This window comes from Mesorhizobium sp. FG116 (assembly GCF_057809835.1).
Genome location: NZ_JBMDKS010000027.1, coordinates 1 through 57,671, shown reverse-complemented (window position 1 = coordinate 57,671; position 57,671 = coordinate 1). Strand labels below are relative to the sequence as shown.

Annotated in this window: 51 protein-coding genes and 1 pseudogene (1 of these 52 running past the window's edge); 30 read left to right on the top strand and 22 right to left on the bottom strand. The window is 61.2% G+C overall.

All coding sequences use genetic code 11. From position 1 onward, the window contains the following. A protein-coding gene (locus ACODTY_RS18990; RefSeq protein ID WP_488995766.1) for a cryptochrome/photolyase family protein crosses the window boundary here: on the top strand, positions 1-778 show its 3' portion. It extends 644 nt beyond the left edge of the window; the window shows 778 of its 1,422 coding nt (coding positions 645-1,422); its start codon lies beyond the left edge, outside the window; the stop codon is at positions 776-778. Between the two features lie 292 nt (positions 779-1,070). Here the strand turns inward: ACODTY_RS18990 and ACODTY_RS18985 are convergent, their stop codons facing one another. Further along, positions 1,071-1,247, bottom strand: a complete 177-nt coding sequence (locus ACODTY_RS18985) for a hypothetical protein (protein ID WP_488995765.1) — start codon at positions 1,245-1,247, stop codon at positions 1,071-1,073. A gap of 287 nt (positions 1,248-1,534) precedes the next feature. On the opposite strand from ACODTY_RS18985, the gene ACODTY_RS18980 reads away from it, so the two are divergent. Further along, entirely contained in the window at positions 1,535-1,978 is a 444-nt protein-coding gene (locus tag ACODTY_RS18980) for a universal stress protein (protein ID WP_488995764.1), read from the top strand. A 116-nt stretch (positions 1,979-2,094) separates the two neighbouring features. Here ACODTY_RS18980 and ACODTY_RS18975 read toward each other — a convergent pair whose 3' ends face one another. Continuing rightward, the gene (locus ACODTY_RS18975; RefSeq protein ID WP_488995763.1) at positions 2,095-2,343 is read right to left on the bottom strand and encodes a hypothetical protein; all 249 of its coding nucleotides are present in this window, start codon (positions 2,341-2,343) and stop codon (positions 2,095-2,097) included. Between the two features lie 222 nt (positions 2,344-2,565). Between ACODTY_RS18975 and ACODTY_RS18970 the strand changes: the two genes are divergently transcribed. Then, on the top strand, positions 2,566-5,244 hold the full coding sequence (locus tag ACODTY_RS18970; protein WP_488995762.1) for a bifunctional acetate--CoA ligase family protein/GNAT family N-acetyltransferase: 2,679 nt from the start codon (positions 2,566-2,568) through the stop codon (positions 5,242-5,244). Positions 5,245-5,288: 44 nt separating this feature from the next. On the opposite strand, the gene ACODTY_RS18965 is transcribed toward ACODTY_RS18970, so the two are convergent. Both ACODTY_RS18965 and ACODTY_RS18960 read right to left on the bottom strand, forming a co-directional pair. Then, entirely contained in the window at positions 5,289-6,161 is an 873-nt protein-coding gene (locus ACODTY_RS18965) for a universal stress protein (protein WP_488995761.1), read from the bottom strand. Next, positions 6,158-6,544 (bottom strand): c-type cytochrome, encoded by a 387-nt coding sequence (locus ACODTY_RS18960; RefSeq protein ID WP_488995760.1) that lies wholly within the window; start codon positions 6,542-6,544, stop codon positions 6,158-6,160. Before ACODTY_RS18960 ends, ACODTY_RS18965 begins: the two co-directional genes overlap by 4 nt. A gap of 123 nt (positions 6,545-6,667) precedes the next feature. Here ACODTY_RS18960 and arcD point away from each other — a divergent pair, with 123 nt between their 5' ends. The 6 genes from arcD to ACODTY_RS18930 all read left to right on the top strand — a co-directional run bounded on the left by arcD (position 6,668) and on the right by ACODTY_RS18930 (position 12,453). Then, positions 6,668-8,137, top strand: coding sequence for an arginine-ornithine antiporter (gene arcD, locus ACODTY_RS18955; RefSeq protein WP_488995759.1), 1,470 nt, complete (start codon positions 6,668-6,670; stop codon positions 8,135-8,137). 29 nt (positions 8,138-8,166) lie between these two features. Then, positions 8,167-9,384: an arginine deiminase gene (locus ACODTY_RS18950; RefSeq protein WP_488995758.1), complete on the top strand. Its 1,218-nt coding sequence runs from the start codon at positions 8,167-8,169 to the stop codon at positions 9,382-9,384. 16 nt (positions 9,385-9,400) lie between these two features. Then, on the top strand, positions 9,401-10,402 hold the full coding sequence (argF, locus tag ACODTY_RS18945) for an ornithine carbamoyltransferase (RefSeq protein WP_488995757.1): 1,002 nt from the start codon (positions 9,401-9,403) through the stop codon (positions 10,400-10,402). 2 nt (positions 10,403-10,404) lie between these two features. Beyond that, positions 10,405-11,364, top strand: coding sequence for a carbamate kinase (gene arcC / locus ACODTY_RS18940; RefSeq protein WP_488995756.1), 960 nt, complete (start codon positions 10,405-10,407; stop codon positions 11,362-11,364). 406 nt (positions 11,365-11,770) lie between these two features. Continuing rightward, entirely contained in the window at positions 11,771-12,019 is a 249-nt protein-coding gene (locus ACODTY_RS18935) for a type II toxin-antitoxin system Phd/YefM family antitoxin (protein WP_488995755.1), read from the top strand. Then, complete coding sequence (locus ACODTY_RS18930) at positions 12,016-12,453, top strand: type II toxin-antitoxin system VapC family toxin (protein ID WP_488995754.1); 438 nt, start codon at positions 12,016-12,018, stop codon at positions 12,451-12,453. Before ACODTY_RS18935 ends, ACODTY_RS18930 begins: the two co-directional genes overlap by 4 nt. 159 nt (positions 12,454-12,612) lie before the next feature. Here the strand turns inward: ACODTY_RS18930 and repC are convergent. Beyond that, a pseudogene (repC, locus tag ACODTY_RS18925) lies at positions 12,613-12,908 on the bottom strand (replication initiation protein RepC). An 8-nt stretch (positions 12,909-12,916) separates the two neighbouring features. Between repC and ACODTY_RS18920 the strand changes: the two are divergent. The 5 genes from ACODTY_RS18920 to ACODTY_RS18900 all read left to right on the top strand — a co-directional run bounded on the left by ACODTY_RS18920 (position 12,917) and on the right by ACODTY_RS18900 (position 18,538). Continuing rightward, the gene (locus ACODTY_RS18920) at positions 12,917-13,585 is read left to right on the top strand and encodes an amino acid kinase family protein (protein WP_488995753.1); all 669 of its coding nucleotides are present in this window, start codon (positions 12,917-12,919) and stop codon (positions 13,583-13,585) included. A 61-nt stretch (positions 13,586-13,646) separates the two neighbouring features. After that, positions 13,647-14,030 (top strand): hypothetical protein, encoded by a 384-nt coding sequence (locus ACODTY_RS18915; protein WP_488995752.1) that lies wholly within the window; start codon positions 13,647-13,649, stop codon positions 14,028-14,030. Between the two features lie 403 nt (positions 14,031-14,433). Further along, on the top strand, positions 14,434-15,255 hold the full coding sequence (locus ACODTY_RS18910; protein WP_488995751.1) for a universal stress protein: 822 nt from the start codon (positions 14,434-14,436) through the stop codon (positions 15,253-15,255). A 105-nt stretch (positions 15,256-15,360) separates the two neighbouring features. Further along, positions 15,361-17,883: a magnesium-translocating P-type ATPase gene (gene mgtA / locus ACODTY_RS18905; protein ID WP_488995784.1), complete on the top strand. Its 2,523-nt coding sequence runs from the start codon at positions 15,361-15,363 to the stop codon at positions 17,881-17,883. Positions 17,884-17,944: 61 nt separating this feature from the next. Further along, positions 17,945-18,538 carry an NAD(P)H-dependent oxidoreductase gene (locus tag ACODTY_RS18900; RefSeq protein ID WP_488995750.1) on the top strand — a complete coding sequence of 198 codons (594 nt, stop codon included), beginning with the start codon at positions 17,945-17,947 and terminating at the stop codon, positions 18,536-18,538. A 45-nt stretch (positions 18,539-18,583) separates the two neighbouring features. On the opposite strand, the gene ACODTY_RS18895 is transcribed toward ACODTY_RS18900, so the two are convergent. Continuing rightward, positions 18,584-19,021 (bottom strand): P-type ATPase actuator domain-containing protein, encoded by a 438-nt coding sequence (locus tag ACODTY_RS18895; protein ID WP_488995749.1) that lies wholly within the window; start codon positions 19,019-19,021, stop codon positions 18,584-18,586. Positions 19,022-19,160: 139 nt separating this feature from the next. Beyond that, entirely contained in the window at positions 19,161-19,997 is an 837-nt protein-coding gene (locus ACODTY_RS18890) for a universal stress protein (protein WP_488995748.1), read from the bottom strand. A 177-nt stretch (positions 19,998-20,174) separates the two neighbouring features. On the opposite strand from ACODTY_RS18890, the gene ACODTY_RS18885 reads away from it, so the two are divergent. Next, positions 20,175-21,014, top strand: a complete 840-nt coding sequence (locus ACODTY_RS18885; RefSeq protein WP_488995783.1) for a universal stress protein — start codon at positions 20,175-20,177, stop codon at positions 21,012-21,014. 93 nt (positions 21,015-21,107) lie between these two features. Here the strand turns inward: ACODTY_RS18885 and ACODTY_RS18880 are convergent, their stop codons facing one another. The 8 genes from ACODTY_RS18880 to ACODTY_RS18845 form a co-directional block, all read right to left on the bottom strand. Further along, positions 21,108-21,554 (bottom strand): pyridoxamine 5'-phosphate oxidase family protein, encoded by a 447-nt coding sequence (locus ACODTY_RS18880; RefSeq protein ID WP_488995747.1) that lies wholly within the window; start codon positions 21,552-21,554, stop codon positions 21,108-21,110. A gap of 13 nt (positions 21,555-21,567) precedes the next feature. Then, positions 21,568-22,254 (bottom strand): phosphoribosyltransferase, encoded by a 687-nt coding sequence (locus ACODTY_RS18875; RefSeq protein ID WP_488995746.1) that lies wholly within the window; start codon positions 22,252-22,254, stop codon positions 21,568-21,570. 33 nt (positions 22,255-22,287) lie between these two features. Next, the gene (locus tag ACODTY_RS18870) at positions 22,288-22,716 is read right to left on the bottom strand and encodes a DUF2267 domain-containing protein (RefSeq protein WP_488995745.1); all 429 of its coding nucleotides are present in this window, start codon (positions 22,714-22,716) and stop codon (positions 22,288-22,290) included. Between the two features lie 521 nt (positions 22,717-23,237). Beyond that, positions 23,238-23,885: a helix-turn-helix domain-containing protein gene (locus tag ACODTY_RS18865; protein ID WP_488995744.1), complete on the bottom strand. Its 648-nt coding sequence runs from the start codon at positions 23,883-23,885 to the stop codon at positions 23,238-23,240. A 92-nt stretch (positions 23,886-23,977) separates the two neighbouring features. Continuing rightward, positions 23,978-24,301 carry a response regulator transcription factor gene (locus tag ACODTY_RS18860; RefSeq protein ID WP_488995743.1) on the bottom strand — a complete coding sequence of 108 codons (324 nt, stop codon included), beginning with the start codon at positions 24,299-24,301 and terminating at the stop codon, positions 23,978-23,980. Between the two features lie 154 nt (positions 24,302-24,455). Next, the gene (gene fixJ, locus ACODTY_RS18855; RefSeq protein WP_488995782.1) at positions 24,456-25,067 is read right to left on the bottom strand and encodes a response regulator FixJ; all 612 of its coding nucleotides are present in this window, start codon (positions 25,065-25,067) and stop codon (positions 24,456-24,458) included. Next, complete coding sequence (locus tag ACODTY_RS18850; protein ID WP_488995742.1) at positions 25,063-26,568, bottom strand: PAS domain S-box protein; 1,506 nt, start codon at positions 26,566-26,568, stop codon at positions 25,063-25,065. The genes fixJ and ACODTY_RS18850 overlap by 5 nt, the downstream gene beginning before the upstream one ends. Positions 26,569-26,928: 360 nt before the next feature. Next, positions 26,929-27,453 (bottom strand): Hsp20/alpha crystallin family protein, encoded by a 525-nt coding sequence (locus tag ACODTY_RS18845; RefSeq protein ID WP_488995741.1) that lies wholly within the window; start codon positions 27,451-27,453, stop codon positions 26,929-26,931. 621 nt (positions 27,454-28,074) lie between these two features. Here ACODTY_RS18845 and ACODTY_RS18840 point away from each other — a divergent pair. The 5 genes from ACODTY_RS18840 to ACODTY_RS18820 all read left to right on the top strand — a co-directional run bounded on the left by ACODTY_RS18840 (position 28,075) and on the right by ACODTY_RS18820 (position 35,270). Then, positions 28,075-29,145 (top strand): HlyD family secretion protein, encoded by a 1,071-nt coding sequence (locus ACODTY_RS18840; protein ID WP_488995740.1) that lies wholly within the window; start codon positions 28,075-28,077, stop codon positions 29,143-29,145. Then, positions 29,142-31,889 carry a ribosome-associated ATPase/putative transporter RbbA gene (rbbA, locus tag ACODTY_RS18835; RefSeq protein ID WP_488995739.1) on the top strand — a complete coding sequence of 916 codons (2,748 nt, stop codon included), beginning with the start codon at positions 29,142-29,144 and terminating at the stop codon, positions 31,887-31,889. The genes ACODTY_RS18840 and rbbA overlap by 4 nt, the downstream gene beginning before the upstream one ends. Beyond that, positions 31,889-33,001: an ABC transporter permease gene (locus tag ACODTY_RS18830; protein WP_488995738.1), complete on the top strand. Its 1,113-nt coding sequence runs from the start codon at positions 31,889-31,891 to the stop codon at positions 32,999-33,001. Before rbbA ends, ACODTY_RS18830 begins: the two co-directional genes overlap by 1 nt. Before the next feature lie 199 nt (positions 33,002-33,200). Beyond that, complete coding sequence (locus ACODTY_RS18825) at positions 33,201-34,724, top strand: bifunctional aminoglycoside phosphotransferase/ATP-binding protein (protein WP_488995737.1); 1,524 nt, start codon at positions 33,201-33,203, stop codon at positions 34,722-34,724. 132 nt (positions 34,725-34,856) lie between these two features. Next, complete coding sequence (locus tag ACODTY_RS18820; protein WP_488995736.1) at positions 34,857-35,270, top strand: thioredoxin domain-containing protein; 414 nt, start codon at positions 34,857-34,859, stop codon at positions 35,268-35,270. 46 nt (positions 35,271-35,316) lie between these two features. On the opposite strand, the gene ACODTY_RS18815 is transcribed toward ACODTY_RS18820, so the two are convergent. Beyond that, positions 35,317-35,772, bottom strand: coding sequence for an ArsR/SmtB family transcription factor (locus tag ACODTY_RS18815; RefSeq protein WP_488995735.1), 456 nt, complete (start codon positions 35,770-35,772; stop codon positions 35,317-35,319). On the opposite strand from ACODTY_RS18815, the gene ACODTY_RS18810 reads away from it, so the two are divergent. The 7 genes from ACODTY_RS18810 to ACODTY_RS18780 all read left to right on the top strand — a co-directional run bounded on the left by ACODTY_RS18810 (position 35,766) and on the right by ACODTY_RS18780 (position 44,833). Beyond that, entirely contained in the window at positions 35,766-37,058 is a 1,293-nt protein-coding gene (locus ACODTY_RS18810; protein WP_488995734.1) for an NAD(P)/FAD-dependent oxidoreductase, read from the top strand. The two genes, ACODTY_RS18815 and ACODTY_RS18810, sit on opposite strands and share 7 nt — an antisense overlap. Before the next feature lie 28 nt (positions 37,059-37,086). Further along, entirely contained in the window at positions 37,087-37,290 is a 204-nt protein-coding gene (locus tag ACODTY_RS18805; protein ID WP_488995733.1) for a YgaP family membrane protein, read from the top strand. 68 nt (positions 37,291-37,358) lie between these two features. After that, positions 37,359-38,363 (top strand): efflux RND transporter periplasmic adaptor subunit, encoded by a 1,005-nt coding sequence (locus ACODTY_RS18800; RefSeq protein ID WP_488995732.1) that lies wholly within the window; start codon positions 37,359-37,361, stop codon positions 38,361-38,363. Next, positions 38,360-41,599 carry an efflux RND transporter permease subunit gene (locus tag ACODTY_RS18795; RefSeq protein WP_488995731.1) on the top strand — a complete coding sequence of 1,080 codons (3,240 nt, stop codon included), beginning with the start codon at positions 38,360-38,362 and terminating at the stop codon, positions 41,597-41,599. Before ACODTY_RS18800 ends, ACODTY_RS18795 begins: the two co-directional genes overlap by 4 nt. A 202-nt stretch (positions 41,600-41,801) precedes the next feature. After that, positions 41,802-42,344, top strand: a complete 543-nt coding sequence (locus ACODTY_RS18790) for a Spy/CpxP family protein refolding chaperone (RefSeq protein WP_488995730.1) — start codon at positions 41,802-41,804, stop codon at positions 42,342-42,344. 82 nt (positions 42,345-42,426) lie between these two features. Further along, a complete protein-coding gene (locus ACODTY_RS18785; RefSeq protein ID WP_488995781.1) occupies positions 42,427-43,887 on the top strand; it encodes a phospholipase D-like domain-containing protein in 1,461 nt (486 codons plus the stop codon). Positions 43,888-43,954: 67 nt separating this feature from the next. Then, a complete protein-coding gene (locus tag ACODTY_RS18780) occupies positions 43,955-44,833 on the top strand; it encodes an endonuclease/exonuclease/phosphatase family protein (protein ID WP_488995729.1) in 879 nt (292 codons plus the stop codon). A gap of 17 nt (positions 44,834-44,850) precedes the next feature. On the opposite strand, the gene ACODTY_RS18775 is transcribed toward ACODTY_RS18780, so the two are convergent. Continuing rightward, positions 44,851-47,370, bottom strand: coding sequence for a cation-translocating P-type ATPase (locus tag ACODTY_RS18775; protein ID WP_488995780.1), 2,520 nt, complete (start codon positions 47,368-47,370; stop codon positions 44,851-44,853). Between the two features lie 418 nt (positions 47,371-47,788). Between ACODTY_RS18775 and ACODTY_RS18770 the strand changes: the two genes are divergently transcribed. Further along, entirely contained in the window at positions 47,789-48,193 is a 405-nt protein-coding gene (locus ACODTY_RS18770) for a baeRF12 domain-containing protein (RefSeq protein WP_488995728.1), read from the top strand. Between the two features lie 656 nt (positions 48,194-48,849). Here ACODTY_RS18770 and ACODTY_RS18765 read toward each other — a convergent pair. Both ACODTY_RS18765 and ACODTY_RS18760 read right to left on the bottom strand, forming a co-directional pair. Further along, a protein-coding gene (locus ACODTY_RS18765; protein WP_488995727.1) for an IS5 family transposase occupies positions 48,850-49,610 on the bottom strand; the annotation gives its coding sequence in 2 pieces (ribosomal slippage) (positions 48,850-49,007 and positions 49,007-49,610; 762 coding nt in all). A gap of 108 nt (positions 49,611-49,718) precedes the next feature. Then, positions 49,719-50,897 (bottom strand): alpha/beta hydrolase fold domain-containing protein, encoded by a 1,179-nt coding sequence (locus tag ACODTY_RS18760; RefSeq protein WP_488995726.1) that lies wholly within the window; start codon positions 50,895-50,897, stop codon positions 49,719-49,721. A 307-nt stretch (positions 50,898-51,204) separates the two neighbouring features. On the opposite strand from ACODTY_RS18760, the gene ACODTY_RS18755 reads away from it, so the two are divergent. Continuing rightward, on the top strand, positions 51,205-51,651 hold the full coding sequence (locus tag ACODTY_RS18755; RefSeq protein WP_488995725.1) for a hypothetical protein: 447 nt from the start codon (positions 51,205-51,207) through the stop codon (positions 51,649-51,651). A 105-nt stretch (positions 51,652-51,756) separates the two neighbouring features. On the opposite strand, the gene ACODTY_RS18750 is transcribed toward ACODTY_RS18755, so the two are convergent. After that, entirely contained in the window at positions 51,757-52,713 is a 957-nt protein-coding gene (locus ACODTY_RS18750; RefSeq protein WP_488995724.1) for a hypothetical protein, read from the bottom strand. Positions 52,714-52,998: 285 nt separating this feature from the next. Here ACODTY_RS18750 and ACODTY_RS18745 point away from each other — a divergent pair, with 285 nt between their 5' ends. Further along, on the top strand, positions 52,999-53,637 hold the full coding sequence (locus tag ACODTY_RS18745; protein WP_488995723.1) for a hypothetical protein: 639 nt from the start codon (positions 52,999-53,001) through the stop codon (positions 53,635-53,637). Positions 53,638-53,946: 309 nt separating this feature from the next. Here ACODTY_RS18745 and ligD read toward each other — a convergent pair whose 3' ends face one another. After that, positions 53,947-56,451: a DNA ligase D gene (gene ligD / locus ACODTY_RS18740; protein WP_488995722.1), complete on the bottom strand. Its 2,505-nt coding sequence runs from the start codon at positions 56,449-56,451 to the stop codon at positions 53,947-53,949. A 3-nt stretch (positions 56,452-56,454) separates the two neighbouring features. Beyond that, a complete protein-coding gene (ku, locus tag ACODTY_RS18735) occupies positions 56,455-57,330 on the bottom strand; it encodes a non-homologous end joining protein Ku (RefSeq protein WP_488995721.1) in 876 nt (291 codons plus the stop codon). Positions 57,331-57,671: the final 341 nt, after the last annotated feature.

The following is a 57,671-nucleotide window of genomic DNA, read 5'->3' as shown; positions in this document are numbered from 1 at the left end:
CGAGGACCGTGACCATCCCGGAATAGCTGGCACGTCGGCTTTGTCATCCTATTTGCGCTTCGGCGAGATCAGTGCGAGGCAGGTTTGGCATGCTGCGCAGGCGGTTGCCGCCGAGCATGCCGAAAAGGGCGCGGCTATCGGAAAGTTCCTGTCCGAACTGATCTGGCGCGATTTCAACTACCACCAGCTTTATCATCGCCCCGACATCGCCAACGTGGCAATGCGCGACAATCTGGCAGGGCTCGGATGGCGCAACGACCAGCCGGGGTTCCTGGCATGGACGCGAGGGTGCACCGGCATTCCGATCATCGACGCCGGCATGCGCCAGCTGTGGGCAACCGGCTGGATACACAACCGGGTGCGCATGCTGGTGGCGTCGTTTTTGGTCAAGAACCTGCTCATCGACTGGCGGCTCGGCGAAAGATGGTTCTGGGACACGCTGGTCGACGCTGATGTGGCCAGCAACCCAGGCAACTGGCAATGGATCGCTGGATGCGGCATGGATGCAGCGCCCTATTTCCGTATCTTCAATCCACTGCTGCAGGGCGAGCGCTTTGATCCAGACGGAACGTTCGTGCGAAGGTGGCTGCCGGAACTGTCTGACATGCCCGATGCCTGGATTCACAGGCCGTTCGAGGCACCCGAGGGCGTGTGCGCTAGTGCAGGCATAGTACTCGGCCAGACCTATCCGTGCCCCATAGTCGACGTGAAAGAGTCTCAAAGAAGGGCTCGGGAAAGCTTTACATCAGCAAAGTACTTTCCAGCAGACAGACATTGAGTGTCCGTCTCCCTTGCGGCGAGATCATCCAAGCTCAGGCAGGTAAGTTAGTCGTCACCGAGGGATGGTGAAATGTTCCCCGTTCTCTTTCCCCGACAGCATTTCGGCTGACATACTTGCAGCCGCCGCCAAATTGTTCACCCGCCTGCGCCTCATTCGAATGTCGTGGAAGCCGCGACCTGTGGCGTTGTACCACGATCGAAGCCCGAGCTTTTCTCAAGGGCTCGGAATCGATCGGGTTGAGGGATTCGGCGGCGTAGCGGTGGCGGGAGCAGGAGAGGCCGGCCTCGCCCTAGGCGCCGAGCAGCATCGAGTAGTTCATTGCAGGCGCGTCCGTGTCGGCGATAATCCAGTTGAAGACATTCGCGGCCATGAAGGTCTGACGGTCGCGGATGGGGTTCAGGGACGCCGGTAGCACGTTGTTGGAGATCGTCGCGATACCCGGCCCACCCTGGTTATTTGTTGCCACCTGGCTGTGTGGTGGCTAATCTGCGATAGCTGTTCATTCCTAATGAGCGTCATGAGGCCCGGCTCGCCGCCATTTTGAGGCACATCCTGGGCTGGGCCTCACACCTTCAAAATCTTTCCCCGCTTCGGCGGTCTTTTTTGCTGCAATCACATAAATCGGCAGGACGCTGCACCGCATACATCGCCAATACCGTGCTTGAGAGCGCGACGGTTTGATCCGCTTGCCGGTCCAACCCTGCTTGTGGTTCCATCCACCTCAGTTCCCTAACTCATTTCCGGAGGCTATCAATGTATACACATATCCTGATACCGACAGACGGATCTTCCTTTGCGCAGAACGGCGTCGATCACGGCCTATCGTTGGCAAAATTACTTGGGAGCAAGGTCACGATCGTTACGGCCACCGAAGCATTCCCGTTTCCTACGGGAGTAGCTGCCTGGCATGTAACGGCGGACGACATCACGCGCTATCAAGCGGAAAGTAAGAAAACTGCGGAGGAGTTGCTCGCGTCTATCAAAGCGATTGCGGAACGGATGGGAATCGTCGCTGACACGGTCCATGTGCCTGACGCCAGAGGCGCGGCTGCCATACTGGCAACGGCGCAGGAAGCCGGCTGCAATCTTATTGTAATGGCTTCTCACGGCCGGCGAGGTGTAAAACGACTGCTCCTTGGGAGTCAAGCCGCGGAGGTTGTAGCTAACAGTCCCGTGCCAGTGCTGATCGTTAAGTGATTGCCGACCCTTTCGACTCAGGTTTGATAGAGGCAACCTTGTCGCCGGCATTGACGAAGAACTCACTCGCCGCACCTTCAGCTGGATAGCATCGCTTACCAACGTATTGGGATCGATCATGCGCAGTACAGCGACCACTCACCGCGACAGGCGGAATTTTCCGGCTTGCCGTGCCGGGTCGCGCACGCAGGCAACGTCGTGGGCCCGAGCCAGTCGCGACGCGGACAGTCGTAAAAATATTCCAGCCGATCATCCCCATCGACCAGCGACATCGCGCCGGCGAAACGCAAGATCAGCGAGAAAAGACCGCACGTTCCGGCCGGGAAGCATGCGCATTGAATCAGCGCCAATATTGCGAAGTGCATGGCCTTCCACGCAAGGCATTTGCAAATTGACGCGCAAAGTTCAAGGCTGAGTCGCAGTCACAACCACCATCGGCACTAAGGTGTCACACCCGCTCGTTTGCATTTGGCGCAGGATATCTGTCTTTCAGATCTGCGCAAAGCCAGCAACGCACCTTGATTGACGTCAACGAGGATCTAGTCAAACAGGATAATGAGTAGTTCTGTCCTCTCGGAGAACTAAAGGTGACGATCCGAAACCTGCATCATGCCTTCGTCCCGCAATCGATCGCCGTCATTGGAGCATCCTCCCGACCAGGATCGGTCGGAACGGTCGTGCTCGACAATATCCTCAAGGGCGGTTTTGCGGGCGAAATCTGGGCTGTAAATCCGAAATACACTGAGCTGAATGGCCGCCCCTGCTACACGGCCGTGAAGGATCTTCCCGCGGTACCCGATCTGGCCGTGATCATGACACCGGCCGACACCGTACCCGGCCTCATCAGCGATCTCGGTGCCAAGGGTACGCGCGCAGCGGTGGTCCTTTCCGCCGGCCTTACCGAACGGAACGGCTTGAGGCAGAAGATGCTCCATGCCGCCCGGCCGCATCTCCTGCGCATCATCGGGCCGAACGGCATCGGCCTCATGCTGCCGCACGCCAATCTCAACGCTGGCTTTTTCCACATAGCGGCAGCGCCTGGCGATGTTGCGCTTCTGTCCCAATCGGGCGCGATCGCGGCCTCGCTGATCGACTGGGCGGCCGATAATGGAGTGGGGTTCTCGCAGGTCGTCTCACTTGGCGACATGGCCGATGTCGACGTTGCCGACTGTCTGGACCTGCTCGCCGGCGATGCCAAGACCAGCGCCATCATCCTCTATCTCGAATCCATTCCCAGTCCCAGGAAGTTCATGTCGGCGGCGCGCGCAGCCGCACGGGCAAAACCCGTCATAGCCATCAAGCCGGGGCGTCACGCCGAAGCAGCCAGGGCGGCGGCCACACATACGGGAGCGCTCTCTGGCGCCGATCGTGTGGTGGACGCCGTACTGCGACGCGCCGGAATTCTGCGGATCAATGACCTTTCCGAATTGTTAGACGCAACCGAGACAATCGCCCGTTTTGCACCGCTGGAACGGACGCAGGTTGGCATCGTCACCAATGGCGGCGGGGCCGGTGTGCTGGCTGTCGATCGCCTGATGGATTTCGGCATCAAGCTGGCCGAACTGTCGACCGAGACGCTGAAGACGCTTGACCGGATGCTGCCGGCAAACTGGTCGCGAGCCAATCCGGTGGACATCATCGGCGATGCCGATCCCGAGCGCTATCGAACGGCCGTCGCCGCCGTCGCAGCAGATGCTTCCGTCGACGTGGTGCTGGTCATGAACTGTCCCACCGGCATCGCGTCCTCCGCCGAGGCCGCCGCTGCGGTCGCCTCTTCGGTGAAAAAAGGCCTCATCGCCGGCAAACCAGTTCTGTCCTGCTGGCTGGGTGCGGCCACCGCGCGCGAAGGGCGCATGCTGCTCCAGTCGTCGGGTATTCCGAGCTATGAAACCCCCGCAGCCGCTGCCGCAGCGGTCGACCACCTGACCAGATGGTCACGAGTCCAAACTGTGCTACAGCGCGTTCCGGCGGCAGCGGCGGGGACAGCTGTCGACCGCGCCGCTGCCCTCTCCGTCTTCCGACAGGCGGCGTCGGAAAATCGCCGCATGCTGACCGAGCCCGAGGCCAAGGCAGTGGTGAAAGCCTACGGCATTCCAGTGCCGGAGACCATCGTAGCCAGGTCTGTAAACGACGTCGGGCGCGCAGCGGAACGCCTCTTGCAGGGTTCGCAGAAGATCGTCATCAAGCTGCTTTCGAAATCCGTTTCGCACAAATCCGATGTCGGTGGCGTGGTTCTGAATATCGAAACCGCCAACGGTGCGCGCAATGCCGCCCGTATCATCGAACGGAATCTGCGCCAATATGCGCCGGGAGCTTCCATCGACGGGTTTGCCGTGCAGCCGATGATAGAGCGCAACCAGGCACAAGAACTGATTGTGGGTATCGGTCGTGATGCGATATTCGGCCCGATCCTCATGTTCGGAACAGGTGGCATTGCCGTGGAGGTCGTCGACGATACCGCAATTGCGCTGCCGCCGCTGGATGATGTCCTGGCCGGCGGTCTGATCGATCAGACGCAAGTCAGCCGCTTGCTTGCCGGTTTCCGGGGACGCAAGCCGGCGGAACGGGGTTTGATCATCCGTGCCCTTAACGCATTGTCGCTCTTGATCGTCGACTTTCCATGTATCGTGGCAGCTGACGTTAACCCCTTGCTTGCCGACACCGAGGGCGTGATCGCGCTTGATGTGCGCTTCGAGATCGACCCGGAAACCGTCGAACAGCCTGGCCCTAACCCCGCACTGATCATCCGCCCCTATCCGGCGGAGTGGGCAAGGGACGTTACGGTCCGGGACCAGACTTTTCACGTGCGGCCGATCCGGCCAGCCGATGCGGCCCTTTATCCGGATTTCTTTGAGCAGATGGACAAGGAGGACATGCGGCTCCGCTTTTTCAGCTTGAGCAAGCACTTCTCCGACAAACTGCTGATCCGCCTGACGCAACTCGACTATGATCGTGAAATGGCGTTCGTGGCTTTGGACCGAGACGGCAATCTATGCGGAGTCGCAAGAATTTTCGCCGATCCCGACCATGAGACGGCCGAATACGCATTGCTGGTGCGCAGTGACCTCAAGGGACAGGGCCTCGGCTGGACGATGCTGCGGCATCTGCTCGACTTTGCCAAGGCAGACGGTCTGAAACGGGTCTACGGCACGGTTCTGAGCGAGAACTCGGGCATGTTGAAAATGTGTCGCGAGTTCGGCTTTCAACTTGCTGTCGATAAGAACGATCCCGGCATCGTCAAGGTATCGCTGGATCTTTTACATTAAGCCTAGGCTGCCGCCGCTTGCGAACCTTCGGATGCAGGCAGGTCCTAGTGAGACAGGAACAGGGGCACCGGGGAATGCTCAAGCAGCGATTGGGTGACACCTCCCAAAATCGCCTGCCGGAAGCGTGAGTGGACGAATGCGCCCATGACGATCATTTCCATGCCCTCCGAGCTTACGAAAGAACGAAGTCGTCCGGCAACGTCACCCGCCTCTGCCGCCAGCGTGGCGAGACTGCATTCAACGCCGTGCCGGGCAAGGAATGTGGCGAGATCGGCGCCGGGCGCCATCCGGGAGAGATCCTTTTCACCCTCGACGGTAACCGCCACCACCGTTTCCGCTCGAACAAGAAAAGGCAGGGCGTCCTTGACGGCACGCGCCGAGCGGGCGCTGCCATCCCAGGCTAAGGCGATCCTCTCTGGTTTGACCGTCGCGACTTTGCGCGGAAACAGAAGCAGGGGGCAGCCGCTGTCGAAGAGAACGTCCTCGATCACCGTATGCTGCGAAGCATCGGAAATGTCGGCGGCATCGAGGATCGCAAGATCATGCACGCGCGCCAATTGGACGAACCGCCCGGATCGCGAGTCAAAAGGCGAGCCCGCATGTTCGGCGACGACCTGCAGTCCCGCGTCGGAGATTGCCTGGCTGGCCTTGTGCGTTACGGACGATGTAGATTTTTCGAGACGGTCCGCCTCCTGTGCGAGCCACGCCGACGCCGTCGCGGCGGCCATGCGAAACGGCGCACCCAGGTGCGGCGCGAAGACGTAGAGTGAAACGGCGCTGTCAGTCGCCTGGGCAAGCGCAATGGCCTGTGCCAAGGCTTGTGCCTGTATCTCCCCGCCATCCGAAGCAATGCCGACCAGTATGCTCCGGAATGGCTCGCCACGGGCCGCCGAACGGATTCCGTCATCGCGTGTCACGGATTGATGCTCCTGATGTAGGCAATAATGGCGCCGACCTGCTCTGGCGTAGCGACGAACTCCGGCATCTCCGGATGCCCGGTCGAAATGCCTTCTGCCAGCGATTCAGCCAGATCTTCGATGGGATAGCGCCTGGAAAGGGTGCGGAACGGCGGGGCGTCCGGATGGCTGCTTTTGTCGGTCGACGTCACGGCATGGCAGTGTGAGCAATTCTGCGCGACCAGCTTGCGCCCGTAGTCGGTTTGCCCAAAGTCGTCCGCCCTCGCCAACGCGCCTGGGAGCAATATAGCTGCGACCAGCAACAACCTGAACATCGTGCGAAACCCCGTGAAGTCTTGGAGGCTTTTATCGCACCAAGACGGACCCGCATTGACCTGCCGCAAATCTCCAACCCGCCCGGTTGCGGGTGGAAAATTGCGCAAGGCAGCATTTGACGCGCGTCAAAGCGTAACTGTCCGCAACGGCACAGTCTCCCGGCAAATGGCCCGAACTCTGGGAGATCCGCTATGGCCGCCACCGATATCTCTGCTGCTTCCGCAGCTTCTGCCACGTCCCCAAGCCAGACGAAGCTTCGCCTTGGCGCGCTGACCGCGCTGGTCATTGGCTCGATGGTCGGCTCGGGCGTGTTCAGCCTGCCGCAGAACATGGCTTCCGGGGCCGGGCCGCTTGCCATCCTGATAGGTTGGGGCATCACCGCCGTCGGCATGCTGGCGCTCGTCTTCGTCTATCAGTCGCTCGCCGTGCGCAAGCCGAGACTGGACGCCGGCCCCTACGCCTACGCCAAGGCCGGTTTCGGGCCGTTCATCGGTTTCAACAGCGCCTGGGGCTACTGGATCAGCGCCTGGATCGGCAACGTCTCCTATGCGGTGATCGTCTTTTCCGCGCTGTCCTATTTCTATCCAGCCTTCGGCGACGGCAATACATGGCAAGCCGTGCTCGGCGCCTCGGTCCTGCTGTGGCTCATCCACGTACTTGTCCTGGCCGGCGTACGCCAGGCTGCGATCGTCAATCTCGTGGTCACCATCGCGAAGATCGCGCCCATCGTCTTGTTCATCGGCATCATCGCCGTCGCCTTCAAGGTGGACGTCTTCAACGCCGACTTCTCCGGCCTCGGCAATGCCAGCCTCGGCTCGGTCATGAGCCAGGTCAAGAGCACCATGCTGGTGACGCTGTGGGTGTTCATCGGCATCGAGGGCGCCAGCGTCTTCTCGGCGCGCGCGGAACGGCGCAAGGATATCGCAACCGCGACCGTGCTCGGCTTTCTCACCTGCCTCGCGCTCTATGCGCTGGTGTCGCTGCTGTCTCTCGGCATTATCAACCAACCCGAGCTTGCAGCACTGAAAAACCCGTCCATGGCCGGTGTCCTGGAAGCGGTCGTAGGCCCTTGGGGCGCCATCCTTATCAACCTGGCGCTGGTCGTCTCGGTCGCGGGGGCCTTCCTGAGTTGGACGCTGCTCGCCGCAGAGGTGCCCCACGTGGCCGGCAAGGACGGCACCATGCCGAAATTCTTCGCGCATGAAAGTGACCGCGGCGTGCCCTCCACATCCCTGCTGATCACCAATCTCCTTGTGCAGGCGTTCCTCATCATCACGCTGTTCGCGCAAAGCACCTACCAGGCATTGTTCTACATCGCCTCGGCCGCCATCCTGGTGCCCTACATCTTCTCCGGCGCCTATGCGGCCAAGCTCGCCATCACCGGCGAGAGCTACGGTGATGGCGAGAGCCGCAACGGCGCGCTGCTTGTGGGCCTCGTGGCCACAATCTACGGTCTCTGGCTCGTCTACGCCGCCGGGCTCTCTTACCTCTTCATGTGCGCTGTCCTCTACGCGCCCGGCATCATCTTCTACGTCTGGGCGCGGCGCGAGAACCAGGAGCGTGTCTTCCATCCGGTCGAGGCCGTCCTCGCGGCCGCACTCGTCGCCGTCGGCCTCTATGCCGCCTACGAAATGTGGACCGGCGCCGTCAGTGCGCTCTGACGCAGCCTGGCTTTCCCGAAGGATGAAACATGACAGATCTCGGCGTCCACTCCGAAACCGGCCGGTTGCGCGAGGTGATCGTGCACCGGCCCGACCTCAGCCTGCGCCGGCTCACCCCAGACAACTGCAAAGCGCTGCTGTTCGATGACGTGCTGTGGGTCAAGCGGGCGCGGCAGGAGCATGACGTCTTCGTCGATGCGCTGCGCGAGCGTCACGTGACCGTGCACTCCTTCAACGAATTGCTGGCCGAGACAATGGCTGACGCCGAGGCGCGCGACTGGCTGCTCGACCGCCGGGTCGATGCTTCCGTCGTCGGCTACGACATGGTGGGCGAATTGCGCGGCTGGCTGGACGAGATGCCGGCGGATCATCTCGCCTCAGTGCTGGTCGGCGGCATTGCCCGGGCCGAGCTGCCGTTTCGCCCGACTGGTCTCACCGGCAAGACCCTGTTGCCGCAGGATTTCGTACTGCCACCACTGCCCAATCAGCTATTTACCCGCGACAGTTCGTGCTGGATCTACCGGTCCATCTCCGTGAACGCGATGTACTGGCCGGCGCGAAAGCCTGAGGCGGCCAATGTCGAAGTCGTCTATCGTTTTCATCCGCGCTTTCGCGACGCCGGCCTGCCCTTCGTGTCACCCGACAATCCCGGCCCCGGCGTCAGTCTGGAAGGCGGTGACGTCATGCCGATCAGTGGTGGCGTCGTGCTGGTCGGCATGGGTGAGCGTACCACGCCGCAGGCAGTCGGCGGGCTGGCCCGTAGCCTGTTCGCAGCCGGCGAGGCCACCCGCGTCATCGCCGCGCTGATGCCGCGCGACCGCTCCTTCATGCATCTCGATACCGTGTTCACATTCTGCGATCGCGATCTCGTGACGATGTATCCTCCGGTCGTCGAGCGGCTGCGCACCTTCTCGCTGCGGCCCGGTGACGGCGGGGCAGCTGTCGACGTGGTCGAGGAGGAGAAGCCCTTCACCGAGGTGGTCAGGGAAGCACTTGGCCTCAAGACGCTGCGCATCGTCGCCACCGGTGGGGACAGTTACCAGTCGGAACGCGAGCAGTGGGACGACGGCAACAACGTCGTTGCTGTCGAGCCAGGCGTGGTCATCGGCTACGACCGCAACGTCTACACCAATACGCTGCTGCGTCGAGCCGGCATCGAGGTGATCACCGTCGAAGGCGCGGAATTGAGCCGCGGTCGGGGCGGCGGTCATTGCATGACCTGCCCGATCGCGCGGGATCCGATCTGACCGAGGAGTAAACCCGATGCCCGTCAACCTGCATGGCCGCAACGTCTTGACGCTGGATGATTTTTCCGGCGCGGAAATCCGCTATCTCCTGAGGCTGGCAGCAGATCTCAAGGCCGCCAAGCAAACCGGCATCGAAGTTCCGCGCCTGACACGCAAGACCATCGCGTTGATCTTCGAGAAGGATTCAACCCGCACCCGTTCCGGTTTCGAGGTGGCTGCGTACGACCAGGGCGCGCATGTCACCTATATCGGGCCGTCCGGCAGCCATATCGGTCACAAGGAATCGATGAAGGACACGGCGCGCGTGCTCGGGCGCATGTACGACGCCATCGAATATCGCGGCTTTTCCCAGCATCAGGCCGAACTGCTTGCCGCCTATGCCGGCGTGCCCGTCTATAACGGTTTGACCGACGAAGCGCATCCGACGCAGGTCCTGGCCGACTTCATGACCATGCGCGAATTCACTCACAAGCACTTGTCCGACATGACGATCGCTTTCGTCGGCGAGGGACGGGACAATGTCGCCCTTTCGTTGGCAGTTGGGGCCGCCAAGGTGGGCATGGACATGCGCATCGCCTCGCCCCGCGAGCTTTGGCCCGACAGCGATTTCTGCACGCATGTCCGGGGACTCGCGGAGCGAGGCGGTGGTCAGTTCCGACTGGACGAGGACATCGGCGCATGCGTCGAAGGCGCAGACTTCATCTACACCGACGTCTGGCTTTCCATGGGCGAGGATGAAAGCGCCTGGGGCAAGCGCATCGAACTTCTCACGCCTTACCGGGTAACGCGCAAACTGATGGCCGCCACCGGAAATCCATACACCAAATTCATGCATTGCCTGCCGGCCTTCCACGATACCGAAACGGAAGTCGGCCAGCATGTCGCCAGCGAATACGGTATCGACTGCATGGAGGTCGAGGACGCGGTTTTCGAGTCGGAAGCTTCCATCGTCTTCGACCAGGCCGAGAACCGCATGCACACGATCAAGGCGATCCTCGTCGCCACGATCGGTGGTTGAGGATGCGCATCGTCGTCGCACTGGGTGGCAATGCGCTGTTGAAGCGCGGCGAGCCAATGACAGCCGACAACCAGCGCGCCAATGTCCGTCGAGCGGCCGCGGAGCTCGCCGATCTGGTGAGGGCCGGTCATTCGCTGGTGATAACGCACGGCAACGGGCCCCAGGTAGGCCTACTCGCGCTACAGGCGGCGGCTACGCCCGACACGCCCTATCCGCTCGACGTCCTTGATGCCGAGACAGCGGGCATGATCGGCTATGTCATCCAGCAGGAACTGGGAAATGTAGTGAAGGACAGGCCCGTCGCGACGCTCCTGACGCAAGTACGGGTTGATCCGCACGATCCCGCCTTCGCCACGCCGACCAAACCGATCGGTCCGGTCTACGATGAAGCCACGGCACGACGGTTCGCTGCCGAGCGCGGCTGGACGGTCGCGCCCGACAACGACAAATGGCGCCGTGTAGTGCCATCACCGAAGCCGCTGGAAATCCTGGAAGCCGAAGTGCTAGCGTTCCTTGTCGAGCGTGGTGTCATTGTCATCTGCGCAGGCGGCGGCGGTATCCCCGTCATCAGCCTCGATAGCGGCGGCGTCATCGGTATCGAAGCCGTCATCGACAAGGATCTTGCCTCCTCCCTGCTGGCACGACAACTCGGCGCGGACATGCTGCTTATGCTGACGGACGTCGATGCCGTGTATTTGGACTGGGGGACACCGCAGGCCCGTCCCCTCGGCTGGGTTCAGGCGGGCGACCTCTCCGCCACGGTGTTTGCCGCCGGATCGATGGGACCGAAGGTCGAGGCAGCCGTCGCGTTCGCCGTCGAGGCCGGAAAGCCGGCCGCGATCGGCCGCCTGGAAGACGCTACCGAAATCGTCGCCGGTCGCAAGGGGACACGGATAGCTCTTCCGGCATTCCAACCCTCATCACGACGGAAAAGCGCTCCAATCGGCACGACGATCGCCTGATCGCTCTGGTCAACAATGATCTTGACCTCGACGCGGTAACCCATCTCCCAGGCCCGTCCATGTCTCGGGCGACGAGCTTAAGTCGCCGATAACCCAGACACGCTGTTCTTCCACGCCAAGCGCGGAGACCTTGGTGAAACCGGCGGCTCTACACGTCGGACAATCCCTTGCAGTTAACTGGGGCCGCCCAGCGCTCGATGATTGCCCTGTCACCGTCCTTGATGCGGGCAGCATCGGTCGTCAAGCCATCGACCGCGATTTCAAGATCCCGCGGATCGAGCAGAGGCGAAGCAGGTGGTGGAATGGTCTCCCTCTTCGGTCAAAAATCTGCTGTGTGACCATCCCTTGACCATCGAGGTGTTCAAGAGCATATATGGTCATATGTGACCACTTTGCGGAGAAGCGCATGCCCACTGTTAGTCTGAAGGATGCGAAGGCCGGTCTTTCCAGCTATGTCGACGACGCCATCAAGGGCGAATTCGTGACGATAACCCGCCATGGAAAGCCTGTAGCTGCTCTGGTCCCCTTGCAGGCCGCGGAGATTGCTCAGCGTGCCCTGAAGCCTCGTCGAACCAGCTTCATCACTTACCTGAAGACATTCCCTGGTGGAGAATTTGAGCGCAACGCCTCGCCTTCGCGGGATGTCGATCTTTGACCGCATATCTGCTTGATACGAATATCGTTTCCCTGCTGTCGCCTTCGCGCGCCGGGAACGCCGCGGAACTGATTGCTTGGCTCAACAAGATTGATAAGACGGCCGAGTTTTTCCTGTCGGTCGTCACGGTCCACGAGATCGAGCGCGGGATCATATTGCTCGAACGAAAAGGCGCCACCGCCAAGGCAAGCGGTCTCAGGCAGTGGATGGACGGCCTGTTCTCGACATACGAGGATCGGATCCTGCCAATAGACGCGGCGGTTTCAGCTCTCTCCGGCAAGCTCGAAGCGGAAGCGATGGCAGCCGGCCACAGCCCCGGCATGGCCGATGCGCTCGTCGCGGGAACCGCGAAGGCCCATGATTTAACGGTGGTCACGCTGAACCTGAAGCATTTCGAACCGTTTGGCATTGAGCTCATGGCGGCCCCTGTCTGATCGACGGCCACGATTCTCGCCAGAACTTGCCGGGGCCGACATCATGATAACAGGTTCCGCTTTCGCAGGCTGTTCAGGAGCGAATCCGAAACCTCAAGCCGTGGACCGACCTCAGATGTCGCGCTTTCCGATGTTTGGCGTTGCTTCTCCTCGCCCGGCCTAGCGCGTAACAGGGCCATGAATCATTGGCCAGGTGAAGAATTTCCCTTCTCGGGCCTTGTCGGTCAGGCTGCGCAGATACCCGCCAGCGCTGTTGATCCGGTCGGACTGCTGATAGATCGCCGCAAGTGCAATTGCCGTCTGACCCTCCCCCATGACCTCGCGGCCTCCTGCCAAGCGCTTGGACTGAGGCCCAGCATGGTTCGGACCAGTTCCACGGCCGCCAGAAAATCGCACCAATGGCGGATTTCGCCTGCTTGGGCGGCCTCCCGCAAGTTCGGGCAGGCGTCCAGCACGATGCTCAATGGCAAATCCCGTGGTATGCTGCTTACGTTGTCAGGTTCCGCGATGCTGCCTCTCGCTCCTGACGCAAGTACGGGTTGATCCGCACGATCCCGCCTTCGCCACGCCGACCAAACCGATCGGTCCGGTCTACGATGAAGCCACGGCACGACGGTTCGCTGCCGAGCGCGGCTGGACGGTCGCGCCCGACAACGACAAATGGCGCCGTGTAGTGCCATCACCGAAGCCGCTGGAAATCCTGGAAGCCGAAGTGCTAGCGTTCCTTGTCGAGCGTGGTGTCATTGTCATCTGCGCAGGCGGCGACGGTATCCCCGTCATCAGCCTCGATAGCGGCGGCGTCATCGGTATCGAAGCCGTCATCGACAAGGATCTTGCCTCCTCCCTGCTGGCACGACAACTCGGCGCGGACATGCTGCTTATGCTGACGGACGTCGATGCCGTGTATTTGGACTGGGGGACACCGCAGGCCCGTCCCCTCGGCTGGGTTCAGGCGGGCGACCTCTCCGCCACGGTGTTTGCCGCCGGATCGATGGGACCGAAGGTCGAGGCAGCCGTCGCGTTCGCCGTCGAGGCCGGAAAGCCGGCCGCGATCGGCCGCCTGGAAGACGCTACCGAAATCGTCGCCGGTCAGCGAGGAACCCACATCAAGTCCCGCACTCTTCTTACTTGACGTCGATCAAAGCGGCGACGCGTATCGCCATGCATCCTGGATGCAGAAAGGGAAAATCACCATGCTGGCAAAAGACCTTCCACCGAATTTTCGCCATGTCAGGCTTCTGCTTGCCCGCGAGCGGGAACATCCTCAAGGAGAACGAAACGAAGGCTACGATCTCCTCGTCCCGCTGGACGAGAGCGGCAGGCTTGATCCGGTGATGTGGAAGGCCAACCAGGCGGCTTGCCGGGTCAGACGTTTCGCCGGCGACGCTGAAGTCGGAATCGGACGCCTGCGGCGCAAGCCGGGTGGCCAATGGTATTTTGACTACGCGGAAGGCGAGGACGATGACGAGATCGGTTTTCGCCTGGCAGAAGAGCGTTTTGTAACCGGGGAATATGTGTCAATCGGAAGCAAGGAAAAGATGCACACCTATCAGGTCTCTCGGGTGGAAAAGCCCTGATCGCCGAATAATCGTTGCTTGGGTACAGCCAAAAGGTCACGCGCAGGGGCAAGAATGGGCTTGTTGGGACCGATGGCCCTGAATTCGACCCGAAGGTGTCGAAAACGGGCTGACGCTGGCAGCGGCGCTCACTGCGGCGGCAACTGGGTTAAAGTCGTTGAATTTTTGGAGCGGGAATACGCGGACAAGGAATCCGCCGGCGGGATCGACAGTCCAATCATTCGTTACGACCAAAACCGAGGTTCGAGTTCTGGTGGTTCGGTAGTTCCCCTCGTCCAATTCGTTTAACGCCCCGGCGAAAGACATCGCCGTTCTTGATCGGCGTCAAGGTAGTATCCCAGGCGGACCATAGATTTTCTTCTATTGTGAAATCACGAGTGCGGTGACAGCAGAAGGCGAGCCAATGAGCTATAAAACCATAATCGTGAACCTCGACATAGACGGGCCTATCGCTCCCGTCGTGAAGGCAGCCTCCGACCTCGCAGGACGCTTCCAGGCGAGGCTGATCGGCCTTTGTGCTGCCGACGCACCGCTTCCCTTTGCCGGACCGGAAAGCGTAGGCCTGGCCGCTGAAACATGGATGCGGATGCGCGATGATATACAGACCCGTGTCAAGGCTCTACACGAAAGGTTTGTCGAACTGGTCGCTGGCAAGGTTGTGGCCGAATGGCGTGAGGCCCTCGACAATCCGACGCGTGCTTTGGCAGAAGCCGCGCGAGCGGCTGACCTGATCGTGATGGGCGCGGTTGAAGGCGCGGCAACAGGCGACGCTTACCGCCAGGCGGATCCCGCAAGCATCGCTCTTCAAGCCGGACGGCCCGTGCTCGTTATCGCTCGCGAAACCGAACAGGTGCAGGCGAGGAACATCGCTGTCGCCTGGAAGGATACGCGCGAGGCCCGTCGTGCCCTCGCCGATTCACTGCCGCTATTGAAATCGGCCGAGACCGTGACAGTTGTGACGGTCGCCAGCGAAGTCGATCAACGGATCCGCCAAAGCCTCGCAGATGTCATGGCCTTTCTGGGGGGACATGGCATCGAAGCCCGGTCGAAACCAGTTGAAGGCTCCGATGAACATCTTGAATTGTTCCAGGCACTGGACGAGAGCGGCGCCGACCTGATCGTTTCAGGCGCGTATGGCCACAGCCGCTTACGGGAATGGGCGTTCGGCGGCGTAACCCGCTCGCTCCTCGACGAAACGGGCCGAAACCGCTTCATGGCGAGCTGACAGAAACACGCTATATCCTGTCCAGTGCGGCGGGTAGCACCGTTCGCGATTAGCGGCCCGGACGATAGCGTTGCCGCGGAGTAGCCTTTCGTGGACCACAATGAGATGTCGACGGTCGAGGCGTACTGGTCGGTGCCGGCGCAAACGCTGCTGACCAGTTTACGCTCTAGCCCCTCGGGCCTTTCTTTCGAAGAAGCTCAAAGCAGGCTCCGTGAATCCGGCCCGAACGCGGTCAGTCCAACGGGGCGCGCCTCTGCACTCGCCGCCTTCGCGCGGCAGTTCCGTAGCCCGCTAGTGCTGATCCTCATCTTCGCGGCGAGCGTCTCCGCCTTCGTCGGCGAAGGTAGCGAGGCGATCATCATCGGTATCATCGTGATGGCAAGCTGCGTGCTCTCATTCACGCAGGAATATGGTGCCTCCAGGGCGATGGAGGCGCTGACGGCGCGCATTGCCCGCAAGGCTTCCGTGTTGCGCGACGGCCAGGAGACATCCACCGCCGTCGGCGACATCGTGCGGGGCGATGTCATCCGGCTTTCGGCCGGCAACCTCATCCCGGCAGACGGCGTGCTTCTGGAGACGCGCGATTTCAACGTCAGCGAGGCAGCGCTCACCGGTGAGACCTTTCCGGTGGTGAAGGAACCCGGCCGCTCGGCACCGGATGCCCAGATCGGCCAGCGCAGCAATGCTGTCTTCACGGGGACATCCGTACGCAGCGGCACCGCCACGATGCTTGCCGTGCGCACAGGCGAGCGGACGGAGTTCGCGGCCATTGCCGGCGCCATCGCGCGCGCCGTACCGGAGACGGACTTCGCCAGGGGCATCCGCCGCTTCGGCTACCTGATGACCGAGATCATGCTGGTTATCGTCATTCTCGTCTTCTTCGCCAACCTTTTGCTGCATCGCCCGGCCGTCGATTCCCTCTTGTTTTCGCTGGCGCTCGCCGTCGGCCTGACCCCGGAACTGCTGCCGGCCATCATCAGCGTCACGCTGGCGCGCGGCGCGCGGACCATGGCGAGCAGCGGCGTCATCGTGCGCCGGCTCGAGGCCATCGAAAACCTTGGTAGCATGGACCTTCTGTGCACCGACAAGACCGGAACGCTGACCGAGGGAACGATCCGCCTCGACGGTTGCCTAGATGCCGATGGAGCGGATTCACCGCAGGTGCGGCTGTGGGCGTTGCTCAATGCGACGCTGCAATCTGGCATGGCAAATCCGCTGGACGAGGGGATCGCGGCCAGCAGGAACGCGGACGACAATCTCGCCGCCTATATTAAGGTCGACGAGATTCCGTACGATTTCATCCGCAAGCGGCTGTCGGTGATCGTGCGGCAGAAGGACGCCGGTGAGGATCTGCTGATCTGCAAGGGCGCCGTCCAGAATATCGTCGAGGCCTGTTCGCTGGACGAACGACAGGCGAAGGCGATCGACGAGAAGGTGCAAGGCTGGTGCATGCAGGGCTTCCGCGTGGTGGGCCTTGCGACGCGAGGCTTTCCGTCGCGTGTGAGCTACTGCCGCGAGGACGAAGCCGAGCTTGCCTTCGCCGGCTTCCTTCTATTCCAGGATCCGCCGAAGCCCGGCATGGCCGAGACGCTGAAGGCGCTTGCGGCGCGCGGTGTCAAGGTGAAGGTGATCTCCGGTGACAACCGCTATGTCGCAGCGCATCTGGCGCAGATCATAGGCCTGCCGCATCGCCATATCCTCACCGGAGCCGAACTGGCGAAGCTCACCAAGGAAGCGCTGTTTGCCCGCGCCGCGCGCACCGACATCTTCGCCGAAATCGACCCCAACCAGAAGGAGCGCATCATCGCCGCGCTCAGGCGGCGCGGCCATGTCGTCGGCTATCTCGGTGACGGCATCAACGACGCCCCGGCGCTCCACGAGGCCGACATCGGCATTTCCGTCGACGGCGCCGTAGATGTCGCGCGCGAGGCCGCGGACATGATCCTGCTCCAGCGCGACCTCGGCGTCCTGTTGCGCGGCATCGACGACGGCCGACGCACCTTCGCCAACACCATGAAGTACATCGCCATTACCACCAGCGCCAATTTCGGCAACATGGTCTCCATGGCATTCGCCTCGCTGGCCCTGCCCTACCTGCCGCTGCTCGCACCGCAGATCCTGCTGAACAATTTCCTCTCCGATGTACCGTCGCTGGCGATCGCCTCCGACAATGTCGATGCGGATCAGGTGCACACGCCGCGACGCTGGGACATCGGCTATGTACGCCGCTTCATGGTCGCCTTCGGCCTCGCCAGCTCGGTTTTCGATTTCGTCACATTCGGCTTCCTCATCCTCATCGCCGGTGCAACCGCGCAAATATTCCAGACGGCCTGGTTCGTCGAATCGCTCATCACCGAACTGGCCATCGTGCTGATCGTGCGCACCCGTAAAGCATTCTGGAAAAGCCGCCCCAGCGCGCTGCTTTCGTGGTTGACGCTGGCAATCGCCGTGCTGGCGATCGCAATTCCTTATCTGCCGGGTGCGGCGCGGTTCGGATTTGTGCCGCTGCCGGTGCAGATAATGGCAGGTCTGGTCGTGATCACGCTGGCTTATCTGGCAGCGTCCGAGGCGATCAAGAGCTGGTTCTTCTCGCGCGAACGGCGGCGCTCCAAGCGGCACCTGCCTTGATTGCGATCAAGGCGTCGGTTCGTGGGCTGCGTAACCTAGCTCGATTATCCGGAGAGCCGCCATGCCGCGCCGCATACTGATCATCGTCGGCCATCCTGACAGCAACCCCAGGCGCCTGTGCCGGGCGCTTGCCGAAGCCTATGCCGATGGCGCACGCTCGGCCCGTCATGAAGTCCGGCTCATCGACATCGCGACGCTCGATTTCCCGATCCTTCGCACCATGGCGGAATTCGCGGATCGACCCCTGCCCATCACGCTGGAGGATGCCGCTCAGGCGCTGAAGGATGCCGAGCATCTCGTCTTCGTCTTTCCGCTTTGGCTTGGCACCATGCCCGCTTTGTTGAAAGCCTTTCTGGAGCAAGTGATGCGGCCGGGTGTCGCGTTCGCTTATCCCGAAGCGGGCAAAAGTGGCTTCGCCAAGACGCTGCTCAAGGGCCGCTCGGCGCGCGTGGTGGTAACCATGGGAATGCCGGCCTCGTTCTATCGCTTCTGGTATCTTGGCCACGGCATCGCGGGACTGCGCCGCAACATCCTGAACTTCGTCGGCATCAGTCCGGTCCGGGAAACCTTGTTCGGGATGGTGGAAGGTGCAAGCGAGGTCAAGCGCAGGAAGTGGATTTCCGCCATGCACGCGCTCGGAAAGAAAGCTGGGTGAAGTTTCATCGCCGAGGCTCCCTTCCGGCAAGATGGAGAGACACGCTCAAATCGCCACCGCCTGCGGCGGGTCGGTTATCCGCTGCGGCCAATCCGGCGAAATCCGCAGCGCCCGCAGCGCGTTCAGGATCACCGCCGCGTCGGCCGGAGCAACGTCTCCCCGCCGGATCAGGAGAAGGTCGCCGGGTTCGATTTCATCAAGAGGAATTTCGTCCAGCCCGCCGTCGCGATGCCGGGTCGCGGTCCGTGGAACACGCGAGAGAAGGTCGTGCATTTCGTGCCTGGCACGTACCTCGGCGAAGCTCTCCAGAAAAACCCCGCCGGAATACATCAACGCAACGACGGCCGCCGCGAGCGTTTCACCGAAAGCAAGCGCCGCCGATAGGGACAGCGCCGCCACGACGTCAAGGCCGACCTCGCCCCGCCACAGGCTGCGGGCGATCTCCATGACAAGCGCGACGAGAACAGGAACAACGCCCGCCATCCATGCTGTCCGGGCGAAATCAGGTTTTCCGGCCAATCTCAGGCCCTGTCCCACCGTGAGGCCGGCCAGGGCGATGACCAGCAGGACTACGTTGAAACCGGTTCGGGCTTTCTCATTCGTCATCAACGGCGACGGCGGATCAATGCGATATCAGGATCGGCATGCGCAGGTCGCGCAGAACCCCGTCGGTCGCGCCACCGAGGATGAATTCGCGTAGCCGCATATGGCCGTAGCCGCCCATCACCAGCAAGGCCGCACCCAATTGGATGGCGTTTTCCTGCAAGGTTACCGCAATGTCGCCGCCACCACTCAGCACGGCATGAGCATCGGCGGAAAGACCTCGCGCCTGCAATCCGCTGGCGAGCCGGGCGCCGGGATCGTCTTCCGGCAGGTCCTTTTCGTCGGTCACCGTCAAAACCGTGATCCTCGACGCCTTCCGCAACAGCGGCGTCGAGTCAGCGACAGCTCTTGCAGCGACGCGGCTTCCATCCCATGCGATCGCCACGTGATCGAAAGCAGCCGGCTTCACCAGTTCGGGGAGCAGGATGGCCGGGCGGCCGGAGCCGAAGATCACATCCTCGGCCAGCGTGTGCGTGCTTTCGTTCGCGGCCTCCCAACCGATCAGGACAAAGTCGAAATAACGTGCCCGATTCGCCGCAAGATCGGCCAGCAGGGGAAGCGACGTTGCCGCTCGATCGGTGACAAGCTTGACGTTCGCCAGCTTGGCCTGGTCCGTCACAACGCGAAGAATGTCCTCGCCGTACTTGCGGCTGCGCGCATTCGCCCGCCTGATCAGTTCCGGCGTGTTCAAAAAGAAAGTGGAAAGCGCATTCGACACGGGCGGTATCTTGGCGTTCACCGCAAGGGCATGCAGTTCCGCGTCGAGTTGCGCCGAAACGATCGTGGCATTCGAGCCGACATGTGGCGAAACCGGACCAGGATACGTCACGAGCGGAAGTAAAGCCTGAAGTTTCATGTCACGTTCCTCTTGAGGGCGGCAAACGACGAACATGCAGATTCCCCGATGGACGCCCAGCTTTCCTTGATCGGGATCAATCGCGAACGGATGTCCGATTTGATTCATCGCAATGATTGCGGCCTCGAGAATGAGTATTCCTTCTACGCAACTTTCCACATGGCGAGGATCGCAGTCGTGATGTTCAAGACAATCCTTACAGTCGCTGGGCCAGAGAGCTCTTGCGAAGGAGATCTCAAGCTGGCGGCAGATCTTTGCGAACAAGCCGAAGCGCACCTATCGGTTCTGGTCATGGCTTTGGCCGCTCCGCCGCCGATCGGTGAGTATGCCGCCGTCGTATCGGAGAGCTGGCTGCAGGAGCGGGAGGCAGACCTCAAGCAATTGGAGGCCCGCAAGCAAGAGATATCGACGTTCGTGGCTACCTGCGCCGTTTCGGGTAACGTCGTCAGCGAGTATCCGGAGGCTGGATGGGCCGACGAGATGGTTGGACGACGGGCCCGCTATGCCGACCTGACGCTCGCCGGACCGGAATTGCTGAAAACCGAAACGCTGAAGGAAAAGGTCATCGAAGGCGCATTGTTCTGGTCCGGAAAGCCGCTCTTGCTTATCCCTGAAGGCGTTCGGCCTACACTCGAACCCAAACGGGTCCTGGTCGCGTGGGACACGAGGATCGAGGCCACGCGGGCCGTTCGGGAAGCCCTGGAATTGCTCGCCGCAGCGGACGAAGTGCATCTGGCCATCGTCGATCCCGTCGAAGGAGAACGTTCCCATGGCGAGGAGCCGGGCGCCGATGTGGCGACCTTTCTCGCGCGCCATGGCGCCAAGGTCACGGTCGACCGCCTTCCGAGCGAAACTCATTCCGTAGCGGATGTCCTTCGCCGGCACGCCATCGACATGGACGCGCAGATGTTGGTCATGGGCGCGTACGGCCACTCCCGACTGCGCGAGCGCATCTTCGGCGGCGTGACCCGCTCCATGCTGGCAAACCCTCCAATCCCGGTTTTACTGGCGCGTTGACAAGTCATTCGGAGATAACTGCCGACACGTGGCGGGCCATGGTCAGCAGGTCGCCCTCTTTTCCCGAAACGCCCCACTTTATGCGCTGCGCGGCTACTCCTTCGCCTCACGCCCGGAAATCTGTTCGATCGAGACACGGAAAAACACATGCGACATTTCGTTTGAGATCGGCGGCAGAAGCGGCTTCAGCGCGCCCGGCTCCCACCAGTCGTTGTACTTGCTCAATATCGACCAGGCACGGTCCCTGTCGCGCTTGTGGCCTATCTCATCGGGCAGTTCTTCATATCTGCCATCGACAATGACGCTCTTCCACTGCCGGTGTTCGCCGTGCTCGTCGACAAGTACCGACACGCGCGGATTAGTCCGCATGAATTCGATCTTCTTGCCGAGCATGGAGAACATGAAGAGGTGGTTCTCAGCATGAGCGAAATAGGCGGGCACGACATACGGTTGATTGTCTTTGGCGCAAGCGATCCTGCACAACCGGTTGGCATCGAGCAGCTTCGTGCATTCAAGGGTCGTCATGGTCCTGATCAACATGGGCGCCTCCTTTCTATCGCTTCTTTTTAACGTGGCCCGTGACGGAACTTCCTGTTGCCGCTTTCCGGCTTTTGTTCGTCGCGATGTCCCTGCCCGCCTGGCTGTGCTCCAATGCGACGAGGACGTCGTTGTCATCGAGCTGTTCGAAATTGCGATAGTAGTAGCTAAGTGCCCGAAAATGCAGCGGCTGCGCCAGGCACACGACACGATTCGCCTCATGGCTGAGTTCGGCTACTGTCTCAGGCGGAGCAACGGGCAGGGCTACGACGATCGCCAGCGGCGAGCGCCTTTTGAGGGCGCGTATAGCCACCTTCATCGTGGTGCCGGTTGCCGCGCCATCGTCAACGAGTACCGCGGTTTTGCCGGTGATCGAAAGCGGCGACCGACTGCCCCGATAGAGGGTCCGGCGACGCTGGAGTTCCGGTCGCTCACGTTTCACCAGCGTAGCTAGGGCCGCGTCGTCGAGATTGTAGGTTTCCACGATTTCGCGGTTGAGGACAACCTCCGGCGGATCGCCGTCGACTATCGCCGCGACCGCAAGTTCAGGATTGCCCGGAGCGCCCACCTTGCGAACGATGATCAGGTCGAGAGGCGCTTTCAGCATTTTTGCTATCTCGGCAGCTACGGGTACGCCCCCACGCGGCAGGGCAAGGATAACAGGTGCGTGAAGCGATAGTCCGGCGAGTTCGTTCGCGAGCATTCGTCCTGCTTCTTGTCGATCAGAAAACATGGTTCAGTCCGCCGGCCAAAGCTGCCGGAGCGCCTTTCTCATGGAGTTGCGGACCTGAACGATCTCACCCGCAGAGATGTGGCTATCAAGGAGATGAAAAACCGCTCCGATGGCACGATCGAAATCAACCTCCGCCTCGAAGCCGAATTCCCTTCTCACGGCTATGATAAAATCGCCCTTGCGACGGCTGTGGCCAAGGCCGTCGAGGGGACGCCAGCCTTCGAAGAAGACGCCACGGACCACGACAGGCAATTGCGCCGCCAGATCGCTCATTTCTTCCGGCGGCAACCAGTCCCTGAGCGTGTGCAAGACAGCCCTTAGCAGTCGATAGGCGCGCGGGACGTCCCAGTTCAACTCGCTGGCGACTTCATTGACCCAGTGTTGCGCCTGTTGTGCTGCCTGCGAAAAATTCAGGATCGTCGTTGTGGTCACGGCTGCGGCTCCTCGGTGGGCTCGATTTGCCGCTCGTCCGGTCGTTCCAACCGAGGTAGCGGCAGGTAGATAAAGAAGGGCAACTTTACCGAGCCGTCGCGTTGATCCTGATCAAAGGCCCGGATTTTCTCATGTCGACTCATGATGAGCCTTAATCAAGCGGCTTCGACCGAAACCGGTCGCCCGGCAACAGGTCGAAGTCCACCCTGGCGTTGCCGGAAATGTCGAAGCGCCTCGCCTCTTGGGATCGCCTGCTAGCTCACCTCATTTTCCGGGTCGATATCCTTCCACGCACGCCAATGCGTGGAAGAAACGTCAAGTCTTTCGCGCGTCCTTGAGGCAATACATCCGGTTAGAATACGTCGACAGGGAAACACCAGCGCATGGGTGCCTTCCCGGTCCCGAACCGCCAATTCGAGATCGCGATTAAAGGGAGCGGTCGCTACTGGATACCACATGCATTTACCTGAGGATTCCCGGATGTCCGGCAGAGCCTATCTGCGCCCGCTGATGCAGAATGGTCATGCAGCCATGTCCTGAAGCGTCCGCAACTTGACGATTTCCACGCATCTCAGACTTGGCAGCCGGATGATCCCCATGCTTTTGAGTTTGGAAAAGACCCGCGAGACGGTTTCGATTGTAAGGCCGAGATAATCCGCAATATCCAGTCGTGACATCGGAAACTCAACCTGACGCAGTCCGCCTTGACGCTCCGAAATCTCGAGAAAGAATGCGGCGACGCGTTCTACGGCATTCTGGCGGCCAAGCACCAGAAGCTGCTCCTGGGCCCGCACGAGGCTTTGAAGCGCCATCGGCAGAAGTTCTGCCACGATAAGGGGAGCCGAAGGACGGAGGACGCGAATGCCGGTGCCGCAGATTGCCTCGGCGAAGAAGTGATGGCTCTTGTCGACCTCGAACCCGAACACCTCGCCGGCCAGGTGAAATGCCGAAATCTGACGTCGGCCGTCCGACAAAAGGCGACAAATACGAACGGCGCCGAACTCAACCTGATACAGTTTACCGCACTTCTCGCCCTGGGCGTAAATTTCCGAGCCCGCCGGGAAGAATGTGACGGGCTGACAGCTTGCCAACGGCGTGTTGGGTGTTTCGTGCTTGAGCAGGATGCTGCCAAGCTGATTGGAATAGTGCGTTTGCTCGAAGTTCGTCATGGATCATCCCTCGATACCGATCGAGAAACCATCCACCCAATTTCGATTGATCGAAATTCGGTTGTGTCCTTAGGGGATTCTACGTACCGGGATCAGAGTTTACCGGTCATCGCGTCTTGAACAGCCTCGAGGAGCGGTTCACCGAGAAACGGTTTTGCCAGGCATCTCGCAAACGGCACATCCAGTGGCGGGCAATATTGGCCCATAAGCAGAATTACGGGATAATAGAAGCTTCTGAACAATTCCTCTGCGTATTGCCAGTCATGGATGGCGTCGTCGTCGACAACCGCGCAACTCACATGACGAACTTGCGCCGACCCGAAGGCTGAATCGAGAGTGTCGTAGGACAAGACACCGACGCCCCCGCTTTCAAGAACGAAAGTAAGCGAGTGCATGAAAGCAACGTCTGGTGTCACGACGATTATCCGAGCCATCCTCCTGCACCCACCGATCTGACCCCTCTGCAGATCATACGTACTGGACCACGTCGCCTGTGATCGGCGCATTGCGATGGATCAAACGGATGTTGTCCCGAGACCATCGACAATCAGGTCTGGGGCTTCAGACAGCTCATGAGAACGGGCCCATAGCCAGGCTCATGCGAACCAACTCGGGCAGGTTCCTCGCTTGCATCTTTGACATGATGTTGGCGCGATGAACCTCAACGGTGCGAGGGCTGATTCCCAGCTCGAAGCCAATGGTCTTGTTGGGCAGGCCCGCCACGACAGCAGACAACACCTGGCGCTCGCGATCCGAAAGGCTGTCGAGCCTCGCACGAAGCGTCGCCGTGTCCTCCATGGGGGCCGGGGCTCCTTCCAGCTGGCTTGCGGCTCGCTTGATCGCTTCGACCAAAACCTCGTCCTCGAACGGCTTCTCGATGAAGTCGACGGCGCCCGCCTTCATCGCCGCAACCGCCATCGGAACGTCCCCATGGCCCGTGATGACCACCGCGGGAATCGAGACGCCTGCTTCTTTGAGCTTCTCCAGCAATTCCACGCCGCTCATGTCCGGCATTCTCAAGTCGGTGATGAGACAGGCCTTGCTAATGCCCTTTGCCGCGGTAAGGAAGTTGCTTGCGGAATCGTGGACCCGAACCGTAAAGCCCGTCATTGTCAGGAGAAAAGCAAGCGATTTGCGGACGGGCTCTTCGTCGTCGACGATGTGAACCACATAGTTGTCAATCAGCATCCGACACTTCCCTTTCCGCCAGGGGGAGCGTGAACCTGAACGTTGCCCCTCCACTGTCGTTTCGACTAGCCGAAATCTCGCCACCATGCGCTTCGATGATCCGTCTGGAGATGGAAAGCCCGATCCCCATGCCGCTCGCTTTGCTGGTGACGAAAGGTTGGAAAAGGCGCGTGGCCACCTCCTCGGAGATGCCCGGACCCGTATCCGCCACCTCGACCACGACATACCCACCTTTGATAGTCGTTCGCACGACCAGTTCGCGTTTCTCGCTGTCGCGCATGGCTTCCATCGCATTGCGCATTAGATTGATCAGCACTTGCTGGATCTGGACACGGTCGACCATGACATCCGCGCCCTTTGGCGCAAAATCGAACAGCGAGCGGACTCCCTCCTCGCGCGATCCAACCAGGGCAAGAGCGCCGGCCTCTTCGATAAGCTTGCGCATTGTCTCGCGCGTGACATCCGTTTCACCACGCGTGACGAATTCCCTCAGATGCCGGATTATCCCGCCCGCGCGCAGCGACTGCTTCGCCGTCTCCTCGAGAGCGTCCCGGATGCGGTCAGCGGCGGCGTCATCCAGACTGCTAAGGAAACGGACACAGCCTTGCGCGTAGTTTGCAATGGCGGCCAGGGGTTGGTTCAATTCGTGCGCCAGCGTCGAAGCCATTTCGCCAAGCTCGTTAAGGCGAGCGAGCCTTGCAAGCTCACTCTGTACCTCCTGCAGCCGGGCTGCAGATTCCTCGCGCTCGGTAAGATCGCGGATGAATCCGGTGAAGAACCGCCCGCTTGAAGTTCGCATTTCGCCGACTGACAGTTTCATGGGAAATGTGGAGCCATCCTTCCTGCGACCAACCACGACGCGGTCAATGCCTATGATGCGCTTCTCGCCGGTTCCGATGTAGCGCTGGATGTAGCCATCATGCTCGCTGCGGTAAGGCTCCGGCATGAGGATCTTCACGTTGCGGCCTCGCACCTCGGCCTCCGTATAGCCAAATTGGCGAACAGCTGCCGCGCTGAAGGATGTGATACGACCCTGTTCGTCGATCACCACGGTGGCGTCAGGCACCGTATCGAGGATCGATCGCAAGTGATTCTGCTGGGCCCTGAGCGTTTCTTCCGTCTTGTCGAGGGCGCGACGTGCATGATGGAGCATTTCGCCCATCCAGGCGATTACGAGCCCAACCATTGCAAAGACCGAGCTTTGCGCCCAGGAAGAGGCATCGGCACCCGCAAGGTAAAGAGCGCTCAGAAGGGACAGGACAAGGGCAAAAAGCCCCGGACCGATGCCACTCGCAATCGCCGCAAGTAGAATTGCAGGAATAAAGAATATGAAGGTTATGGCACTGCCCAGGACGCTCTGCAGAGCCAAACGGACAACAAACATTGCAGCCACGGCACACGCGGCGAGTAAATAGCCGACATTACCTTCGAAACGGGAAGAGAAGACCGCCTGAAGGAAACGGCCTTGCAACCCTGGAATATCTCTCGCCGGCACCGGATGCTCCTCGCCACATCGTCTCGAAAGAAGGCTATCACAAGGTCTTGGCTCGACGGAACGGCGCCGCCGCTGATACGGATGAACCCAACCAAGAATATATGCGCGTACTTAGGAGAGGAAGGGAGGAAACTGCCGCATTGTTTCATGAGGGAATTGATGAACGGCAAGTGCTCGTTCGATGCCGACTCATCGATATATCGCTTGGCGTATTGTGGCTTGGAAGATATGGCGTGATCCGACGCTCCTGCTCACGCTAGGCTGGTGCGCTCATTTAACGTGCACAAGGGCGATCAATGGAAAGGCCGAACACGGTATCACCGGCGCGCTTCCAAGGCACGCCGGTGACCGCATAAACTGTCAAGCCGCCTTGACCGCAATCGTCTTCTCAGCCTTTTTCGCCTCGGCGGTCTTGGGCAGTTTCACGCTCAGCACGCCATTGGCGAAATGTGCCTCGATCTTGTCGGCGTCGACGCCCTCGGGAAGCTGAAAGCTGCGCTGGAAAGACCCGTAGCGACGCTCAGCCAGATAGTAGTCCTTGCGCTTGTCTTCCTTTTCCTCGCTTTTCTCGCCCTTGATAGTCAGGGTATGATTGGAGAGTTTGATTTCGACGTTCTTCTCGTCAAGTCCCGGCAGCTCCGCCGTGATCTCGTAAACGTCGTCCTTCTCGACGAGATCAATCGCCGGCGCGACCTGCCATTCGGCGGAGGAGATGCGAGGTAGTTCGAAGCCCAGAACCTTTGACGGCAGGCGCCAGTCGAACGGATGGAAATCGTCAAACAACCGATCTATCTCCCTGCGCAAGCTCTCGAATGGCGCCCAATCCTCGAACTTAGCGGGCGCGTTGGTTTTCTTGACGGGCAGTTTGGTGGCAGCCTCAGCCATGGGGAATCTCCTTTAGAGTGGACGGATTGTTCGGATGCCGCCGCCCCCGCTCTTCAACCCTTTGGTCTCCCTGGAGGCGCTAGGGCCGGAGTACAGCGTATCCGCTTGCGGGATGTCATCGCCGATCCGGTCCATCGTTCGGCCGCTGCGTTTGCTAACGCCTCGTTCGCCTCGCTTCGCCCGATCCAACTCAATCCAACAAGGATTTCAGCAAACGGCCTTTTCCAGCTTCCCTCCTTGATGCGGATCAAAACCGCAGGGGCAATGCGTTCTCTCGGGGGCACATGCTCCCGTTCGACGCGAGAGTAAGTGGACAGCCGATAACGCCCTGATCCTTCTCAAGGTGCGCCTTCGACACATCTTCGTCACTGTCCGCCGCCGCCGATTGACACCGATCAAGGTCGCCGTACCCCGCTCTGGTTTTGATGGCGCAGATCGCAAGCAGCGGAGTTGCGCCATGGGCGATGTTGCCATGAACCCTCTACAGATCGATCCATCGGCCGTGCATGATTGGCCTGGCCGTGAGATCGCCCTCCCGCCTGGTCGCATCAGTGCTGAGGGCGTCTTTCCCGGCGCCGGGCAGCCCGGCCGGCCGCTGGCCAACCGCGACGGGGGACGGCAATGACGATAGGTCGGCGCATGTGGCTCACGGTCGGCGTGTTGGCAGCGCTCGCCGCCATTGGATATTATGTTTGGCAGCAATCCCATAACGGCGTGCTGCCGGAAGGCCTGGCGAGCGGTAACGGCCGCATCGAGGCGGTCGAGATCGACGTTTCGGCGAAATCGCCGGGACGTATCAAGGAGATCCTTGTCGGCGAAGGCGATTTCGTAAAGACGGGCGATGTGCTTGCCCGGATGGACACGACACAGCTCGAAGCCCAGCGCCGGCAAGCTGAGGCGCAGCTTCAGCGCGCCGAGATCGGCGTCGATACAGCCAACACGCTGATCGTCCAGCGAAAGGCCGAAAGGACTGCGGCGGCAGCCGTTGTCACACAGCGCCAAGCAGAGCTCGACGCCGCCGAGCGCACATTGGAGCGCTCGGAGCAACTGGCGGCCACCAACACGATATCGCAGCAGGTGCTCGACAACGATCGCGCGGCAGAGCGTAGCTCGGCGGCGGCAGTAGCGGCGGCCGAAGCCCAGCTTGCTGCCAGCGCGGCGGCCATCAATGCCGCCAAAGCGCTGGTAGTGGATGCGCAAGCGGCGGTGGAATCGGCACATGCGGAGATCGAGAGCATCGTCGCCGAAATAGACGACGCGACGCTGCGTTCGCCACGCGACGGACGCGTGCAGTACCGGGTGGCCGAGCCAGGCGAAGTGCTGGGCAGCGGTGGCAGGGTGCTGAACCTTGTCGATCTGGGCGACGTTTACATGACTTTCTTCCTACCGACCGCGCAGGCTGGGCGCGTGGCGATCGGCGCCGAAATCCGGCTCGTCCTCGACGCCGCGCCCCAATACGTCATCCCTGCGAAAGCGACGTTCGTCGCCGATGTCGCACAGTTCACACCGAAGACAGTCGAGACCGAGGAGGAGCGTCAGAAACTGATGTTCCGCATAAAGGCGCAAATTCCTCCCGAACTGCTGCGAAAATATATCCAGCAGGTGAAGACCGGCCTACCCGGCGTCGCCTATGTCCGGATTGATCCCAATGTCGAATGGCCTGCCGCCCTGCAGAAAACGTTGCTGCAATGAACCATGGCGCGGCGACTGCGGACATAGTGGCACGACTGCAAGGCGTCGGCCTTTCCTATGGAAAGACGCGCGCTCTCGAGGCGGTCACCCTCGACATTCCGTCCGGCTGCATGGTGGGGCTAATCGGCCCAGACGGTGTCGGCAAATCGAGTCTGCTTGCGCTGATCGCAGGCGCCCGGACCATCCAGACCGGCCATGTCGAAGTCCTCGGCGGCGACATGGCGAACACGGCACATCGGCGCAGCGCCTACCCGCGCATCGCCTACATGCCCCAGGGACTCGGGCGCAACCTCTATCCGACGCTTTCCGTGTTCGACAATGTCGATTTCTTCGGCCGCCTCTTCGGACACGAAATAGGTGAACGCGAGCATCGCATCAGGAACCTCCTGGAAAGCACGGGGCTCGCCCCGTTCGCCAGCCGCCCGGTCGCCAACCTTTCGGGAGGCATGAAACAGAAACTCGGTCTTTGCTGCGCGCTCATCCATGATCCGGACCTGCTGATACTGGACGAGCCAACCACCGGCATCGATCCGCTCTCGCGCCGGCAGTTCTGGCAATTGATCGAGCGGATACGGAGCAGCCGCGAAGGCATGAGCGTCATAGTGGCCACGGCTTACATGGAGGAGGCTGCACGGTTCGACTGGCTCATCGCCATGGATGGCGGGCGCGTGCTCGCTTCCGGTACGCCGGACGAGCTTCTGGAGCACACGGGAACCAGCGAACTCGACGCGGCCTTCATCGCCCTACTCCCGGCCGCTAAACGTGAAGGCTACCGCGAGGTCGTCATTCCACCACGGCCGGCGGACGCCGGCGGCGAGGCGGCGATCGAGGCCGATCACCTGACCAAGCGGTTCGGCGATTTCACCGCCGTCGACGACGCCAGTTTCCGTATCCATCGCGGCGAGATTTTCGGCTTCATCGGATCGAACGGCTGCGGCAAGACGACCACCATGAAGATGCTGACAGGCCTTCTGGACGCCAGCGACGGCCGGGCCATGCTTTTTGGGCGCGAAGTCGATCCGCGGAACGTCGAAGTCAGGCGCCGCGTCGGCTACATGTCGCAGGGATTCTCGCTCTATTCGGAACTGACGGTGCGCCAGAACCTCGAACTCCACGCTCGCCTGTTCGGCCTTCCCGCCGGCGGCATCGACGGGAGGGTCGACGAGGTTGCGCGACAATTCGAACTGACGGGAATTCTGGACGCGTGGCCGGAGGCGCTGCCGCTCGGCAACCGCCAGCGCCTGTCGCTGGCAGTCGCCATGATCCACGCGCCGGATGTCCTCATCCTCGACGAACCGACGTCCGGCGCCGATCCCGTTGCTCGCGACGGGTTCTGGACGATCCTCGTCGATCTGTCTCGGGGCCTGAACGTGACCGTCTTCGTCTCCACCCACTTCATGAACGAGGCGGAACGCTGCGACCGGATTGCGCTGATGCACGCAGGCAAGGTCCTCGTGTGCGACACGCCGGCCGCCATCGTTGGCAGCTGCGGCACGCCGACGCTGGAGGCGGCCTTCGTGGATTATCTGGAAGATGCGGCGAACGGCGGGCAGGTCGCCGACATGGCCGAACCACTCCCGAAAGTCGCCCGCCCATCCGCAGGCGACGCCCGCCGCCTTTTCGATTTCCGTCGCATGTACGCCTACACGCGGAGGGAGACGTTTGAACTGCTGCGCGATCCGATCCGCGCGACGCTCGCCACCGTGGGCAGCCTCATCCTAATGTTCGTGATCGGCTACGGCATAAACATGGATGTCGAGAACCTTACCTTCGCCATCCTCGACCATGACGACACCGCCATCAGCCGCAACTACGCTCTGCAGCTATCTGGCTCCCGTTTCTTCACCGAGAAACCGCCGCTCGCCGGATACGCCGACATGGACAGGCGCATGGAAAGCGGCGAGATCGCGCTGGCGCTGGAAATCCCGCCGGGCTTCGCGCGCGACCTTTCGCGCGGCCGCCAGATTTCGGTCGGTGCCTGGATCGACGGCGCGATGCCGGCGCGGGCCGAAACGGTGCGCGGCTATGTCGAGGGGATGCACGCGAACTGGCTCATGCAGAAGGCCCGCGAGCTTTACGGTGATGTCGCCGCGCAAGGCGCCTTCCAGCTAGAGGTCCGCTACCGCTACAACCCGGATGTTCGCAGCCTGGACGCGATGGCGCCAGCGGTGATCCCGATGCTGCTCCTGATGATTCCGTCCATGCTCGCCGTGCTGAGCGTCGTGCGAGAGAAGGAACTCGGCTCGATCGTCAATTTCTATGTCACGCCGGTAACCCGCATGGAATTCCTGCTCGGCAAGCAGATCCCTTATGTCGGGATCGCCATGTTGAACTTTCTGTTGCTGACGGCCTTTGCGGTCTTTGTATTCCGCGTGCCGCTGACGGGCAGCCTGGCAACTCTGACAGCGGCCGCCTTCCTCTACGTCGTAGTCGCAACGGCGATGGGCCTATTCCTCTCCACCTTCATGCGCAGCCAGATCGCCGCGATCTTCGGCACCGTGCTGATCACCATGATCCCAGCCGCGCAATATTCGGGAATGATCGATCCCGTGTCGTCGCTGCAAGGCGTCGGCGCCTTCATCGGGCAGGTCTATCCGGCGACCTACTTCATGACTATCTCGCGCGGCGTCTTCTCCAAGGGGCTCGGCTTCGGTGACCTGTCGGGCGCACTCGTCCCGCTGCTCATCGCGATCCCCGTTTTCATCGGCCTCAGTGCCGCTTTCCTCAGGAAGCAGGAACGCTGATGCGGCTCGCCAACATCTTCCATCTGGGCGTGAAGGAATTGCGGGGGCTCGGCCGTAACACCATGTTGCTGGTGCTGGTCGTGTATGCCTTTTCAGTGGCGATCTATGTCGGCTCGCAGGCCATGCCCGAAACCCTTAACCGGGCGCCGATCGCCATCGTGGACGAGGATCAGTCGGCCGTATCCTCACGCATCGCCAACGCGTTCTATCTTCCCTATTTCATGCCGCCCCGGTTTATTGCACAGCCTGAGATGGATCTCAGGATGGACGCCGGCCTCGATACCTTCGCCCTCGACATTCCACCGAACTTCCAGCGCGACCTTTTGGCGGGACGCTCGCCCACCATCCAGCTCAACATAGACGCCACGCGCATGTCGCAGGCGTTCACCGGCGGCGGCTATGTCCAGTCCGTCGTCACAGGCGAGGTCGAGGAATTCCTCTCCCGCCACAGGACAGAGAGGCACTTGCCAGTGGAACTCGACCTGCGCGCACGGTTCAACCCGGAGCTGAACAAAGGATGGTTTGGCGCCATCAACGAGATGATCGAGGCCATCACGATGCTTTCCGTCATTCTCACAGGCGCCGCGCTGATCCGAGAGCGCGAGCACGGCACCATCGAACACCTGCTGGTCATGCCCGTCACCGCCTTCGAGATCATGGTCGGCAAGATCTGGTCCATGGGAGCCGTCGTTCTGGTGGCAACGGCGTTCTGTCTTTTCATTGTCGTGGAAAACCTGCTCGCTGTCCCGATAGAAGGGTCGCGGCTTCTGTTCATGGCCGGGGCGGGGCTCGACATAGTGGCCATGACCTGTCTTGGACTGTTTCTGGCGACCGTCGCCGGATCGATGCCTCAGTTCGCCCTGCTGGTGATGATGGTGCTGATGCCGCTTCAGTTGCTGTCGGGTGGCGTCACGCCGCGCGAGAACATGCCCGAGATCATCCAGATCATCATGTATGCGGCGCCCAACACGCATTTCGTGATCCTGGCCCAAGCCGTACTGTTTCGCGGCGCAGGCTTGGCCGTGGCCTGGCCGCAGTTTCTCGCGCTGGCAGCCATAGGCGCCACTTTGTTCGCTTTTTCACTGCACCGTTTTCGCCAATTCCTGCGATAAACGATCGACGGCATGGCCGCAGAAACACATTGTCCCGACGAGCGGCAAGCCGAAGCGCATATTTTGATTCCGCGCAAAGCGTGTTCCGTGAACGCGGACGATGATGCATCGCGTACACGGGTCTGCTGGATGGAGCATGCAGGCCCCTGCCCGCTTACAGAATGACTGCAAAGTCCGCACGGCATTTCAGGAGGCGTCTTTGAGCCAGTTCGACCAGACTGACGCGGTCGCCTTCTTGTCCGACCCGGCAGCACTTGGGATCATAACGCCCGTCGAGACCATCGAGACGCACATCTCCCGGATCTTTCTGGCGAGCGACCGCGCTTTCAAGATGAAGCGGGCAGTCAAGCTGCCATATGTCGACTTCTCGACACCCGAACTTCGTTTCGCCGCGTGCCGCAAGGAAGTCGAGCTTAATTCCACGACGGCTCCTGGCCTCTATCTGGGCGTCAGGCGCATCACGCGCGAGACCGGCGGCAAGCTCGCATTCGATGGCGAGGGAGAACTCGTCGAGGCTGTCGTGGAGATGCAGCGTTTCAGGCAGTCCGCCCTTTTGGACCGCATGGCGGAAGCCGGTGCGCTGACGCCCGACCTGATGACACGGACGGCACTCATGATCGCACATTTCCATCGTCAGGCGCCGGTAGTCCATGCCGGAGAAGGTACTGCGAACCTTGCAGGCGTACTGGACATCAACAGGGCCGGCTTCGCCACCAGTCATGTATTCAGCAAGATGGAAGTCGAAGCGCTCGATGCCGCGTTCCGGACAGCGCTGTCGCGTCATGGCGACGTGTTGAACCAGCGTGAGTTGGCCGGCAAAGTGCGGCGCTGCCACGGCGACCTGCATTTGCGGAACATCTGCCTATTAGATGACGAGCCGTCCCTATTCGACTGCATCGAGTTCAATGACAGCATCGCAACGGTCGACGTGCTTTACGACCTGGCGTTCCTGCTGATGGATCTGTGGCACCGTGGTTTCCCGGAATTGGCGAATCTCGTGGCAAACCGTTATCTCGACGAGACCGACAACGAGGACGGCTTCGCGCTCTTGCCCTTCATGATGGCCGTCAGGGCGGCAGTTCGCGCGCATGTCACCGGCACTCAGATGGAAGAGGACGGCGACCCGTCCGGCAATTTGCGGGGGGAGGCTCGCGCCTATTTCGACCTCGCGACGAATCTTCTGAAGGAGCGCCCCGCCCGGCTCATCGCCATCGGTGGACTGAGCGGTTCAGGGAAGACGACCATAGCAGAGGCGCTTGCTTCCCATGTCGGGGCGCCGCCTGGTGCGCGTATCGTGGAGAGCGATCGCATCCGCAAGGCGTTGCACGGCGTGCCGCCCGAAACACGCTTGCCCGAGAAAGCCTATCGGCCGGAAATCTCGGTGCGGGTCTATCGGGATATGGCATGGCGCTCGAGCCTTATCCTTGCCGAGGGCGGATCGGTGGTGGCCGACGCGGTATTCGAACGACAGCAGGACCGTATGCACATAGAGCGAGCAGCCGGGGACCGGCACGCGCCTTTTCTCGGCATCTGGCTGGACGCCGTTCCCGATGTTTTGTGGCGCCGTGTCGACCAGCGACACGGCGGCCCGTCCGACGCGACCATCGAAATCCTGTCGCGCCAGTTGGAAAGAGACCCAGGAGAAATCGCATGGCAACGCCTCGACGCCGCACGACAGCCGGCCGTGATCGTCGCTGACATTCTGGCCCTGCCTATCATTTGACCGTCCAGAGCAGCTGCGGTCTGACGCAGAATCCGGATAATGTCGTCTTTCTGAATGCCGGGTCGGCAGGACCGCGCTGGAGCAACGGGGCTTGGAAAGCGGCCTGCGTCGTTTCAAAGAGGAAGAGCCGTCATGCGCGATAAGATGATCGTCTGCAGCCATTGCGACAGCATCGACCGCTTGTCCGAAGCGCGCTCGGCATTGGAGGCGAAATGCGGAAGATGCGGCCGCAAGCTGTTTGCCGCATCTCCTCAGGACGTGAGCGGCACAACATTCGAGCGCTACGTGGCGCAAACGACCATACCTTTGCTGGTGGATGTGTGGGATCTCTGGTGCGGTCCCTCCCGCGTCATGGCACAAACCTATGAGGCAGCTGCAAGAGAGCTGGAACCGGCTGTGGTCTTGGTAAAACTCAACTCCTACCGGGAGCAGGCTATCTCGGCGCAACTCGGCATCCGATGTATTCCGACGATGATACTCTTCCACGGCGGCAAGGAGATTGCGCGGACGTCCGGAGCGGTGTCCTCTGGGCAAATAGTTCGCTAGGTTCGCGAACGGCTGCCCTCAGCGGCAGTCTAGGACCGGTTAACGCTCATGGAACGCGCTTCGTCCCCTCTGCAGGGATACTTGGACAAAATGCCTTGTGCATCGCTTCCACCACGGTCAGCACCTCGGGGCGCGCGATGCGGTAATGAACCGTCGTTCCTTCCCGTCGCGATTCCACCAGGCCGTCGGCCCTGAGCCGCATAAGCTGCTGCGACATCGGTACCTGTTCGATGTCCAGTTCTTGCCGGAGTTGGGCGACGGACTTCTCCTCGGCGCCGAGCGCACACAGGACCAGCAGGCGTTGCGGATGCGACAGGCTGCGCAGCAGTTCGGCAGCCTTGCCGGACGCGGGGATCATTTCCTTTACATTCATGTTCTTGAATTTATAATCTTTGAATGTTAAATGCAACTTGCTCGATGCGACTTGTGCCAGATCAAGGCAGGGGCCGCGCGATGCAGCGATAATAAGACAAATTCTCAGGGAGGTAACGGTCCATGGCACAAATCGTCGTTCTCGGCGCCGGCCTCGGCGGCACCATCATGGCTTTCGAGATGAAGGAAAAGATGCGGCCCGAAGACGCTCTGACGGTCGTCAACCAGGGCAGCACCTATTCCTTCGTGCCGTCCAATCCCTGGGTTGCGGTCGGTTGGCGCGAACGCGAGGACATCACCGTCGATCTTGCGGGGGTATTCTCCCGGCGCGGCATCGGCTTCAGGCCCGAAGGCGCGCGCCGCGTTCATCCGACCGAAAACCGCGTCGAACTCAACGACGGCTCCTCCCTCGACTACGACTACCTGATCGTCGCCACCGGACCGGAGCTGGCCTTCGACGAGGTGCCGGGCCTGGGGCCTGCCGGCCATACGCAGTCCATCTGCCAGATCGACCATGCAGCCGAGACCAGGACCGCGTTCGAGGCGCTGCTGGAGGCGCCGGGACCGATAGTGGTGGGAGCCGTTCAAGGCGCTTCCTGCTTCGGCCCGGCCTACGAATTCGCCTTCATCCTCGACACGGCGTTGCGCAACGCAAAAAAGCGCGACCGGGTGCCGATGACCTTCGTGACGCCGGAGCCCTATATCGGCCATCTCGGACTGGATGGGGTTGGTGACACCAAGAGCCTGCTCGAGAGCGCCATGCGCGAGCGCCATATCAAGTGGATCACCAACGCCAGGGTCACTTCCGTGGACAAGGCCATGATACATGTCGAGGAAGTCGATGAGAACGGCAAGATGAAGACCGTTCACGACCTGCCCTTTACGTTCTCCATGATGCTGCCTGCCTTTCGCGGCGTGGCGGCCGTCCACGGCATCGAAGGCCTGACCAACCCGCGCGGCTTCGTCACCATCGACAAGCACCAGCGCAACGTGGCCTTCCCGAACGTGTTCGCCATCGGCGTGGGCGTAGCCATCCCGCCGGTTGGCAAGACCCCGCTGCCCGTCGGCGTGCCCAAGACCGGTTTCATGATCGAATCGATGGTGACCGCGACGGCAGCCAACGTCGCCGCCCTGCTGCGAGGAGAGACGCCGCGCGCCGTCGCCACCTGGAACGCAGTGTGCCTGGCCGATTTCGGCGACGAGGGCATCGCTTTCGTGGCGCAGCCGCAGATTCCGCCGCGCAACGTCAACTGGTCCTCGCAGGGCAAGTGGGTGCACGCAGCCAAGGTCGGCTTCGAGAAATACTTCCTGCACAAGGTGCGCACCGGCAAGAGCGAGACCTTCTATGAGAACCTGACGCTGGACCTGCTCGGCATAAGGAAGCTCAAGGACATTCATCTGGAGCCGACGCAATGAGCGGCCGGCCGCAAGCAAGGAGAGAACTATGACCCTCGATCGTGCCGTTCTGATGTTCGCCGGCTTTATGGTGCTGGCCTCGCTGGCGCTCGGCTACTTCGTTTCGCCCTGGTGGTATCTGCTCACCGCCTTCGCCGGCATCAACATGCTGCAGGCGTCGGTAACCGGCTTCTGCCCGGCGGCGATGCTGTTCAAGCGGCTCGGCTGCAAGTCGGGCATCGCTTTCAAGTAACGTGCATACCCGCGTGCCCCGGCACGCGGGTTGACCGCTTCAAGATTTTCCAGCTTTCCGGGCTTCCTATGTTCCGTTCTTTTCTTCCGGCAGCCATTGCGGCTGCGGCCGTCACAGTCTCGCAAGCAACCTTCGCAGCCGACTTCGTGGTGCGCGCCACCACCGTCGTCGAGATGAAGGCCGTGTTCGGCGAGGTTGAGAGCCGTACCGTCGTGCCTGCGCGCGCCCGCATCGGCGGAACCATCCGCGAAATCCGCATCAGCGAGGGCAGCGAGGTCAAGGAGGGCGACGTCATCGGCGTGGTCGTCGACGACAAGATCGCGCTCCAGCTTGCCGCCGCCGACGCAAAAATCGCCGCGCTGAAGTCGCAGCTTGCGAATGCGCGCACCGAACTGGAACGCGCCCGGCAACTCGTCACGCAAGGCGTCGCCACGCAGAGCCGGCTTGATGCGGCGCGAACCGCGCTGGAGGTAGCGACCAATCAGGTTGTGGCGGCGGATGCCGACAAGGCAGTGATCGCCCAAGGGGCCCGCGAGGGTGATGTGTTGGCCCCGGCCACCGGGCGCGTGCTTACTGTACCCGTTACAGCAGGCTCGGTTCTCCTTGCCGGCGAAGCGATCGCCCGCATCGCGACCGGCCCCTATTACCTTCGCCTGTCGCTGCCGGAACGGCATGCCGCCGAGATCGCCGAAGGTGCGGCGGTGGAAGTGGAGACGCGCGGCCGGACGCAGGCTCCCGGGGCGTCCGAAGCGACTGTTCGCGGCAGAATCGTCAAGGTCTATCCTGAAATTGCCGATGGGCGCGTCATCGCGGACGTCGATGTGTCAGGCGTCGGCAGCTATTTCGTCAACGAGCGCACCCTGGTCTCGATCCCGGTCGGCAAGCGTTCCGTTCTTGCCGTGCCATCGAACGCGGTGACCTCGCTGCACGGCATAGACTACGTCCGGCTTGCGGCAGCGGCCGGGCCGATGGACGTCGCCGTCATCCTCGGCGCGACCTTCGAAAGCCAAGGCGAGGCGCTCGTCGAGATCCTGACCGGCCTGAAGGACGGCGACCGGATCGTGCTGCCATGAAGGGCCTCGGCATCGCCGGCGGGCTGACCCGCGCTTTCATCGCCTCCCCCCTGACGCCGCTATTCCTGCTTGCAGCGCTTGCGCTCGGGCTGATCGCGCTTGTCACGCTGCCACGTGAGGAGGAGCCGCAGATCTCAGTTCCGATGGTGGACATCCACGTCGCCGCCAACGGCCTCAGGGCGGAAGATGCCGTCAAGCTGGTCACCGAGCCGCTGGAGACCATCGTCAAAAGCATCGACGACGTCGAGCATGTCTATTCCCAGACCGAGGACGACGGTGTGCTGGTCACAGCCCGCTTCGAAGTTGGCACCGATGCCGATGCGGCAGTGCTCAGGGTGCGCGAGAAGATCGGCGCCAACATGGACCGGATTCCGGTCGGCATACCCGAGCCCCTGATCGTCCGCCGTGGCATCGACGACGTGGCGATCGTGGTCGTCACCTTGCGCCCCACTTCGGAAACGGCGGCAAGATGGACCGCCAACGGTTTGACCCGGCTGGCCCGCGAGTTACAGGTCGAGGTCTCGAAACTTCCCGATATCGGACTCACTTACATCGTCGGCGAACAGCCGGAAGCGATCGAAGTCGAACCCGATCCCGAGAAACTGTCGCTTTACGGCATCACGCTGCAGCAGCTCGCTGCCAAGATAGACGGCGCCAATCGGTCGTTCCGGGTAGGCACAGTGCGCGAAGACGGCCAGCAGCGGGCGATCGTGGCCGGCCAGACCCTGCGCGATCTGCCTGAGATCAGCAATCTTCTTCTCACGGCGCGGGACGGTCGCCCCGTCTACGTGCGCGACGTCGCTAAGGTTGTGCTGGCGACGTCGCCGGCAGAAAACCGTGTCACCGACATCAGCCGAGCCGATAGCGGCTTCGTCCGGACGCCGGCGATCTCGCTCGCCATCGCCAAGCGGCCTGGAACCAACGCCGTGGTCATCGCCGAGGAGATTACCAAGCGCCTCGAACAGGTGCGCGGCCAGATCTTCCCAAAAGATGTCGAAATGACGGTTACGCGCAACTATGGCGAGACCGCCAACGAAAAGGCGAACGAGCTTCTTTTCCATCTCGGCCTCGCCACGGTCTCGATCGTAGTGCTGGTGGCGATCGCCATCGGCTGGCGCGAAGCGCTCGTGGTGGCTGTGGTGATCCCGACGACCATCCTGCTGACGCTCTTTGCCTCGTGGATCATGGGCTACACGCTCAATCGAGTCAGCCTGTTCGCGCTTATCTTTTCGATCGGCATCCTGGTCGACGATGCCATCGTGGTCATCGAGAACATCGCCCGGCATTGGGCGATGCGCGACGGCCGTTCGCGCGTGCAGGCGGCCATTGACGCCGTGGCCGAAGTCGGCAATCCGACGATCGTGGCCACGCTGACGGTGGTAGCCGCACTCCTGCCGATGCTGTTCGTGTCGGGCATGATGGGGCCTTATATGAGCCCGATCCCGGCCAACGCCTCGGCTGCGATGGTGTTCTCCTTCTTCGTGGCCGTCATCCTCACGCCATGGCTGATGGTCAAGATCGCGAGGAAAGACGCTTCCGCTGGCCACGGCCACACGCAAGGTGCAGACGGCGGACGGCTCGGGCGACTTTACGTTGCGGTTGCCGGACCGATCCTCAAGAGCCGGGCACGCGCATGGATTTTCCTGCTCCTCGTCGGCACGGCCACGCTCGGCTCGCTGGCCCTGTTCTACACCGAAAATGTAGCGGTGAAGCTTTTGCCTTTCGACAACAAGGCAAACCTGCAGGTCGTGCTCGATCTACCCAAGGGCTCCTCCGTGGAGGACACCGATCGGACGCTGCAGGAAATGGTCGGGCGTCTTGAGACCGTGCCGGAGGTCGTCTCGTTCCAGACCTACGCCGGCACTTCCGCTCCGTTCGACTTCAACGGACTGGTGCGCCATTACTATCTGCGTTCCGGCCCCGAGCAGGGCGACATTGCCGTCAACCTCTTGGCCAAGGGCGAGCGCAAGCGCTCCAGCCATGCCATTGCCCTAGACATCCGCGAGCGCCTGAAGGGGCTCGCCCTTCCGAAAGGCGCGGTGGTCAAGGTGGTGGAGCCGCCGCCGGGACCGCCGGTGCTCGGCACGCTGCTGGCCGAAATCTATGGTCCCGACGCTGAAACCCGCCGGGCCGTCGCCGCAAAGGTGCGCGAGGCGTTCGCCAGCGTGCCGTTCATCGTCGATGTCGACGACAGCTACCGCAACCGATCCGGGCGCGTGCGCGTCTCCATCGACCAGGACAATCTGGAATTCTACCGGGTCGAGCAGTCGGACGTCTACGAAACGCTGAATGCGCTCTATGCCGGCAAGACTGTCGGCTACTCGCATCGTGGCGGCGGGCGCCAGCCCATCCCGATCCGCGTCACCCTTGCCAAGAGTGACTCCGTGGTCAACGAAAGCATGCTGACGACCCCGGTGCCGGCCAACGCCTTGCCCGGCGGGCGTGACGTGGTGGAACTCGGCGACGTCGTCTCGGTGTCTCGAGAGCCGGCTTCGTGGCCGATCTTCCGACACAACGGCCGGGCTGCGGAAATGGTGATGGCGGAACTTGCCGGTGCCTATGAAGCGCCGATCTACGGCATGCTGGCAGTCGACAAGGCCATCGCCAAGATCGACTGGGGCGCTCTGCCCACGCCGGCGGTTGCACTGCATGGCCAGCCCGACGACGAGACCCGCGCGACGCTGCTGTGGGACGGAGAATGGGAGGTGACCTGGGTGACCTTCCGCGACATGGGCGGCGCCTTCATGGTGGCGATCCTCGGCATCTACATACTGGTGGTGGCCCAGTTCGGTTCGTTCAGGCTTCCGTTGGTCATCCTGACGCCGATCCCGCTCACCTTCATCGGCATCATGCTCGGCCATTGGCTGTTCGGCGCACCTTTCACGGCGACCTCGATGATTGGCTTCATCGCGCTCGCCGGCATCATCGTGCGCAATTCGATCCTGTTGGTCGACTTTATTCGGCAAACCGGCGGTATCGACCGTCCCCTTGCCGACGTCCTGCTGGAGGCCGGCGCAATCCGCTTCAAGCCAATCCTGCTAACCGCGCTCGCGGCAATGATCGGCGCGGCCGTGATTCTTACCGATCCGATCTTCCAGGGCCTGGCCATCTCGCTGCTTTTCGGCCTCGCCTCGTCTACCGCCCTTACCGTGCTCGTCATCCCTGCCATCTACATTGCACTGCGGGGCGAGCGCCACGACCAAGCCAAGCTCAAATCCGCGGTTGAAAACATCTGAATGCGACGCTTGTGCCGTTTGACCTCCTTACATGCTCGTCCGGCCTGAGACGCCTCGCTTCGATCGCGAGGCTTTCAAAATCGGCGACAGGACCGATTGCGCCGGCGCCATATGACTTGACGTGGATCAAGGCCCGCCAGGACAGAACATGCTCGAGTGATGAACAGGCCCGTGTCGGGCACGCATTTCAATGGAGGTTCCAATGTCGAGATCATGGATTGGAGCGGCGCTCGCGACCATGGCTGTCGTCACCTTGATCAGCGGCCCTGTCGCCGGCGACGAGCGCGGCTGGTGGCCGCACTGGAGCTGGGATCGCATGATGGGCGACGATTGGGGTCCGGGAATGATGGGATGGTGGTGGGGTTCGGACGGCGTGGTCGAACGCGTCGACGGGCGACTTGCCTACATGAAGACCGAACTGAAGATAACGTCCGAACAAACAGCGGCATGGGATGCGTTCGCCGCTGTCGTTCGAACGTCGGTAAAGGCGCACAATGACATGATGCGCTCGGGAGCCGAGGAATTCGAAGACGGAGCGTTGTTCGACAAGCCCCTGCCCGAACAGTTGGCATTCCGGATCACGCGGATGGAGGCACACCTGGCGCAGATCAAATCCGTCAAGGCAGCCATAGATGATCTTTACGCCGTTCTCACGGACGAGCAGAAGGCCGTCGCGGACGACGTCGTTCTTCCGCTAACGGGCCTTGGGATGGGCCGCGGCCAGGGTCGGTATATGATGCAGTAGCGAAAGGCTACGTGAGCGCAAGAGTGGGCTTTGAATATCCTCACATGGACGGCAGCGCCGATGAGTGCATAAGTTGTCCGCCATGTGGACACAGATCGTCACCCATTGGCCTCATATACTCGCAGTCGTCTCGACATTGATCGCAACGGTCGCTGCCGCGCATGCTGCAATGACGAAAGACGAAGTGCGCGCTGCCATCGGCTGGGTCGGCGTCATTCTGCTGTCGCCGCTGATAGGCGCGCTGCTCTATGCTGTTGCCGGCATCAACCGCATCAGGCGCGTCTCGATTGCTGCGGAACGGTCGGCGGCCGGTCACGAGGTGCTGGAACATCCGCGCTTCGATGCGACCTCCGACGGCGTCGCCAGCCGCTTCGGCAGGCGATTTGCCGCGCTGAAGATCGCAGGCGACCGGATAACCCACCATGCCCTGACGACGGCGAACGCCATCACCAAGCTGGATACCGGCGACGACGCCTACACCGCGATGATCGCAGCAATTTCCGCCGCACGGCGCAGCGTCGTCCTGGAGACCTACATTTTCGACCGTGATCCGATCGGGTTGCGTATTGCAGACGCCTTGATCGATGCAGCACGGCGTGGCGTCGCCGTGCGCGTGCTGATCGACGCGGTCGGTGCGCGCTATTCCGTTCCCAGCATTGTCGGTTATCTGAGCGAGGGAGGCGTCACCACACGCGTATTCAATGGCCGCATCATCACCGGGCTGCGACTGCCCTACGCCAATCTGAGAACACACCGGAAGATTCTGGTGGTGGATGGCGCCGTCGGCTTCGTCGGCGGGATGAACATCAGGCAAGGTTTCACCGCGGAATTTGCCGGGGCTGAGATGGCGCACGACACGCATTTCCGCATTGAAGGGCCAGTGATTGCAGATATCTTCTCGGTTGCGGCGGAGGACTGGTATTTCGCCAGCGGCGAGCGGCTGCATGGCGATGCCTGGCGTATTGTCTCCGAAGCTTCCGGCGAGCCCGGTTCCCCCGTCTTCATCCGCACCCTTCCTTCCGGCCCCGATGCGAGCCTCGAAGCCAACCACAAGATGCTTATGGGCGCCTTCTCCGTCGCGCGCCGGTCCATCCGTATCATGTCGCCCTACTTCCTGCCCGACCGCGAACTGATCAGTGCGCTGACGACCGCTGCCCGGCGCGGGATCGACATCGACATCGTGGTGCCGTCCACAAACAATCTCCTTCTCGTCGACCGTGCGATGACGGCCCAGTTCGATCAGGTCGTCCGGAGCTATTGCCGGGTCTGGCGCAGGCAGGGACCTTTCGACCATTCCAAGCTGCTTGTCGTCGATTCCGTTTGGGCCTTCGTCGGCTCTTCCAACCTCGATCCGCGCTCGCTGAGGCTGAACTTCGAAATCGATCTCGAAGTGCTGGACGCCGGTTTCGCCGCCAGGATTGAACGGCAGATCGAGGCCGCGATCGGCTCGGCTGTAGAGGTGACTTTGGAAAGTTTGCGCGCCAGACCGTTCCTGGAGCGTCTGATCGACCGTTTTTTGTGGCTCGGATCGCCTTACCTTTGACGGACAGGCCGTGCTTCATCTATCGATTGCAGTGGAATTCGCCGATACCCAGATACAAAGGCAAGCCATGAGATTCAGGCGCAGGATCGACAAGGAGACGAAACCGATCATGCACAGGTTCGGCCCCGCGAGGGTCCTCGAACAGCTTCGAATGCGTCGGCAGCGCGCCGGACAATCGCCGACCGCGGCGGGCATGGGCGAGCCGGGCATGCTGGTGGCGTCCTACAACGTCCACAAATGCGTCGGCGCCGACGGAAGGTTCGACCCCGAGCGAACCTTCAGGGTCATTCACGAAATAGATGCCGACGTCATAGCCCTGCAGGAGGCCGAGAGGCGCTTCGGTAACCGGGAGGGCTTGCTCGACCTCGCCCGTATCGAGCGCGAAACTGGTCTCGCGCTCGTGCCTGTATCAGGAAACATGCTAACACATGGCTGGCATGGGAACGTTCTGCTTTTCAGACGTGGCGTCGTCCGCGACGTTCATCAGCTCTCCCTTCCGGGGCTGGAGCCGCGAGGCGCGATCGTCGCTGAACTCGAACTGGAAGCCGGCGGCGCCGTCACGATCATCGCGGCGCATTTCGGGCTTCTTCGCCGTTCTCGCACCCATCAGGCTCGGTTGATACAGGAAATCATGAACGCCCATGACGAGGTTCCAGCATTGCTGATGGGCGATCTCAACGAATGGCGACTCAACGGACGTTCCGCGCTCCACACATTCGACGCCGCATTCGGTCCACTGCCGGCGGCCGTTCCCAGTTTCCCCTCCCGATTGCCTCTCCTGGCACTCGATCGAATGATCGCAAACCGCAAGGACCTCCTCTCGCCCATCATGGCTCACGACACGCCGCTGGCACGTCTGGCATCCGATCACCTGCCGATCAAGGCATATGTCAGGCTCTCACCGGGGCACTCGCATACTGCCAGAGATGAACTCGAGGCAGCCTGAGACAAGACAGAGCATGTTCAGAACCTGAGTCGGTCGCGCCAGATTGTCTTGGCGAATTCGAGGACGATCAGGGTGGCTGCGGCCGCAGCCAACATGAGGCCGATGGCGTCCCGGTGTAATGGCCCGAACCTGAACAGGCTCCGCACGGACGGCTCCAGCAGGGCGAGCAGGAGAATGACGGCGACTGCGGCAAAAATCCACGCGAGCGTAGGATTGGGCCTTCGGATCGCCACGACGAGCGACGAACTGAAGGAGCGGTTGACGAGGACAAGGCTGGCCACACAGAAAACCAAGGCGGCGAAGGTAAGTGCCCTCACCTCGTCTGCCGGCATGCCGCGCCGAAGGCCGTAGATGAAGATCGCGCCTGTCAGCGCCAATACCAGCGTACCCTGCAGGACGCTCCAGAAGATCAATGGCCAGGAGAACAACGGCTCCGACGGCGGCCGCGGCGGACGGCGCATGACATCTTCTTCTTCGCTTTCCGCCTCGAAGACCAGAGTGCAGACCGGGTCGATAGCCAACTCGAGGAAGGCGATGTGAATCGGACTGAAGATGATGGGAAGACCGAAAGCCAGCGGCAGCAAGGCCAGGCCCGCGATCGGCACGTGTACGGCGAAGATGAAACCCATCGCCTTGCGGATATTGTCGTAGATGCGCCGCCCGAGCCGGATAGCCGACACGATTGAGCGGAAATCGTCGTCGAGCAGGACGATGGACGAAGCTTCGCGCGCAACGTCCGTGCCACGGCCGCCCATGGCGATGCCGATATGCGCGGTCTTCAGCGACGGCGCATCGTTGACGCCGTCTCCGGTCATTGCAACGATTTCGTTATCCGCTTTCAGTGCCTGCACGATGCGAAGCTTCTGTTCCGGCATGATCCGGGCGAACACCGTCGCGCTCCGGGTACGTTCCTGCAACTCTTCGTCACCGAGCTTCTCCATCATCTCGCCGGTTATTGCTGCCACACCTTCGGCCAGGCCGGCGCGGTGGGCGATAGCAAGAGCCGTCGCGGGATAGTCGCCGGTGATCATGACGACGCGGATACCCGCGCAGCGGCAGTCGCTGACGGCCTGCGGCACGCTCTGCCGCAAGGGGTCGGCCAGACCGACAAGGCCGAGGAATGCAAATGCGAAGCCGTTCGGCGTGTCGGGAAAGGCTTCGCCTTGATGGGTTGCTTTTGCCACGCCCAGAACCCGGAGCCCTTCTTGCGCCATCGCGTCCACTGCCCGACTGACCAAGGCAAGCTCTGCCCTCCCAAGTCTGCAGAGCTCGACGATTGTCTCGGGTGCGCCCTTTGTGGCGACGGTGTATTCCGCCTTCGCCACATCATCGCGCCAGACATTTGTGACGGCGAGGAATTCCGGCCTCAGCCCATAGCTTCGTACCAACGTCCGACCAGCCGTCGTGATGTCCGAGATTCGCTCCCTCCGGAGGTCGTGAAAGGCCTTTTCCATCGGGTCGAACGGCTGAGGCGCGCTGGCCAGTAACCCGTAGAAAGCCAAGGTCCGTGCGTCTTCCGCCATCGACGCATCAGAGACCTCGTGGCAGCCTAGCTCGTTGCCTTCCATTGGGCGCAACTCGGCGACCGACATGCGGTTCTCGGTGAGCGTGCCCGTCTTGTCGGTGCACAGCACCGTCGCCGAACCTAACGTCTCTATGGCCGCCGCCCGGCGCGTCAGAACGCGGGCGCGCGAAATCCGCCACGCGCCCATGGCCATGAATACGGTGAGCACGACCGGAAATTCCTCTGGCAGCATGGCCATGCCGATGGTGATGGCGGCAAGCACCGCATCCAGCCAGCCACCGCGCAACATGCCGTAGAGCGCCAGCACAACGAGGCTGACAAGCCCTCCCCCGATGGCGGAAAGGCGTACCAGACGCAATGTTTGAGCACGCAGGCGCGATGGTTCCGTCTCGATGCCATGTAACGACTGGCCGATCTTGCCGATCTCGCTTTCCGACCCGGTGGCGAAGACCTGTGCGATACCACTGCCACGCACGATCAGCGAGCCGGAATATACGTAGGGAAGATCATCGCCCCCCGGCCTGACACTGGGCGCAGGTGTGCCAGTCATCGCGGTTTTGCGGACCGGCAGCGACTCTCCCGTCAACAGCGACTCGTCGGCTTGAAGATCCTGGCCCCGCAGAACTGTCGCGTCCGCAGGTACGCGATCACCTTCCTCGAGAACGACAAGATCGCCGCGCACCACCTCGCGTCCCGGGATGCGGCGGCGGGCACCATTTCGAATGACCAGAGCACGCGGACTTGTGAGGTCACGCAACGCCTCCAGCACGCGCTCAGTGCGTGTTTCCTGGATCACGGTGATCATGATCGACATACTTGCGAAGGCGAGCAGGATAAGCGCTTCCTCGCGATCGCCCAGCAGAAAGTAAATGATGCCACCCGCGAGCAGTAGCGCCAGCATTGGCTCACGTAGCACCTCCAGCACGATGGTGAGCGCCGTTCGATGCTCATGTCTTGGAAGCTCGTTGTAACCTTCCGCCTTCAGCAGCCGGGCCGCTTTTTCCTCGGCCATCCCCTGGAGGGAAAAAGGTTGGGTGGCTTCGTCGTACGGGTCATCCAATATGGCCTCCTTGCGGGGTCGGGGCCCGAACGGCAGGGACAGCCCGCCAGTCTACGGCAAGGGTATCGACCGACTTTGATTCAGCGCAAGACAATCCGCCTGTGAACCATGCCGAAATGAAACAGGTTTCTCGACTGGCGAACCAGACGAGTGCCGAACGCGAACAGACATGGTTCTGTCTGGTTTCGAAAAGAAAATGCGCGTCAAGAGCCTGATGAAATTGAATGCGTCATGAAAATAACGGAAACTGGATCCGAGGTCCTGCTGCGCCCAATCTCGATCGGTGACTTGACCAGGATCAATGCTACGCCGACCGATGCCGATAGATGGAAAAGGACGAAAAGGCCGCACGAAACCTCAGGACGGGAAAATGATACTGCCAAATGACACCACAGTTGCCGTCTTGGATGGCGAGAAGTTGCGCCTATTTCGCAACAAGGGCGTCGAGCCTCGCATCCAGTTGGTGGAGGAGGCCGTGGCTGATGTCCAGGTAACCAACCAGGGCTCGGGTGCCAGGCATCGCAGCACATCCGCAAATCCCGACCGGCGCCGACTGGAAGAAGACGACTTTGCTGCGAGCGCCGCAGCACACCTGAACCGGCTGATGCTGGACGGGGACATCATTTCGCTGTTCATCATCGCAGATCCACGGACGCTTGGGGAGTTGCGACGCCACTTCCATGACGTAACCCGGAAGAACCTGATGGGCGACCTTGCCAAGGACTTCACCGGCGGCAGCGTCGAGACAATTGAGACTGCCCTTGCCAAGGCTTGACTTATCCGGCCTGTTCAAAAGAATGGCATTGAGGCTGCCCGTAGCGGTGGCCCTTGTTGGCACTACCAAGAATACTGACGATTCAAATGATGAGGCGGTCGGGTCGAGCGTTCCCGGTTCCGATCGTTGGAGGCAGACGACTGGCGATAGTCAGTTATAGACTCGTCCGTTCCCTATCGCCTTGTTGCCGATAACGAGATCGCATGAACGCTTTCTTGACGATGTTGCCTTATAAAACTTCTATTTGGTCGCTCTGACAAATGCATGGTGCAGCTTTCGCCCTGATAGTGAACACAGGCCTCTTTGCGATGAGCTTTGGCATTATCGCTTTCACCAATCCTACCCACCGATCATCTTACGCTGTTGGCTTGAGCTATGCCGTTGGCATGTTGACGCCTGAACTGATGGGGTGGATGCCTCCTCCGGCCGGCATCGGCGTATGATGCCTGCTCAGCGCCATGGTGGCGCTTACGGAGGAGAGGCAGATGACAGCAGTCCACATCTTGGCGATCGACCTCGCGAAGCGGAGCTTTCAGGTCTGCGCGACGGATCGCGGCGGAGCGTGTGTGGATGCCCCCGGTTTGGCAAGAAGATTTTTGACGTTAGTCCGCGAACGAGGAATTCTATCGGTCGTGTGTCAGGCCTCATGGTGTGGCCTAGGGCGTGGACTCATAAGCGCGCAGCCATAGTCGGATTGAGGCGAGCTTGACGAAGGCAAGGTAATTCGCGGCGCGCTTGTCATACCGGGTGGCGATCCGGCGGCACTGCTTGATCCTGTTGAAGAACCGCTCGACCAAGTTTCGCGCCCGGTAAGGTAGGGGCTGAAGCAGATCGGCTCCTTGCGATTTCGTTTTGGCGGAATGTTCGCCCACGCGCCTTTCTGGCTGGCGAACTCCCTGATCCAATCAGCGTCATATCCGCGATCCGCCAGTAAAGTTGCTCGGGGTTGCAGGTCCGCCAGAAGAAGCGAACACAGCCGATTGTCGTGTGCCTCACCAAGTGTGAGGCCGAGGCGCGTTGGCAAACCAGCGGCGTCTACGACCGCATGAATCTTGCTGGTCAGTCCGCCTCGTGAACGACCCATATGTTGCTCGCGATTACCGGCGATACAGGCGCCGCGCTGGTGCACGCGCACGACCGTAGTATCGATCATCTGCACCGCCGCGTCATGAGCGCTGGCGAGGGTATCCATGATCTGATCCCAGACGCCAGCGCGGCGCCACCGAACGAGGTGATTGCAGCAGGTAGTGTGGGGACCGAAGCTCTCTTGCAGATCGCGCCAAGGCGCACCTGATCGCAAGACCCAGAAGATGCCGTTGAGGATACGGCGATCGTCGACGCGGGGAACGCCGCGCGGCTTGTTCGGGAGCATCGGTCTGATGATACTCCATTCATAGGTGCTGAGTTCATACCGCATGATTCGTGCTCCGATTTTTTTGGCGAGCTGGAATCACACTTCCGGAGTCGGCGTCAAAGCGGATATGATCCCGCCACCCAGTGCTTCGCATACGACCCGAAGCCGACGCTACGACGGCGCGAGGCCGCGCGATTGCAGATAGTGCTCGGTGATGGTGAGCCGCGCCTGGTTGCCGATCGAATTGGCTGCGATCTGGTTGTAGACGTGATTGGCGAAGGGTATGCGCACCATTTCGATGTCAACTCCCCCAGCCCTCGCCGCGTCGACAAATCCATAGACGCCATCGGAGACCACAAGGCCGTCCTTTTCGGGTTCGATCACAAGGGTGGGTGGAGCCTTCTTAGATATGTAGGTGGCCGAGCTGATCGCCTTTATGCGGTCGGGGAACTCCTCAGGCGTGCCGCCAATATAGCCCATCATGAGCATCTGCGGCTCGAAGCCAGGCACAGGGAAGCCGCGCTCGTATGTCGCGACAGGATCAACCGCTGGATATTGCACAACGACAGCCTTAGGCACGGGGATCGGCCCGCAGCTCGACGCCGCCGTTCCGAGCGCGGCGCTGTAGCCAAGGTTCACTGCGAGATTGCCGCCCGCAGAGTCGCCGAGGAGAACGATGCGTTCTGGATCGCCGCCCAGGCCAGCCGCATTGGCATAGACCCAGGCAAGGCCGCAGGCGACGTCGGCGGGTGCCTTGTCCCAGGTGGGGGCGTCGGGCTTGAACAGCCGATAATCGATGCTCACCACCACCCAGCCGCGATCGGCGAACCAGCGCAGGTCGGCGGCCGTCTCGGTAGTAGTGCCGACCATGAAGCCGCCGCCGTGAATATAGACGTAGACCGGCGCGCCCAAGACCTGCCCGGGCGGCAGATAGATCGCCGCATCGAGGTTCTGTCCGTCGAAGGTTGTGATCGTCACTGTCCTATCCGGAGGCGGCTCGTCAATCTTGCCTAGCGCCAGTCCGGCAATGGGGTTGGCCGATCCTCCACCCGAAACGGCTGCGGCCATGATGCTGCCCACGATGAAGGAGGATGCGAGCAGCGACATGGTGGAAACAAAGACCGCGACGCGACCCAGCCACAGCGGGCCCCATCGCCAACCGGCAAGAGCGAGCAGTGTGGCCACAAGCGCGAGCACTGTGAAATGTGGACCGAAAGTGGTCCACATCGACGACGCCGTCGTCGCGGCGTTGCTGCTGGTGGGATCGAGAGCCGCTCCTATGGCAAGTGCCAGCACAAGGGCGGCCACGACGATCGCCACAAGACTCAGCAAGCCGAGCAGCCAGTGCATCAGGCGTCCCCCTCCATTCGCCCGACACTAGAGCCACCTGCCGACGATAGTCACCTTGTTCGCTGGGGCCAAGCGGGGTGATGGCACATTTAATCTCGGCACTCCAGAATAGTTGGATATTTGTGTCATTCAAGCCTTCGGCATGAAGCGACTGACCCAGCTGGCCACCCGAGTGACCGCTTTGGCGCATTCCGGTGTTTCGCCCGGCGCTTGGCGACTTTGTGGAGATCGGCTCTAGTAACGGAAAGTGGCGAGCTATCGGCCAAGCGTTTATGAGTTCACGGCCTAATCGAAACGCGTCGTTGCGATGTTTTTTGATATTCTTGCCATCGATTTTTTCGCCTGTTTCCGCGCGTGCGGTCAAATCGAGGAAGGCGCGGGCCTTGAAGGGAATGAGCAGCGTTTCGTCGATGACCGTGACGCCGTCCACCTGCCGTTTGGCCGTCTGCAGTGCGTCGTAATAGCTCTCATCCAAGAGAATCGCCGAAAGGCTGACGATATCCTCTTCTACGGGGATGGGCGTCAGGCCCACATCTTCCGAAAGATCGAGGGTCCCCGGCTTGCGCGAAAAGAGCTCGATCATGAAAGGGAAGCTTTGATCCTTTGGCTTATGAAAGCGATAGAACTCCTTCTTGCCATCGCTTCGCTCGCGCGCCTGATATCCGCCTGCATCCAGAAACGCCTTGAAGGCCGCCAAATGCAGCGTCGACCACCTCGAGACAGAGCACCATGTCGATGTCCTTGGTCGCTCTGAATGGGAGACCGGCGGCATCGAACAGCAGGTCGCATGCCGCACCGCCGATGATCGCGTAGTGGCCCTCATGCCCGGCGAAATGCTCCTGGAACTTCTCGATGCCGGCTACCATGGGATGTTCTCCAAAAGATTTTCCGCCGCCATGGCGACACGTTCGTCACGGTGATCGCTGAACTGCGCGTAAAGCGACAGAGGGTCCACGGTGTCGGTGTCAGACAATGCAGCGGGGTCGTAGGACCACGTTTCGACGGCGAGATCGGCTTGATCGCGGCTGGTTTCAACGAAGCCGGAGGCCTGTGCGATCGCCTTCCAATCGCTGGCGGCGACAGCGTAGGTGACGATCAACGGCCGAGATAGATCGGTCAGCGCGGCAAGCGCCGATTGGCCAGCCTGCTTGAGCGGTGCCTGGAAGTGGTAGCCTCGGACGAACTTTACAGCGCGCACCGGGCTGCGGAGGAGATCGCGCGCTGCCTCGAACAGCTGGCGTCCATCGGACTTGAACCGGATATGTCTTTCCTTGCCATGCTTTTCGGTAAGCGCGACGCCCGATTCTACCAGGTCGTCGAAAGCGCGACCGATCGACATTGCCGAGTAGCGCAGTCGCGCCGCAATAAGCGACGGGGTCGTCGCATTCTCGTCGTGCCGCAAAAGATGGTCGAACAACACGGCCTGAGCCGCTGGTGAGAGACCGTCCTCATGCCGTTGCCTGGGAGCGCGGAAATGTTCGCGCAGATCCATGGCGAGGTCAGGGATGTAAAGCTGGTTGCCCGGAACGACGAAGGGCACCCCTTGGCCGATGAGGCGTGAGCGATTATGCGCGCTCAGCGACGGAGCTGCGAAGACGACAATTGCATCAATAGATTTGCGAACCAGACCGATGTGCTTCGCGATGGCGGAAGGGGTAGCGGCATCGTTTAAGGCGGCAAGAAAGACACACCGCCTGCCGGCTATTGGGGCTTCGTAGAAAGTGTAGGCTCGCTCGAGAAATGACGGCAGGCCGTGCGTTCGCAAATTCCCCGACCAGAACGCTGTAATGAAGCGTGTCTCCGAGATAGCGTTCAAGCGCTCCGGCGAACGCTCCCTTGGAGATAATATGGTCCATTCCTAACATTGATCCGGACGCTAACAGTGCCAGAGTTTATGCAAGGACGATGTTAGGAAAGCTCGTCGGCAACTCACACGAAAGGGCGGAGCGGTAGGGTGCAGGACGAGCTTGCACCTGCCTGCTAAGTACTGCCGCGACCGTCTCCGTGCGGAGACTACGGAAAATCGTGAAGCACTCTAGCGTACCCTCGACGGCCCAAGACTCGCTCACTATCCTCACCTAACATAAGTGAGGATAGTGAGTTGCGGCATCAACTGCTCAACATGATGGATGGGTGCAGCGTTTTCTCCGGCGGCATACCCGGGCGGAAACTGCAAACGGCGTTGAACGCCGCAACACCGTCCGTCGACGTGCCGACAGCTACTTTCCTCGACTTCAAAAGCGTGGCAGTGGCGACGAGCTCCTTCCTGCGCGAGGCGGTCATCGGCTTCCGCGACTATGCGCGCTTGTCCCTCGTCAACGTCTATCCAGTCGCTGCCAACTTGGAGCCCGCGGTCCTCGAAGAGCTCGAGTTCTTCTTGCGCAGCCGCAACGACGTGATCTGGGCCTGCGACCTCGACGAAACTGAACGAGTGAACGGCGCGCGGTTGCTGGGGGACCTTGATCCGGCTCAGCGGATGACGTTCGACGCAGTCCGCGAATTCGGGGCTGTCACCGCGCCTGAACTCGCCGCGCGCTTCCCGGATCAGAGCATTGGCCCGACCGCCTGGAACAACTGCCTCTCCGGCCTCGCCGCGAAGGGGCTCCTGGTTGAGCGAAGGATCGGAAAAACCAAGTCGTTCAGCCTCCTTCTGGAGATTACGAATGGGTCTCGACTACATCCGCGCCCAAACGGGCAAGCCGTGGAAGAAGCGTTGGAACGGCGGATCGAACCGCCTTAAGCAACCGACCCTGCTCGATCTCACAATGTCAGAGGCCGCGCGCATCGTAACGGTCGAGCTTCAACCTAGTGTATCGCCGAAGGCGGGGCGGAGGAAGGCAGGATAACGGGGGTATCCGGCATTACTCAGTAGGTGTTTCGTTTCAGTATATGGCGACGCATGTTCGCGATACATCGCGAATTGATTGTGGCTGCCCCTGACAGCGGTCGGCACCAACTCCGGTCATTTTCTATTGACGAACGCCTGCGTAAAATCCTTCTTTGTTGAAGTGGTCCCTATGAAGCTTCCTCTTGCGAGTCCGAAATAAGCTCAAGACTGGCTTGAGGTCTGTTTGAGCGCCTTGCCCTTGGTGAAGAAGTCGCGCCAAGGGTCGTCGGCACCCAGCCGTTTCAATGTCGCCTTGTCGCCGAGCGGAAAGGCATTCGGAGCAAGACCGGCCTCTATCTCGGGCCATGTCACCGGCATGGAAATGGTGGCGCCCTTCCTGGCGCGCGACGAATAGGGCGCGACCGTGGTGGAGCCGCGGCCATTGCGCAGATAGTCGATGAAAATCTTGCCGGTGCGCGCCTTCTTCGACAGCGTGGCGGTGAAGCGGTCCGGTTCGGCCTGTTCCATGGCGCGGGCAAAGTCGTGGGAGAACCCCTTGACCTGATCCCACTTGGCCGCCGGCTTCAGCGGTACCACGACATGGTAGCCCTTGCCGCCCGATGTCTTGACGAAGGTCGGCAGCGACAGATCCTGAAGCTTGTCGCGAATGTCGAGCGCCGCCTTGCGGACCTCATCCGTGGCCACGCCTTCATCGGGATCAAGGTCGAAGACGATCTGGTCTGGCGTATCGATTTCATCGACCTTGCAGCCCCAGATGTGGATTTCGACCACGCCGATCTGCACCAGAGCGGCGATGCCGTCGAAATCGCGGACAAAGAGGATCTCCTCATTGTCCTCGGGGTCCTTCGACTTGAAGATGTGTTCGCTCATGCCGGGCGAAGCGTGCTTCTGGAAAAAGCGCTGGCCATCGACGCCGTCGGGCGCACGCACCAAAGCCAACGGCCGTTCGACCACAAACTGCTTCATGCGCGGCCACACCAGCGCATAGTGATCGAGCAGATCCTGCTTCGACACTTTCTCGTCCGGCCACAGCAGCTTTTCGGGATGCGTGAGTTTGACGGATGTTGAGGCATCCGCTGCCTGTCGATCCTGCCGCGTGGCCTTCGACGCTTTCGGCTTTTCCTGCACGACGTCCTCCGCCGGCTTGTCCTCGCGCAACCCCTGGAAGGATGCGTGCCTGATTATACGGTCCCCGGTCCAACTGCGAAACTCGACTTCTGCGACAAGTTCAGGCTTGACCCACACCAACCCCTTGCCGTGTGGAACGGCTGCATCAAAGGGCGATTTCGCGACCTTGAGGCGATCCAGCTTCTTCTTCAAATCATCGGCGATCCTTGATGAAAAGCCTGTACCGACACGTCCCGCGTAGTGCAGCGAACCGCCTTCGTGATAACCGACCAACAGGGAGCGCAGGCCGCGCCCGGTCTTTTCCGAAGGAAGGTAGCCGCCGATGACGAACTCCTGCCGCTCGGTGCATTTAGATTTGATCCAGGATGCGCCGCGCCCGCTTCGATAGGGAGCATCCGCGCGCTTGGAGACGACCCCTTCGAGACCCATGCGGCAAGCGTGCTTGAGCATGACGCCGCCCGGTTCGGTGAAATGATCGCTGAAACGCACAGCGGATTCGTCTGGCTGGCCAGCCAGAAGTTCGCGCAATGCCGCCTTGCGCTCGACCAGCGGCTCGGCGCGGAGATCGTTGCCATCGAGCCGCAACAGGTCGAAGGCGTAGTAGACAAAGCGGTCGGCCCGCCCTGCCGACAGATCGGCTTGCAACAGGGAGAAGGAGGAGACGCCGTTGTCTCCCAGCACCACGATCTCGCCGTCGAGAACGGCGTCGCTGCATTTCAAGGCGCCAAGTGCGGCAACGATGCCGCCGCCAAAGCGCTCGGTCCAGTCGAGGCCGGTGCGGGTCAAAAGCCGGACATCCGTGCCGGCGATCTGGGCCTGCATGCGATAGCCGTCGAACTTTACCTCGTGCAGCCATTCCTTGCCGGACGGCGCCTGCCGTTGCAGGGTCGCCAGCTGCGGCTCGATGAACTCGAGCTTCTTTGCCGCTGCCGAGCGCGCCTTGCCGGCGGCAGGCTTGTTTGAGTGCCACACCCACGGTTTCTTGCCCTTGGCCGTCTTGCCGGCTCCGACCTCTTCGACGGTGAGGCCCGACTTCACCGATTGCGGCGCATCCTGCAAAATGTCTTCGCCCGGACGGGCGGCAGCATCATCGGACTTGATCAGGAGCCAGTTGTCGCGCTTTTCTCCCGCCTTGGGCTTCAGCCGCACAAGGTGCCATTTGCCGTTGAGCTTGTGGCCATGGAGTTCAAAATCAAGATGGCCTTTCCTCATACCCTTTGCGGGGTCATGTTCGGGCTGCCACGTGCCTTCGTCCCAGACGATCACCGAACCGCCGCCATACTCGCCCTTGGGAATGGTGCCTTCGAACGGCGCGTAATCGATCGGGTGGTCCTCGACATGGACCGCCAGCCGCTTTTCGTGCGGATCGAGACTTGGGCCGCGCGTGACCGCCCAACTCCACAGCACGCCGTCATGTTCGAGACGAAGATCGTAATGAAGCCGCGTTGCCGCGTGCTTGTGGATGACGAAGATGCCGCCTGGCCCTGCGGCCGAGGCCTTCTTGCGCGGCGCTGTGCCCGAAGGTTCGGCAGTCTTCCTGAAATCGCGCTTGGCGCGGTATTGCTCGAGTGCCGGCATCGGTCAAGCGGACTTGCGCTTCGGTGCGCCGCCTCGCTTCGAAGAGGCCGGCTTTGCCTTTGATGCCGGTGCGGTCTTTTCCGAAGCCTCGTCCTGCCCGCCATCTGCGGCGAGGCTTTTCTTCAGCGCGTCGAAAAGGTTGACCACGTTCGACGGCTTCGATGCCGCCTTGGCCTTGGGCGCCTTGCGACCCGCCTTCTTGGCACGGATCAGTTCGAGCAGCGCTTCCTCGTATTTGTCATCGAACCCGGACGGGTCGAACTTCGCTGCCTTCTTGTCGATGATATGCTCGGCGAGATCGATCATCTCCTTGTCGGTCTTCACCTGCTTGATGTCATCAAAGACCGTGTCCGCCTGGCGCACGCTGCTGTCGTAGCGAAGAGTGGTCAAGACCATGCCCTTGCCAAGTGGCTCAATCACCACCGGGCGTTCGCGCCGGTACAGGACGATGCGCGCAAGGCCAGCCTTCTTCTTCGCAGTCATCGCTTCGCGGATGACGGCAAAGGCATCCTCGGACACCTTGTCCGCCGGCGCGAGGTAGTATGGCGTGTCGAGATAGATCTGCTGGATGGAGGATTTGTCGACGAACCCGTCAAGGCTCATCATGTTGGAGGATTCGATCTTGACCGCTTCGATCTCGTCTTCCTCGATGTGGACGAATTCGCCGTCGTCCACCTCATAGCCCTTTATCTCGTCGCCATCCGCGATCGGCTTGCCGGTTTCGGCATCGACATAGATCCGCTTGACCGTGTTGCCGGTCTTTCGGTTCAGGACGCGAAACGAAATCTTCTCCGAATGGGTCACGACATTGGTCAACTCGACCGCGCATGTGACGAGCGAAAGTTTCAGGTAGCCTTTCCAGGCGGGGCGTGGCGCCATGTTCATTTTCCTTGTGAGGAACGGAAAAGAACGGACTAATCCGCCGGCGGTTCCATCATGACCGAGCTCAGACAGCGCATTCGGCTTCGGCTAGGAATATTTTTGGTGAGCAGCGCTCAGCCTTGATAAGTTGGGCTCTCTTTTGGATCAGGCTCTATGGACTGCCCGTAAAATTCGACAATGGCCCAAACCACGGCGGCCAGTGCAAGCGATACAATCAGAACGACAAGGACAGGCCGTCCACGCAAGCCTTGACGCGCCTTTGTCGTGGGGAAGTTTCCAGGCATGGGTGTCAATGACCGCGGAATCGGGACCCTTTTTTTTCATGTAAAAGGGACCCC

What these genes read in the sequence shown, in the direction of transcription:
- ACODTY_RS18980 (WP_488995764.1), top strand. Translation starts at nt 1,535, where the DNA reads ATGTATACACATATCCTGATACCGACAGACGGATCTTCCTTTGCGCAG.
- ACODTY_RS18975 (WP_488995763.1), bottom strand. Translation starts at nt 2,343, where the DNA reads ATGCACTTCGCAATATTGGCGCTGATTCAATGCGCATGCTTCCCGGCC.
- arcD (WP_488995759.1), top strand. Translation starts at nt 6,668, where the DNA reads ATGGCCGCCACCGATATCTCTGCTGCTTCCGCAGCTTCTGCCACGTCC.
- ACODTY_RS18950 (WP_488995758.1), top strand. Translation starts at nt 8,167, where the DNA reads ATGACAGATCTCGGCGTCCACTCCGAAACCGGCCGGTTGCGCGAGGTG.
- argF (WP_488995757.1), top strand. Translation starts at nt 9,401, where the DNA reads ATGCCCGTCAACCTGCATGGCCGCAACGTCTTGACGCTGGATGATTTT.
- arcC (WP_488995756.1), top strand. Translation starts at nt 10,405, where the DNA reads ATGCGCATCGTCGTCGCACTGGGTGGCAATGCGCTGTTGAAGCGCGGC.
- ACODTY_RS18935 (WP_488995755.1), top strand. Translation starts at nt 11,771, where the DNA reads ATGCCCACTGTTAGTCTGAAGGATGCGAAGGCCGGTCTTTCCAGCTAT.
- ACODTY_RS18920 (WP_488995753.1), top strand. Translation starts at nt 12,917, where the DNA reads ATGGCAAATCCCGTGGTATGCTGCTTACGTTGTCAGGTTCCGCGATGC.
- ACODTY_RS18915 (WP_488995752.1), top strand. Translation starts at nt 13,647, where the DNA reads ATGCTGGCAAAAGACCTTCCACCGAATTTTCGCCATGTCAGGCTTCTG.
- ACODTY_RS18910 (WP_488995751.1), top strand. Translation starts at nt 14,434, where the DNA reads ATGAGCTATAAAACCATAATCGTGAACCTCGACATAGACGGGCCTATC.
- mgtA (WP_488995784.1), top strand. Translation starts at nt 15,361, where the DNA reads ATGTCGACGGTCGAGGCGTACTGGTCGGTGCCGGCGCAAACGCTGCTG.
- ACODTY_RS18900 (WP_488995750.1), top strand. Translation starts at nt 17,945, where the DNA reads ATGCCGCGCCGCATACTGATCATCGTCGGCCATCCTGACAGCAACCCC.
- ACODTY_RS18895 (WP_488995749.1), bottom strand. Translation starts at nt 19,021, where the DNA reads ATGGCGGGCGTTGTTCCTGTTCTCGTCGCGCTTGTCATGGAGATCGCC.
- ACODTY_RS18890 (WP_488995748.1), bottom strand. Translation starts at nt 19,997, where the DNA reads ATGAAACTTCAGGCTTTACTTCCGCTCGTGACGTATCCTGGTCCGGTT.
- ACODTY_RS18880 (WP_488995747.1), bottom strand. Translation starts at nt 21,554, where the DNA reads ATGTTGATCAGGACCATGACGACCCTTGAATGCACGAAGCTGCTCGAT.
- ACODTY_RS18875 (WP_488995746.1), bottom strand. Translation starts at nt 22,254, where the DNA reads ATGCTCGCGAACGAACTCGCCGGACTATCGCTTCACGCACCTGTTATC.
- ACODTY_RS18865 (WP_488995744.1), bottom strand. Translation starts at nt 23,885, where the DNA reads ATGACGAACTTCGAGCAAACGCACTATTCCAATCAGCTTGGCAGCATC.
- ACODTY_RS18845 (WP_488995741.1), bottom strand. Translation starts at nt 27,453, where the DNA reads ATGGCTGAGGCTGCCACCAAACTGCCCGTCAAGAAAACCAACGCGCCC.
- ACODTY_RS18840 (WP_488995740.1), top strand. Translation starts at nt 28,075, where the DNA reads ATGACGATAGGTCGGCGCATGTGGCTCACGGTCGGCGTGTTGGCAGCG.
- rbbA (WP_488995739.1), top strand. Translation starts at nt 29,142, where the DNA reads ATGAACCATGGCGCGGCGACTGCGGACATAGTGGCACGACTGCAAGGC.
- ACODTY_RS18830 (WP_488995738.1), top strand. Translation starts at nt 31,889, where the DNA reads ATGCGGCTCGCCAACATCTTCCATCTGGGCGTGAAGGAATTGCGGGGG.
- ACODTY_RS18820 (WP_488995736.1), top strand. Translation starts at nt 34,857, where the DNA reads ATGCGCGATAAGATGATCGTCTGCAGCCATTGCGACAGCATCGACCGC.
- ACODTY_RS18810 (WP_488995734.1), top strand. Translation starts at nt 35,766, where the DNA reads ATGGCACAAATCGTCGTTCTCGGCGCCGGCCTCGGCGGCACCATCATG.
- ACODTY_RS18805 (WP_488995733.1), top strand. Translation starts at nt 37,087, where the DNA reads ATGACCCTCGATCGTGCCGTTCTGATGTTCGCCGGCTTTATGGTGCTG.
- ACODTY_RS18800 (WP_488995732.1), top strand. Translation starts at nt 37,359, where the DNA reads ATGTTCCGTTCTTTTCTTCCGGCAGCCATTGCGGCTGCGGCCGTCACA.
- ACODTY_RS18795 (WP_488995731.1), top strand. Translation starts at nt 38,360, where the DNA reads ATGAAGGGCCTCGGCATCGCCGGCGGGCTGACCCGCGCTTTCATCGCC.
- ACODTY_RS18790 (WP_488995730.1), top strand. Translation starts at nt 41,802, where the DNA reads ATGTCGAGATCATGGATTGGAGCGGCGCTCGCGACCATGGCTGTCGTC.
- ACODTY_RS18785 (WP_488995781.1), top strand. Translation starts at nt 42,427, where the DNA reads ATGTGGACACAGATCGTCACCCATTGGCCTCATATACTCGCAGTCGTC.
- ACODTY_RS18780 (WP_488995729.1), top strand. Translation starts at nt 43,955, where the DNA reads ATGAGATTCAGGCGCAGGATCGACAAGGAGACGAAACCGATCATGCAC.
- ACODTY_RS18775 (WP_488995780.1), bottom strand. Translation starts at nt 47,370, where the DNA reads ATGGCCGAGGAAAAAGCGGCCCGGCTGCTGAAGGCGGAAGGTTACAAC.
- ACODTY_RS18770 (WP_488995728.1), top strand. Translation starts at nt 47,789, where the DNA reads ATGATACTGCCAAATGACACCACAGTTGCCGTCTTGGATGGCGAGAAG.
- ACODTY_RS18760 (WP_488995726.1), bottom strand. Translation starts at nt 50,897, where the DNA reads ATGCACTGGCTGCTCGGCTTGCTGAGTCTTGTGGCGATCGTCGTGGCC.
- ACODTY_RS18755 (WP_488995725.1), top strand. Translation starts at nt 51,205, where the DNA reads ATGTTTTTTGATATTCTTGCCATCGATTTTTTCGCCTGTTTCCGCGCG.
- ligD (WP_488995722.1), bottom strand. Translation starts at nt 56,451, where the DNA reads ATGCCGGCACTCGAGCAATACCGCGCCAAGCGCGATTTCAGGAAGACT.
- ku (WP_488995721.1), bottom strand. Translation starts at nt 57,330, where the DNA reads ATGGCGCCACGCCCCGCCTGGAAAGGCTACCTGAAACTTTCGCTCGTC.